The following is a 57,075-nucleotide window of genomic DNA, read 5'->3' as shown; positions in this document are numbered from 1 at the left end:
TTCACTCATCTATTTTCCACAACATAAAAGACAGCCCGCAGCAAAGCCCTGCAAAACTGCCCCCTCTGTCACGGAACCTGAGAGTTTCATGGCTGTCCGCTGCGACGCCCGCTCCTGCCGGCCTGTCGAAACACCACTTACCCCTTCGGTGGAGCGCCGGTCGTTGCGACCATCCGCCCTCTTTCCAGAGTGCTTGTGAAGCCATTGCGGTCCAGTGGCCTGAGAGTTTCCGGGGCGGTTGCTCCTTCGGCGGCTTTTCTGTCCAGTGAGACAGCAAAACGCTCTCCCGCAACATCTCATGACCCTTGCCCGAAGGCACCGATCAAAAAGCAGATTCGAGATTGGATGAGCGGGTGAGAGGAGTCAATGATTCTGTTGTGCGGTGCGGTATTTTATGGGGTTACCCCTCACACCATCCGCCAAATCGCATCATTCTCATGCACAAAAGCGCCCGCCCCACTCTCCGCCATCAACGCCACAATCGCGTCTGCCACGTCGCTCGCCAGAATCGAGCGGTAGCGGCGGAGCCTTCCATGCAACACTAGATCAAGCAACGGGCTCGCGGCAATAGCGAGGCTTTCGCCCAATCGGTTGTCATTGTTGCGCTCACCACGTAGCAGGCCGGGGCGAATGATATCAAGACGGTCGAAATCCTGCGCGCGCAGCAGGTCTTCAGCCTCGCCCTTGGTCTTCAGATAGAAGCTCGGCGCGCTGCTGTCCGCCATGGTCGAGGAAACCGCGATAAACTGCTTCGCGCCCGCTGCCTTGGCCGCGGCTGCTACCGCGCCGACCAGATCGCGATCGACCGCTGCAAACTCCTCTTTCGACCCAGCCTTTTTCATTGTCGAACCGAGACAGGATATCACGATATCAGGCTTGATCCTGGCAATGATCGCTGGCCAGTTTTCTTGCAGCTGGACATGAACCTTCGCCTTGCCGACATCCTCCCGGTAGGGCCGACGGAGCAGCAAATGGAGCCTTTTGTCCGCCCCCTGTTCGACCAGTTTACGGGTCAGCAGGCCGCCGATCAGACCGGTGGCTCCAACGATCAGGATTTTATCGGCCATGGTCAGGATCTCCAAAAGCTCGCTAATAATAAGTCGTCATACTGGCGAAGACTGGTATCTAAACCGATTTCTGGAGGACTCACAAGCTTGGTTTGGGCCCCAGCCTTCGCGGGGGCGACGGAGTCACGCTCGGCCGGCCCGATCGCCAAAAATCTCGCGGTGCCGGTTCCGGGCATAGCGGTCGGTCATCCCGGCCAGAAAATCGGCGATATGGCGGATGCGCGCGGGTTCTTCGCCTGGCAGCGCCGAGGTCCAATCCTCCGGCATCAGATCCGGCTGTTCGCGATAGGCCTGCACCAGATCACTCACCATCATCTTGCCCGCTTCTGCCGCTGCCATTTGCTTGGGGTGATGATAGAGATTGTCATACATGAAGCCTTTCAGCACGCGCTCCATTTTCGCCATCGCATCGGAAAAGCCGCTGATCATCTGACCCGCCTGACGCACATCCTGCGCGGTTTCTATCCCCAGCCCGTCGATACGTGCACTGGTGGTTTCGAGAACGTCATTAACCATCAGGCCAATTTGGTCGCGGATCAGCTCCGGCAGCAGGAGTTTTTCGGGGACATCGGCGAACCGATCACAAATGGCATGCCAGCGTTCGGCGATAAAGGGCAATTCGAGCAATTGATCGAGGGTTAGCAGACCTGCCCTTATCCCGTCGTCAATATCATGATTGTCATAAGCGATATCGTCCGCAATTGCAGCGACCTGCGCCTCCAGCGATGGCCAGCTATCAAGGTCTAAATCCATTGCTTCATTGGCCTCTGCCAAGGCCCAGGTTGGTTTGCGAACCGGACCATTATGCTTGGCGAGCCCTTCGAGCATTTCCCATGTCAGATTAAGCCCCTTCCAGCGCGGATAGGGTTGTTCGAGCAACGTCAGCGTGCGGATGGTCTGGGCATTATGATCAAAACCGCCAAAATCTGCGAGTGCTGCTTCCAGCGCGTCTTCGCCTGCATGACCAAAGGGCGGATGACCAATATCATGCGCGAGACAAAGCGCCTCGGTCAGATCTTCATTCAGACCCAGAGCGCGGGCAATCGTCCGGCCGATCTGCGCGACTTCCAGGCTATGGGTCAGGCGCACCCGGTAATGGTCACCATCGGGCGCGACAAAGACCTGAGTCTTGTAGCGCAAGCGCCGGAACGAGATCGAGTGGATGATCCGGTCGCGATCGCGCTGAAAATCATCGCGCGGACCGCGGGTTACATCACGTTTCTCATCATGCAGCCGCCCCCGGCTATTGGCCGGATCACTGGCATAGCTTTGCAATGGCGTCATTTGGTCAGCTCGTTGACCTCGACACCATCGGCACTGGCCCACGCAAAGCCATCGCCACCACCCTTTCGGTAATCGACTTCGAACGCCTTGGCGGCCTTGAAATCAGCAAACGGCCCGACCACAAGCCGACGAGTCTGGCCCCATGGCGAAGTCCAGCCCTGGAGCCCCTTGAACAGCTCTGCCTGTTTCTTTGACATCCGACGATAGTCAAATTTCAACGCACTGAGGCTGGAACCGGTCGCAATCTGCACCCAGTAGCGCTTCGGATGCTCCGGTGGCTTCGGTTTCACCGGCTTTTTTTCAACCGGTTTGGGAAGAATTTTTGGTTGAGGCTTCGCTGGTTCAATATCGTCGAGATCGACAGGCACCACATCTGTCCGGGTTTCTTGTTCCGGTATATTTATGCCCTTGATAATGTCGGAAAGCGGTTTCGTAGCCGGTGCAGCTGCTGCCGTTTCAACCGCCGCTGGCTGCGTTTGGGCGAGATCGAAATTAACCAAGTTGACCGGGCCGGATGTCGGGGCCTTTGGGGTAGACGAATTCTCTATGGCAGGCTCAGTCAAAGGTCTGGAAACTGGCTGACGACCGGCAATTTCTACCTTGCGTTCAATCGTCTGCGACACCAGCGGGGAAGACGAGCCACCGCCGACAGCAGTTGCGAAACCCGGAGAGGGAGGTTTTGTATCCGGCTGATTTTCCGTGCTTATGGATGGCTCAGGCTTACTCTGCGACGACAAAGATCCGGACGATGCTGCGGGAGGAAATGTCACTGACTCAGCAGCGCGGGAATTGGTCGGCAATCGTCCCGTTCTTTTACCCGTGGGCGCGGGCAGTTCTGCTCGGGACAAGACCACCACTTCACTCTTCTTCAACCGACGGCTTGCTTGTCGGTCAGTCATTCTGCGGTCTGCAGCGCCGGGACGCCTGCGAGGGGACTTGTCCGGCATGGCGACGACGCGCGGCCGGTCGACATCCGCACCCAAAGATTCACCCACCGGGATCAGGCCGGCATCCGCGCCGTCGCCGCCGCGCACCGCCATGTTGGATGCCAATTGCACCGCTGCCACATCGACACCGATATTTTCATCGGCCGGGAAATGGCCGAGATGCACTGCCGCCGCCTTCTGGGCCGCCGTCAGTTTCGGCATGCCATCGAAAAATGGCTTGATAGCCTTCGCCATTGTCCGATCCATAGTCTGTTCGGCTATTTTATTGGCGTCCTTTTTCCTGCCATTCATCGCATAGATAAATGCCCGGTTGCGCCAAGCGTCCCGGTCGCTCTTCTGAAGCAGAGGATTGAGCTGTACCTCAGCCTGCTCAACATCGCCGCTGATGCCCAAAGATATGGCATAGCGTTCAATCAGTTGATCATTGCTGCCAAAGCGCATGGCCAGCTCATAATCTTTCTGGGCATCCCGGTTCCGGCCAATCAGGTCATAAGCGAGGCCCCGATCCGCAGCAATTTCGCGCAGCGGAATACCATTGGCCACCGCTTGGTCGAAATATCGGATTGCTCCGAAGGGATTTTCTTCGGCCAGCAGCGCTCTGCCGAGTCCGGCCTTAACCCTGCCGCTCGTCGAATAAATCTGGTCTGCCTTGGCCAGAAAGCCGATTGCAGCGCGCATATCGCCCAATTCAAGCGCGGCCAGCCCGGCATCAGCAAGAGCAGAAGAATCATTCGAGTTAATCGCAATTCGGCGGAGCGCATCCTGCAGATTATCGGAATTGGGCTGCACGCTGGATTGGGCTATGGCAGGCAGAGCGGCTATGCTCGTGCCCACCATCGCAGCTGACAATATCAGCAAGAATTTGAATCTATGTTTCACAAAATACATAAAGGAACGATCGCTTATGAAATCAATCATTCCTGCCATCCGGCAAGGCCAATGGTGGCACGCGAAAGACAAACTCCCTCGTGCCACTCCATCAGCGTAAAAATCCGCTTGAACCGACCCGAGTACTACTGATTATTCTGCCGGTTCAAAAACCGTGGAATATCGAGTGGGTCACGAGACTTTTCACCCTCACCATCTTCATCCTCGTCAGCTTTCGATCCGCCTCGAGTCAGGTTGGACATACGTTCAAATAATGTTCCGCCACCTGTGGCAACACGCGGGGCCGGTGGCACCGGATTTTCCGCAACAGCGTCGTCCTCGTCATCAGCCTGAATGGCATCTTGGCCAAGCACCAGCTCATCCTCTTCAGGCGCAGACTTTGATGCCGCTACTCCCGGCGTCAGAGAAGCAAAAGACGGGGTTGCAGGCGACATATCTTCCAGATCATCGTCGCCATAGGTCGCGACAGGAGCCGGTGATGCTGCCACCTCGGCTTCGATTTCGGTTTCCGGCTCTTGCTCAGGCTCTGAAACCGGTGCGGATGCAATTTCAGCTTCCTCGTCTGCTTCCTCTACGCTCTCGTCGCTGGCAATGGACGAGGCAAAACTGGACGAAGCCGGGGTGTCTTCCGATTTGCTAACCGGACTGCTCATCGCAAAGGAGGGTGCCGGTTTAGAGGGCGACATACTGCCATCGCTATCAATACCGGTGGCGACAACCGAGACACGAATACGCCCATCGAGATTTTCGTTAAAGGCACTGCCCCAGATGATATTGGCTTCGGGGTCGACCAGTTCACGAATATGGTTTGCGGCTTCGTCGACTTCCATCAGGCGCATATCCTCGCCGCCGGTAATGGAGACGATAACGCCCTTCGCGCCCTGCATCGAGACACCGTCGAGCAACGGATTGGCAATTGCCTTCTCAGCAGCTTCCAGCGCACGTCCGTCGCCTTCTGCTTCGCCGGTGCCCATCATTGCCTTGCCCATTTCGTGCATCACGCTGCGGACATCGGCAAAGTCGAGGTTGATCAGGCCAGGCATGACCATGAGATCGGTAATGCCGCGAACGCCCTGTTGCAAAACTTCGTCGGCAAGCAAAAAGGCTTCCTTGAAGGTCGTGTTCGGATTTGCGACCAGAAACAGGTTCTGGTTCGGAATGACGATCAATGTATCGACGTTCTTTTGCAGCTCCTCGATGCCCGCTTCGGCGGCTTTCATCCGGCGCGTACCTTCAAAAGTAAACGGCTTGGTCACCACACCGACGGTCAAAATACCGCGATCGCGTGCCGCTTTTGCAATCACTGGAGCAGCGCCGGTCCCCGTACCGCCACCCATGCCAGCGGCGATAAAGCACATATGCGTACCTTCCAGCGCCTGCTCGACAAGATCAATGGTTTCCTCGGCGGCCGCCCGGCCTACCTCCGGGCGCGATCCTGCGCCCAATCCCTGCGTAATATCCGGCCCGAGCTGGATACGTCGCTCGGCAGTCGCACTGTTGAGCGATTGCGCATCGGTGTTGGTGACGATGAAATCCACACCTTCAACCTGAGCCGCAATCATGTTGGCAATGGCATTGCCCCCTGCGCCGCCTACCCCGATAACCGCGATTTTCGGCTTCAGTTCCTCGACTTCCGGTGGGCCAATATTGATACTCATCTCACTGTCTCCCGAGACATTTCATCGTGCTGTCATATTTTGTTAACGCTTTGCACAAATTTCCTGTGGGAATCACCCGAAAAGTTAATTTATTTTGTCAAATTTTCAAAAATTTCCCCGGATCGCAGACATCAGTCGCCCAATTACCGCTGATCCGCCATAATTATGGACATTTTGATGGCTGCTGGACAGCGATCTCAGATCAACCGGATCCTGGGACGCATAAAGCGCCAACCCCGCCAGACCGGCGAAGGCCGGACCGCTATGCGCTTCCGGAAGAGCGCTCAGTCCCGATGGGCGCCCGACACGCACAGTTCGGCCCAGCGCCGATTGCGCATAATCGGCTATGCCCTTGAGTTCGGCACCGCCGCCGGTCAGGACCACCTGTCGACCAACTGGTCCGGTAAAGCCCAATTCCTTCAGGGCCTTTCCAATTTCTCCGATCAGGTGGTCCAGCCGCTGCCGGATGACTGCGATCAGCTGCGCCCGGGTGATCCGCCCGTCTTCATCAGTATTTTCCGCCGTTTTCTCGAGATCAAGGTTGATAACATCGTGATTATCGCGCGGGCTGGTGGTGGCGGACCCGTAAAAACATTTGATCCGCTCGGCCTGCGCGCGCCGCAAACCGAACGACGAAGCGATGTCGTCGGTAATATCGGCGGCACCATAAGGCAAAGTCGTCAAACCGACCAGCATACCGCCGGCAAAGAGCGAGACATTGGTCACTTCTGCCCCCAATTCAACCAGCGCAACGCCCAGCTCGCGTTCTTCTCTCGACAGACAGGCGGTGCCCGCCGCAATCGGGGAAGCGACGATGGATTTCACATTCAAATGCGCACCGCGCACGCTCATATCGATATTGCGAACCGGTGAGCCTTCAGCGAGGATCACGTGAATATCCACGCCCAGACGATCGGCATGCAAGCCCTTGGGTTTCTTCACCCCGTTCAGGCCATCCAGCGTATAGAGAGCCGGCTGTGCGTGCAGCACCATCTTGCCCTTCGGGTCTATGCTGTTGCGTCCGGCATCCAGCAGCAGATCAATATCTTCCTGTTCAATCCGGTGGCCGCCCAGTTCGGTTTCGACCGAGGTCAGCATGCTCTGCAAACCGCCAGCCGAAAAACTGACCCAAACATCATCGATATTGGTACCGGCGATACGCTCGGCCTGCTCCACCGCATCGCGGACGTCCAGTTCGGTTGTTTCAGTATCTGCTATATAGCCGCGTTTCACACCTTTGCTGGCCCGCTGTCCCGTGCCAAGAACGGTCATCTCGCCATTGTCCATCCGTCCGGCAATCATCGCGGAGATTTTTGACGAGCCGATATCCAGTGCCGTGAAGATTTTTTCTACCCGTGCTGCCATTTTCTAATCCTTCACCTCGATCAACAAGATCACAAAACCATCAAATTTCCGGATCGGCCGGTTCCGATTTCGGCGGCATCCGCAAATAGGCCCGTTCCGCATCACGCAGGTCAAAATGAACCACACCGCGTCCAAGCAAACGGTTGACACCATCCATCCGTGCAAAATTCAGCAAGGCCGCAGAAGCGGTTTCCTCCCCTTCGGGCAGAGCCAGCGTCTCGCCGCTGTCAAATTCGAGATTCCAGCGACGGTTACCGATCCAGGTCGCACCCGTGACCATCGGACGGAGCGCGGGCGCAACATCGAGCAATGCATCCAGTTTTGTGAACTGCATATTGGCCTTCTTGCCGACGATCACCGGCAGATTCGGAATTTCTTCCCTGGCAATTGCTTCCAGCGGGTAACCAGTCTTGTCAATCAGCGACAATTGTCCCTTATTCTGCCAGACAGCAACAGGCACACGTTCGATAATATCCACGACCAGCGTGTCCGGCAGACGGCGGGATATTCGCGCATCCTTGATCCAACCATTGGCGAGCAGGTCCTTGCGCACCTCGTCAATGTCCACGAGCAACATTGAGCGGTCTTTCTGCGCCAGGGTAATTTCGTAGACTTTTAGCTCGTCAATGCGATTGACGCCGCTGACTTCGACCCGCTTCACTTCAAATCCGGCATTGCCGACGGCCTCGGCAAGCTCGATCTTGATCCGTTCGTTGATGCCCGAATAATGGGCGACGCTGTAAGCGCCGAGAATGAACACCGCAACCAGCCCCACAGTAAGGCCTTTTTGGACTTGTGCTTCTGTAACCGGCATCGCGCGCAGGATTTTGTCGAAAATTGACACATGTTTGACCGTGCGTTTAGCCTGTTTGCGCGGCCTGCCTCGGGCATTGCGATTGGTGCGTTTCTGGGTTGCTGTCATAGCGCTTCTCTCACAATCAATTCGACCAGTTGTTCATAGCTGATCCCCACTTGCTTGGCCTGTTCGGGGACCAGGCTGAGCGGGGTCATGCCGGGCTGGGTGTTGGTTTCGAGGACAAACAGGCCGGCTGCGCCCTGCTCGTCATCCCAGCGGAAATCGGTCCGCGACGTGCCTTTGCATCCGAGAATCTGATGGGCGCGCAAGGCGTAGTCGAGACACAGTTTTTCAATATTTTCGGGAATATCCGCGGGGCAAACATGCTCGGTCAGGCCTTCAGTATATTTGGCCTGATAGTCATAGAAGCCTTCCGCCGTCCTGAGTTCGGTCACACACAAGGCCTTGCCACCCACAACCGCGGTGGTCAGCTCGCGCCCCTTGATGAACGGTTCGGCCAGCAGTTCTTCGAATTCCTGCCACGGCCCGACAACGTCACGGCCGATCGGATTGCCGTAATCGCTGTCATCAGTGACAATCGCCACACCGACAGACGATCCTTCGTTGACCGGCTTCAGGACATAGGGGCGCGGCAGCGGATCGGCAGCATATAAATCTTCGCTGCGCACCATCTTGCCCTCGGGCATCGGAATGCCAGCCGGTACCAGCTGCTGCTTGGTCAGCTGCTTGTCGATTGCGATCACCGACGTCGCAAGCCCGCTGTGGGTGTAGGGAATTTGCATGATATCGAGCATACCCTGCACGCTGCCATCCTCGCCCGGCACGCCGTGCAGCGCGTTGAACACCACATCGGGCCGGATGCTGTCAAGCACCAGCGCGACATTGCGGTCCATGTCGACGCGGCTCACCTTATGGCCGTTTTTCTCCAGCGCGTCGGCCACGCCATTGCCGCTGCTGAGCGACACTTCACGCTCGGCGGACCAGCCACCCATCAATACTGCCACGTGCAGTTTGTCAGTCATATTTCGTTTCCCACCCGCTGGATTTCCCAATGCAGTTCGACGCCCGAATGCGCCTTCACCCGCCTGCGCACTTCTTCACCCAGCGCCTCGATATCCGCCGAAGTTGCACCACCCAGATTGAGCAGGAAATTGCAGTGTTTTTCGGACACCTGCGCCTGCCCCATCTGCAGGCCGCGACATCCGGCTTCGTCGACCAGCTGCCAGGCTTTTTTGCCATCGGGATTTTTGAAAGTGGAGCCGCCCGTCTTCGACCGCAATGGTTGTGAAGCCTCACGCTCGTCGGCAATGCGTTTCATCTCCGCGCCGATGATTTCCGGATCGCCTTTTTCCCCGCGCATGGTTGCGCCGACCACGATTGATCCTTCGGGCAAAGCAGAATGGCGGTAGCTATATCCCATGTCAGAGAGCGGGATCGTGATCAGGTCACCATTGCGCAAAACGACGTCGGCGCTCACCAATATATCGCAGACTTCCCGTCCATAGGCGCCGGCGTTCATGCGCACCGCGCCACCAATGGTGCCAGGAATGCCGCGCAGAAATTCCATTCCGGCAATGCCATGATCGCGGGCCTTGCTGGCAGCGGAAATTCCCGGCGCGCCAGCGCCGCAGCTAAGCGTCATGCCGTCGACCTCGATCCCGGCAAATGCCTTGCCCAACCTGATCACCACACCCTGGATGCCCCCGTCGCGGATGATCAGATTGGACCCTAGCCCCAGTGGCCAGACCGGCAGTTCCGGATCAATGTCCCGCAGGAAATTCTGCAGATCTTCAATATCTTTCGGCTCGAACAGCCACTGCGCGGACCCGCCGCTTTTGAACCAGACGAGCGGTGCCAGAGCGGCATCGCTCGTCAATTTCCCGCGCGTGGCCGGCAGGGTCGCAACGGCGCTCATTTTCGCGCCTCTGCAATATCATCCGCAAGTCCGGCCGCCCATTTTGTGATATCGCCAGCGCCGAGACAGATGACCATGTCCTGCGGTTGCGCAATGCCGGCCAGCCGCTTGGCCAGAGCCTTCCGATCGGCAACCGTTTCCGCAAGCCGATGGCCGCGGGTTTTCAGTCCGGCGACGAGGGCCTCACTATCAACACCTTCGATCGGGTCTTCACCGGCCACATAGACCGGCGTTACCAGTACCATATCAGCATCATTAAACGCGCCCTGGAAATCTGCCATATGGTCGCGCAACCGGGTAAAGCGGTGCGGCTGGACCACAGCGATCACGCGACCCTTGCAGCCTTCGCGCGCTGCCGAGAGCACCGCCTGGATTTCCACAGGATGATGACCGTAATCGTCAATAATCGTAATACCATCAACCTCTCCGACCTTGGTGAAGCGCCGCTTGACGCCACCGAAATGATCGAAACCCTTGACGATCTGGGCGTCGGTCATGCCCATTTCGAGGCCAACCGCGACGGCAGCAATCGCATTCTGGACATTGTGCCGACCCGGCATCGGCAAAGTGATATTTTCAATGGTTCGCGTCTCGCCATCGCGGTCGCGGACAACCACATCGAACCGATTTCCACCCGGTATCGGTGTAACATTGATTCCCTTCACATCAGCCTGTGCGGAAAAACCATAGGTAATGATCCGGCGATCACGGATGCGCGTCAGAACCGCCTGCACTTCGGGATGGTCAATGCACAGAATGGCGGCGCCGTAGAAGGGGACGTTTTCGATAAATTCGACAAAGCTGTCCTTGATCTTGTCAAAACTGCCATAATGATCCAGATGCTCGGCATCGATATTGGTTACGACAGCGATTGTGCCGTCGAGCCGCAGGAAACTGCCGTCGCTTTCGTCGGCCTCGATCACCATCCACTCGCCCGTGCCAAGCCGGGCATTGGAGCCATATTGGTTTATGATTCCGCCGTTGATCACAGTCGGATCAATGCCGCCTGCGTCGAGCATCGCTGCCACCATGGATGTGGTGGTCGTCTTGCCATGCGTCCCGGCAATCGCGATGGTCGATTTGAGCCGCATCAGCTCAGCGAGCATTTCCGCTCGGCGGACCAATGGTATCCGGTTGGCGAGCGCCGCTTCCACTTCGGGATTCCCCCGCTTGACTGCAGTGGAGGTCACGACAACCGCCGTGCCTTCCACATTCTCCGGGGCGTGACCGATTTTCACGTCAATGCCTCTGCCACGCAGGCCTTCGACCACATAGCTTTCGGCAATATCGCTGCCCTGCACCTGATAGCCCAGATTGTGCATGACTTCGGCGATGCCGGACATACCAATGCCGCCAATCCCAACGAAATGAATTTTCCCGATATCGGTTCCGACGCCTCTCACTGCGCGCTGTCCTTTGCCAGCGCTTCCTTGTGAGAGGAGACGATCTGCTGCTTTTCTTTCATGACCTTCATCGTCTTGCCCAGTGGCGATGTGCCGAAGCTTTCCACCAGATCAGCAAGGTCATTTACCGCCTCGGGCCGGCCGCATTTTGCAGCAAAGCGCGCTGCATTTTCCAGCGCGCCGGGCTGCAACGCCATTTTCTGCATCTGCTTGGCAAGCTCCTTTGCGGTGAATCTTGATTGCGGGATCGAACGCGCGCCGCCGGAAGCAACCATTTCCTTGACGTTATAGGTCTGGTGATCATCCATCGCGCTTGGCAGGGGAATTAAAATAGCGGGTCGGCCTGCGGTAGTCAGTTCTGCAATAGTCGAAGCGCCTGCCCTGCCAATCACAAGATGGGCCCACCCAAGACGCTGCGGCAAGTCCGGCAGATAGGTCGCCAGTTCTGCCGGAATATCATGCTCCGCATATTTTTCCCGAACGCGTTCAATATCATCTTCGCGGCATTGCTGGGTGATTTGCAGACGGCGACGCAAATGCATCGGCAGCATCGCCATCGCATCCGGCACGACGTCGGACAGGATCGACGCACCCTGACTGCCACCAGTGACCAGCACGCGAAAAATGCCATCTTCGGATAAAGATGGATAGGGTTCTTCGCGCAGCGCGACTACGTCCTCGCGCACCGGGTTGCCCACCAGATGGACTTTGTTCTGATATTTCGGCTTGATCCGCAGAACATCGGGATAGGCCGTAGCAATCGCATTGACGGTCCGGGCGGCGAGCCGGTTCACTCGGCCCAGCACGGCGTTCTGTTCGTGTACGATGGTGGGGATATGCTTGCTGTTCGCCGCGAGCAATGCCGGATAGGCTGGATAACCACCAAAGCCGACAATTGCTGAAGGCTGGAACGTGTCGTAAAGCTGCATCGCCATCCGACGCCCTCTAAGAATGGCTCGGGTTCCGCCCAGCCAGCTGCGCGGGTCCTTTGTGACCCGGCCAGCGGGCAGAACATGGACCTGCCCCTCTTCGACCATGCCCGGTATTTTTTCGCCGCGTTCATCGGTAATCAGCGCTACACGATGGCCGCGCAAAACCAGTTCCCTTGCCAGCGCATAGGCGGGAATCATATGTCCGCCAGTGCCGCCCGCCGCGAGCACATAATGTTTCGAAAAACTCATACCGCTATCCGTCCTTGCTCGGGCCAGGCCGAGACATATTGTGAACGGTCAAGATACGGGTTTCGGCGGGTAAATGCGAGCAAAAGTCCGATTCCGATACATAGCGCCAATATCGATGACCCACCGTAGCTGACAAATGGCAAAGTCATACCCTTTGAAGGGAAAAGCTGTAGATTTACCGCCATGTTGATTAATGCCTGCCCACCAAATTGGGCGGTCAGGCCGGTGACCGCAAGGATGATAAAATTATCCTCTTCATCAAGAAGACGAAGAAATACGCGAACGACAATTGCGAGATAGACGAGCGCTATGGCCATGCAGGCGAGCAAACCGAATTCTTCGCCGATGACCGAAAAAATATAATCTGTATGCGCCTCGGGTAGCTTGAATTTGGCGGTGCCCAGCCCGGGCCCGGTCCCGAGCAATCCGCCACCGGTCAAAGCTTTGTGCGCCAGCATCACCTGGTCAAATTCATCTCCGCCGAACAGCCATGTATTGATCCGCTGGGTCGCGACGGGGTATAGAAAATAGGCAGCGACCAGGCCAGCCACCCCGGTAATGCCGACCGTTGTGATCAAACGGGCCGACAAACCGGAAACGGTCATGACCGCGAACCAGATACCACAAAAAACAATCGTCTGTCCCAGATTGGGCTGACTCAGAAGAAGGACCGCGATAATCCCGGTCAGCACAACCGAAAGCGAAATCACCGGCAAGCCCGGATCCTTGACTCTTAGTGATAGCAACCAGGCCAGCGTCACCGCATATAGCGGCTTGAGAAACTCGCCAGGCTGGATAGTGGCAAAGCCATAGCCGATCCAGCGCTGTGCGCCGTTGACGGATTTTCCCAAAACCGGAACAAGAAAAAGCAGCACAAGAGCCCCGACCGCGGCAAGAATCGCAAAGCGCCGGGCCTGCTCCTTTGGCAGCATCGACACCACGAGCATCAGCGGAATACCCACCACCACCCAGCCGAGCTGGCGATAAAAATAATATAGGGGCTCGATCGTTACCGAATTGGTACTTTGTTTCAGCGCCGTAACAGGAGATGCGGCGGCGATCGCGATCAAACCAATTGCGACCAAGGTCAAAATCAGTCCGAGCAAAACACGGTCGAGCTCCCAAAACCAGATCGCTAGCGGAGAACGATCACTGCGTCCCAGTCGCGACTGCAACTGGAAGCGTTTCTTTCTGAGGCCCTCGGCAATTTCCGGAAGTGGAAATGCGGTTGGAGAGCTCTGTTCTGACCCACTCATTGACTCGTCTCCCGTGACGTGGTGCCGATCAACTTATTCTCAATCACTGAATTGACTGCACAGCGAAAACACTCACCACGCGCTTCAAAATCCCGGAACTGGTCAAATGACGCGCAGGCGGGAGACAGCAAAACCACTTCGCCCGGCTTGGCATTCGCCGCCGCCCTTTGCACCGCCGTCAGCATCATTTCACAGGATTCCACCGGCATATGATCAGCCAGCAATTTGCCGAACATCTGACCGGCTTCACCAATCGTATAGGCACCGACCACATTCTGGTAAAAAGGTTCGCACTCGGCCAAATTGTCACTTTTCGGCAAGCCGCCCAAGATCCAGTGGATTTTGCCATAGGCTCCAAGCGCAGGACCAGTCGAGGCCGGGTTGGTCGCCTTGCTGTCATTGACGAACAGGACACCCTCAGCTTCAGCAATACGCTCCATCCGGTGGGCAAGACCGGCAAAAGACTCCAGCGCCGGACGCCACTGGTCTTCAGTCAAACCCAGAGCCTCTACCGTGGCGATGGCGGCGATTGCATTTTGCAGATTATGAGGGCCCTGCAGCGACGGCCAATCCGCCTGCCCGGCGATCTGTTTCGCACTGACATCAATAATATTCTGCACCCGCCCCAAATCCCGCAACCCGTCAAGCGCCATGCGCGATTTTTCATCCTTGCTGGCGAATATTGCGGTGTGATCCGAACCCAACATATCGAACAGACGCGCTTTTGACGCTGCATAGCCATCATAGCCGTCGTAGCGATCAAGATGGTCAGGGCTGATATTCAGCAAGAGCGCCACATCGCAGTCGAGGCTATTGGTCAAGTCAATCTGATAGCTCGACAGTTCCAGTACGTATATGCCACCCTCCGGCAAAGCGTCCTGCGAGAGGATCGGCACTCCGATATTTCCGCCCATTATTGTCGGAATTCCGGCATTTGCCAAAATATGATGGATCAGCGCAGTGGTCGTAGACTTGCCGTTGGTGCCGGTTATTCCGACAACCCGGTGCGGAGGCAGCGAAGCCCGGGCCTGAGCGAACAGCTCAATATCTCCGATGATCGGCACGCCGTCCGCCTTTGCCTTTATCGCAATCGGGTGGCCGTTAAGAGGTACGCCCGGTGAAACAACAATCGCGTCATAGCCAGTCAGGTCGGTATCCAGAGGATCGGCAATAACCGCCTTGTCAGCGACGCTTTCGCGCAATTCTTCGCGACTGTCCCAGGCAAGCAATTCTGCCCCACTGGCATACAGGCTTTCCAGCACTGCCATGCCGGAACGAGCGAGGCCGAGTATGGCATAACGTTTTCCGGCAAAGGCGGGGGAAGTGATCATCTGAGCTTCAACGTCGCCAATCCAGCAAGCGCAAGCACCAGACTGATGATCCAGAAGCGGATCACGATGGTGGACTCGGACCAGCCAAGCTGTTCAAAATGGTGATGGATAGGAGCCATGCGGAACACCCGGCGGCCGGTACGTTTGAAGAAAAATACCTGCACAATGACCGATACCGCTTCCAGGACAAACAGCCCGCCGACGATTCCGAGCACTATTTCATGATTGATTGAAACTGCAATCGCCCCCAGCGCCCCGCCAAGGGCCAGGCTGCCCGTATCGCCCATGAAAACCGCCGCAGGCGGGGCATTGAACCACAGGAAAGCAAGGCAGGCACCAATCACACAGGCGCAGAAAATCGCCAGTTCGCCTGCACCGCGGACAAAGGGAATCCCCAGATATTCCGAGAAAACAGCATTGCCGGACAGATAGACGAGAATCAGGAATGTGGCGCTGGCGATCACCACCGGCATGGTGGCAAGCCCATCCAGACCATCGGTCAGATTAACCGCATTACCCGCTCCAACGATGACGAACATGGCAAAGGGAAAGTAGAAATAACCAAGCTCAATATGCACATCGTTGAAAAAAGGAACATACAGGCTGGTTCCGGTCTGCTGCACGATCAACCATGTTGCGAAGCCTGCAACCGCAAATTCCAGCAACAGCCGGACCCGCCCGGGAACGCCTTTGTGGCTGGCTTTGCGGACCTTGTCAAAATCGTCCATGAAGCCGATCGCCCCAAAACCAAGGGTGACAAAAATACAGGCCCAAACGAACATGTTGGTGAGGTCCATCCAAAGGAGCAGCGAGGTAACCACCGAAATCAGGATCATCAGGCCACCCATGGTGGGTGTGCCGGCTTTTTTAAGATGCGTGATCGGTCCATCTTCGCGGATCGGCTGTCCCTTGCCCTGGCGCATGCGCAACATGTTAATGAATCGGGGACCGATCAACAGGCCAATGAACAGGGACGTAAATACGGCGGCTCCCGAGCGAAAACTCAGGTAGCGAAAGACATTCAGAATGCCCTCAAACTCAAGCCATTGGGCCAGCAAATAAAACATTAATACTCCCCGCTCACCAGCGCGGAAACCGCAGTGGAAAGCCCCAGATAATTTGACCCTTTGATCAGCAAAATATCTCCGTCGCTGATCATTTTTGCGACCTCGGTCAGCGCGTCCGAAGCGCTCGCGACATGTGATATTTTCACGCCTTGATCAAGGCCCTGTCCGAGTTTCGCGACAGTATGTGCCATATCTTCGCCGACCAAGATAACCGCTTCGGCACCGCTGAGCAAAATGTCATCGGCCAGCGCAGCGTGAAAGTGGGGGGATTGTTCTCCCAACTCTCCCATAGCGCCCAAAATCGCGATTTTCCGGCCAGTGCATTTCTCGTCGGCAAAATGCTGCAGCGTGGCCTTCATCGACGCGGGATTGGCGTTGTAACTTTCGTCGATAATGACCGCTTTACCGCCCGATTTGAGCGATATGAGATGACGTCTGCCGCGACCATCAATGCCACTCATTTCGGCCAGTGAGAGGCCGGCACTGGCCAAATCGCCGCCCACGGCACGCACCGCGGCCAAAATCGCGAGAGAATTGGAAACCCAGTGCCGTCCGGCCTCTGCTATCGTGAAGCAAAGGCTGCGATCGCCCAGTTTCGCGGTGACCAGCGAGCCGCCATGTGGCGCGCCAACAATATCAACGGCACGGACATCGGCACCCTTTTCAAATCCAAAGGATATGACATGGTCAGCATGCCGTTCTGCCTTTTTCCTTAACCGCTGAAAATGCGCGCTGTCATGCGGGATAATTGCCGTGCCGCCAGGCATCAGGCCTTCAAATATCTCTGCCTTGGCATCGGCAATACCTTTCTCGCCCGTGGGGAAATTACCGATATGAGCTGGCGCGATAGCGGTGATGATCGCGGCATGCGGTCTGACCAGACGAGTCAGCGCCGAGAGTTCGTGCGCATGGTTCATGCCCATTTCGAAAATGCCGAACTTGCTGTTTTGCGGCATACGGCACAGGCTGAGTGGGACACCCACATGATTATTGTAGCTTTTGACCGACCGGTGCGCCTCACCGAAGGAGCAACGCTTTAATGCAGCATATAGCGCCTCTTTTGTACCGGTTTTGCCAACCGACCCCGTCACGCCGATGATCTTGGCATCGGTACGGGACCGCGATGCTTTCGCCAGCTCATCCAACGCCACGGTCGTATCGGTCACCAGTACATGAGGACCGTCGACAGGCTGACTAACAATCGCTCCAGTCGCGCCCGATGCAAAGGCCTGCTCCACATGGAGATGACCATCGCTATGCTCGCCCTTCAGAGCAACAAACAGGTCGCCCGGGCCAATTTCGCGCGAGTCAAAGGCGACGCCATTCACCGTAAAATCAATATTTGCCGTCCCTGCAGTCGCCTTCGCTATCGCGTCTGATGTCCACAATATTGTCACAGCACTTGCGCTCCGGCACATTCTCGCGCCACTTCTACATCGTCAAACGGAATGGTTCGATCGCCGATAATCTGCCCCTGTTCATGGCCTTTTCCGGCAAGCAGAACAATGTCTTCTGCGTCAGCCATTGCAAGCGCCTTCGCAATTGCTACCCGCCGGTCGGACATGTCTTCTGCTCCTCCAGCTCCTGCGAGGATTTCAGCACGGATAGAAGCGGGATCTTCGCTCCTCGGATTGTCGTCTGTGACAATGACATGGTCGGACATTTCGGTGGCTATCCTGCCCATTTCAGGCCGCTTGCCCCGGTCTCGGTCGCCGCCGGCACCAAATACCGTGATCAACCGGCCGTTCACATGAGGCCGCAACGCTTCGATCGCAGCGCGCAGAGCGTCCGGCGTATGCGCATAGTCAACATAGACAGGGGCACCTGCGCGAGTGATGACCGCGCGCTCCATCCGGCCACGCACCGGCTGCACCCGCTGCATATGATCAAATATACTGCCCAGCCGGCCACCGGTCGCCAGCACAATCGCCGCCGCACACAGAATATTTGCGGCCTGATAGGCACCGATTAGCGGTAGCGAAATGCGATGGGTATTACCTTGCGCCTTGACCATCAGAACCTGACCCAAATGGGTCGGCGTTTGCGACACCAGTCGCAGCGTCGATCCCTTTTCTCCGACCGTCAGCAGCTTGAGTCCACGATCAGTCGCACGCTTGATTGCCATGTCCGACCAGGGATCATCATCGGCCCAGATGACGGCAGTGCCATCAGAAGCGACGACTTCGTCGAACAACCGCATCTTGGCTTCGAAATAGCTTTCCATATCGCCATGATAGTCAAGATGGTCACGGCTCAGGTTGGTAAAGGCGGCGACCTGAACCGGCAGACCTTCGGTACGATATTGTGACAATCCATGGCTCGACGCTTCAAAAATCGCGTGACTGACTCCTTCCCGTGCAAGGCCGGACATGTTGGACAGGAAGGTTACAATATCGGGCGTGGTCAAACCTGTCTTGACCTGATCATCGGCGGTTGTGACGCCGAGCGTCCCAATCGATGCGCTGTTATGACCATCCATCCGCCATAACTGACGGGTGAGCTCAGCGGTCGATGTCTTGCCATTCGTGCCGGTGACAGCGGCAACGTAGGTCGGTGTCGGTGTAAAATAGCGCGCTGCCATCTGGGCAAACAGGCGCCGTGGTTCTTCATCGACGACATGCACGACACCTTTGACCTCGGCCTCCGGACGCGCGACCACAGCAATTGCACCGGCTTCGATGGCTGCCTCGATAAAATCTTCACCGTTAAATTTCTCGCCCCGAAAAGCGCCGAAAATATTGCCCTGGGCAATCTTGCGGTGGTCAATGGCAAAGCCGGTAACGGCCTGTTGACCGGCCTCCCGGTTCACACCTGGGACCAAATTATTCAGCAGCATGGCTTTGCTCATCGGATGTATCTTTTGGTTTCCAGAGCAGCGGCGTCAGTTCAGACACGTCAACATCGCGATGTTCATCGGGAATAACGCCAAGCATGGGCCCCACACGCTGCACGACCTTTCGTACAATAGGCGCAGTAGTCCACCCGGCCGTTCGCTGAAAGGATGTTTCCGCCGTTCCCTTCGGTTCATCAAGCATGGTAATGACAACATAGCGCGGGTTATCCATCGGAAAGGCCGCAGCAAAGGTCGAAACCAGCGATGTTTTATTATAGCCGCCCGCTGCCGGTTTTTCTGCCGACCCGGTTTTGCCGCCAATCCGAAATCCCGGTGCATCGGCCTTGCGACCGGTGCCGTCCGAGACAATCATCCGCAACAATTGCCGCATTCGGGCGCTGGTTGCAGCCTTGAATACTCGGCGCCCCTTGGCTTCCTCGCCCGGCTTCACCTTCAACAACGTCGCAGGCCGCCAGATTCCACCATTAACCAGCGCGGCATAGGCACTGGCGAGATGGAGCGGCGTGACTGCGATGCCGTGGCCATAAGCCACCGTCATATTAGTAACCCGTCCCCAGCTTGGTGGCCATATAGGGTGGCCTTTTTCGGCCAGTTCAATATGCGGACGTTCATCAAAGCCCAGCCGGCGGAACATATTTTCCATGGCTTCCTTGCCAAGATTATCGGCAATTCGAGCGGTGACGATATTGGAACTGTGCACCAGCGTCTCGGGTACATTCAGGTAGCGGCCCTGGCTATGATCGTCCTTGATTGTAAAACCAGCAACCTTGATCGGTTCCATTGCGTTGTATCGCACGGCAAGGTCGGTAACGGTACCGGCATCAAGGGCGGCGGCAATGGTCAGCGGCTTAAACGTCGAACCCAGTTCAAACACGCTCTGGGTTACTTCATTATTCTGATGCTTCATCGACGCGCGGCGGATTTTGTTCGGGTCGAACACAGGCAGCGATGCCAGCGCCATCACTTCGCCGGTCTCGACATCCAATATGATACCCGCAGCACCGCGCGCCTCGGTAATGTTCATCGCATCCTGCAGCTCGCTTTCCAACGCAGCCTGCACCCGGCTGTCGACCGACAACACCGCAGGAGAGCCGCGCAGATTCTTATCAGTAAGACGCCCGTTGAGCGCCCGCTCCATGCCCATCACGCCCTTCCCATCAGCATCGACATATCCAAGTACATGCGCAGCCAGATTACGCTGGGGATAGAGACGTTCATTCTCGCGCGGAAACTCGATTCCGATTTCACCCAGCGCATGAACCTGCTTGACCTGCTCGGGCAGTGCGCGACGACGAAGATAGGTGGGACGGGGACTGTTAAGCTTCTCAAGGAATTTTGCCGCGCTCGTGTCGGGAAAAATCAACGCAAGCTGTCGCGCCAAAGCCTCTTTGTCGCTCAACAACCGGGCCGGGACCACACGAATAGCATAGCCCCGCATCGTCCGTGCCAGGGCCACGCCGTTACGATCGACAATATCCCCGCGCGGCGGAATGAAGGCACTGCTTGACGCCCGATAGGGTGTTGCATCTTCCAGAATCGTGAGGCTGGCCAGTCGCCCGACAATAATCGTGAATGCTGCAAGAAATACCAGTAACAATATCATCAGGCGGAAATGCGCGCTTGCCGTAATTTCCTTGGCTCTTCCTGAAAATTGCACCTTCTTGCTGTTGGCGAGAAGCGTCGTCATTCGGTCATGCCGGCGATTTGTTCGGCAATCGCTTTCCGACCAAGATCACGGACGAGACCGTCATCGAGCAGCTTGTCTTCGATATGCGCCACTCTGGTTGTGCGATTCTGTGCGATAGTCGGGCCTTTTTCCAGATTGGAGGCCATTGCCATGGGGACTAATTTTTGATCGCGACCAATCGCACTGCCATCGGGATTTCTATCCTGGGCTTTGGCCGTACCGAAAACCGAGCCGATAATTCCCGCCGGCTTGATTCCCTCCATTGAACTTATCACCGCAACTTGTACCGGCTTGCGCAAATCCTTGCCACCAAGATTTGCGAGCGCTCTCTCGCCATCCAGATATTGTGAAGCCCGCGGCGAAGCATAACCAAATTCCAGCTTGTTCCACTCTTCCAGCTGACGCAGGTTGGCGCGCGCGCTGAATTCTGTTTCCAGATAGCGGATTTCCTTTTTGACCTCGACAATCTTGTTATCTGTCCGCGCAAGATCGCCGCGCAGAGTAGCGACACTGAGCGATAACGGATAAAGCAAAATCGCCACCAGAAAAACCAGGGCAATCCATCCCATTCCTTCGAGACGCTTTACGGCGAGTTTCATTGCTCTCTCCCACTGGCAGCGGGTGCATCTGTGCGCACCGCCGATCTAAGGGTGGCGGAGCGGGCTCGGGGATTAAGAGCCTGCTCCGCCCCGGCCGGACGCACCGCTTTGGCTGGTTTATGAAAGGTGGGTGCCGGCCGTGTTTGATTATTAACTTGAGGGAGATGACGAGATCCGGCGGACTTCTGCCCGCTGCGGTCCCGCAGGAAATTCTTGACGATACGATCTTCCAGACTGTGGAATGTCACCACCGCCAGACGGCCACCGGGCTGCAACAGTTTTTCCGCTGCAACCAGGCCATCTTCGAGTTCGCCCAGCTCGCGATTGATATGAATGCGTATCGCCTGGAAGGTCCGGGTCGCCGGGTCCTTTTTGTCACCCGCACGAAAGCCGAGCGCTTTTCTGACCACTTGCGCCAGCTCGGATGTCCGGGTCAGTGGCCGCGCTGCGACAATTGCCTTGGCGATCCGCCGCGACCGGCGTTCTTCACCATAGCGATAGATGACATCGGCAATCGCTTCTTCATCCGCTTCGTTGAGAAAATCAGCAGCGCTCTCGCCATCACGAGCCATCCGCATATCGAGAGGACCGTCTTTCTGAAATGAAAATCCGCGGTCGGCCTGATCCAGCTGCATCGATGACACGCCGATGTCGAGCGTGACGCCGTCAACATCTTCTTCCACCAGAATATCCGCCATTTCGGAATAACGAGCGTGGTGCAACTTCAGCTTGCCATCGGACTGCTCAACCAATGCCTGTCCACTCGCGATTGCATCGGGATCCTGATCAAAGGCATGCACCGTCGCACCCGCATCCAGCATTGCGGTGCTGTAGCCGCCGGCACCAAATGTACCATCGACATGCGTTTCACCGGGGGTAATGGCAAGCGCATCGATCACTTCATCGAGCAGGACGGGAACATGGGGGGCGGTTGCGGCAGAGATCATTTCTGCTTCCCTCCGCCTTTCTGGCCCGCTTCTTTCAGATGATGCTCCACCAGACGCCGGTCGACCGGAACATCATCTGTCGTGTCGAGCAATGTTTGGGGATTCCAGAGACAAAAGGTTGTACCGATACCGTGAAACAGGACGTTGCCGTCGAGCTGGCCAATCTCCCTCAACTGCGGAGGAAGAATGAAACGGCCGCTGGCGTCGAAGCTGAGATCCTGCAGCGAAGAGAATCTCCGGGCGCCAGCAGCATCCTTGTCAAACGAGTCCCCCCGCGCAATCGCCGCTTCCCACTGTTTTTCAATTTCGGCGAGCATGTCGGCTTTGCGGCTGAGACCGAAACCGACCAGGCAATCCCATTTTTCATGCGTGCCCAGACAAAGCGTCCGACCATCGCTGCTCTCGACCAGGTTTTTGCGCAGGAAAGCTGGCACCGACAGACGGCCTTTGTCGTCTATCGCTGATAATGCAGATCCTGAATATGCATAAGCACCTGACACAGCCGCAATCCCTCAATCGAAGCGGAGCAATAGTCTTCCCGCTTCGAAAGCGCGCTTTTCAGCGCCCTCCCGAAAATAGAATCCCGGACAGGAAGAATACCCCGATAACAAATCAGGGTTATCAGGGGACAGCCGGGGATGAAAGGGGATTTTACGGGATTTTATGGGTATTAATATATAAATCGTTGAAATATATCGATTTTAATTTAGAGACTCCTTTCTCCCCCGCCAAAACTTTCAGACCTAATGTCCGAAAATGTAAAAACACCGTCATTCCTTGCTGGCTTCGGAGTTGAAATGGTTGCGCACAAGCGAGTCGACAAACCGGCTGGCGGCGCTTTTATGCGGAGCAAGCCGACTATCTTCAGGCCAGGAGCGCGCATTCAGGAAATCTGCATCTGCCACGAGAGACGCCCTCCCCTTGTTGATCAAACATCGGGCAATAGCACCAGCCATGCTCAGTTCGCAGCGCACGTCGGAACTCTTCGTCGCCTCCGCCCGTTCAAAGGCGCCAACGCCGCGAGTGACGACGGAATAATCTTCAAACTGCAGTTCGACGTCTCCTGCGCCGGCTCCGCCTCGGGCGACCAGTTCCAACCCCCAGTGATCTAGCAACGGCGACAATAAACCGGTGGTCAGCGGCCTCCGTGGATCACCCAGAGGCAATGACGATGGCCAGACCAGTTCCGGATCCGTAAAAATGATGACATAGCCGCCCGCGCGGACCCAGGCGTCGAGGTCTGTCAGATCGGCAGGGTCCATCGCGCGCGGCTGCGCGAGAATGACAATATCCGGATCATCCTGTGCAAGATTTTCCAGACTGTCGACCGCCGATATCTCATATCGACCTTGCCAATATCGATAGATGGGAGCGGGCTCCGAACGGCCAGACAAGATGGAATCCATCGATGCACCCTCACCCCAGACCAGCGGCAGGCTGGTCATCAATTGGATGCGGGGCCTGGTTTGTCTGGGTTCGGGCGGCGAGTCAGCGGGACTACATTGTGCAAGAGCCGCGAGTGCCAACAAGGCCGATGGAGCGGTCCGCCAGAAACCCGGCAACTATCGTCGCTCCCGATCCATTGGCGCATCCAGATTCGGGTCAGGCTTCAGGTCGGGAACGGTCTGACCGGGGAGATTTGCTGACGGCTTTTGGACTTCTGCCTGCCCCGCTCCCGATGCCGGTGCCGGGGTAATCCCCAATTCGGCCAGCGGCTCGGCGGGTTTTTCTTCGCTGCCAGCAGCGATCGGAGGCACGCCACCCTTTGCTTCGCCCTGCATTTCCTCGATCACGGTCTGCTCGTGACTGGCCCGCTGGATGACAAAATTGGCGATACTGACCAGCAAAAGCACCGCGGCCAGACCAACCACCCCCACCTGGATACGCTGCATCGTATCCTGACGACCCCGATCCTGTTGCCCCAGCTTATCCATCATTATCCAGCCACGGGAAGACCGGCAGCCCTTTTTCTTTCAGCCAGGCGGCGTTGTAGAGCGAGGAGAGATAGCGAAAACCGGTGTCACACAGGATCGTCGCAATCTGGCTTCCCGGCCCCAGTTCTTTGCCCAGTGCGATGGCACCCGCTACATTGATGCCCGATGACAGGCCGAGACACAGACCTTCTTCCATTAGCAGCCGTTCAACCCAGGCCAGACCTTCCTCATCGGAGATGCGATATTGCCGGTCGACCGGTGCATCTTCGAGATTGCCGGTAATCCGGCCCTGGCCGATACCTTCAGCAACGCTATTGCCTTCGGATTTGAGTTCTCCATGTGCATAAAATTCATATAGGGCCGCACCATGCGGGTCGGACAGAGCGATCGTCACATTCTCGTCTTTCGCCTTGAGCCCCATGCCGACGCCAGCGAGCGTCCCGCCGGTGCCGACGGCGCAGGTGAAACCGTCAATCTTGCCATCCATCTGGTCCCAGATTTCTTCCGCCGTGGTCTCGATATGGGCGCGGCGGTTGGCGACATTGTCAAACTGGTTGGCCCAGACGGCGCCTTCGGTTTCTTCCGCAATCCGGCGCGATTGATGGACAAAATGGCACTGACTGGAATAAGGCGCAGCTGGCACCGTGATCAACTCTGCACCAAGTGCGCGCAACGTATCCATTTTCTCCCGGCTCTGGGTTTCCGGCATTACAATAGTCGATTTATAGCCCTTGGCATTGGCGACCAGCGCGATACCGATGCCGGTATTGCCCGCAGTCCCCTCAACAATTCGTCCACCGGGCTTCAGCAGGCCGCGCTCTTCGGCATCCTGAATGATGAACAGAGCGGCCCGGTCTTTCACCGAAGCGCCGGGATTGGCAAATTCGCACTTGCCATAGATATCGCAACCGGCGACTTCGCTCGGGCCCGCAAGGCGGACGAGCGGGGTGTTGCCGATCAGGGCGAGGCTATTTGGTGTGATGATCATGACTGTTTAATAGTCGCTGGCAGCGGGCGCGGCAAGAAGGGATGAATTTCCTGCCGCATAGCCAAGCTTTCCCGTCTGTTCAGGAAAGATCAAATTTCTCGGGGACGATCTTGGACAGTATTTTGGCGCAGCCTGCATTGTTGCGCTGGAAGCAGTCATGCGCTCTCATCGCTTCATAATGGGCGACCAAGGCTGGCCACCGTGATGCATCGGGCAGGCCCGCGAGCATATCGGTCTGGGCGATCTGGCTGGCAACCGCGATGTCGGCAATCGTGAGCGTGTCGCCAACAAAATAGGATCCGCCATCAAGATATTGCTCGAGATAATCCCACAGCGGTGGCAACTTCTCGCTCCAGGTTTTGCGCGCCGTCTCTAGATCGGGCGCCTGGCGCTGGAACAGGTTGAAGACAATCGGCCGGAACAGCCCCATGCCGCCAGCCATCGCCATGCCGGTGTCGGCATATTCCTCCAGCCAAAGCGCCCGTCCATGGTCAAATGCATCGGCGGGATAGACGGCCGGTTCCGGCTGCCGCTTTTCCAGATAGCCGCAAATCGCAGAGCTGTCGGTGATCGTCCCGGCGGGGCCGTCCTCGGCAATCTCCCTGTCACGCAGCGAAGGAATGCGGCCAAGCGGGCTGATTTCCTTATACCAGTCCGGCATGCCCATGACATTGATGTCTTCGCAATCATAGTCGAGCCCCTTGAGCGCCATCACCGCCTCCACCTTGCGCTGGAAAGGGGATAAAGGTGAGCCGTAGAGGATATAAGGGGCGGCCATAAGGATGTTTCTCCGGTTGTTTGGGAGCGTCATGCCGGAATGACGAAAGATTGAAAACCCTTCTCCCTCAAGGGTGAAGAACTTTATCGCACGAAGCCGTGAAGCCGCGAGGGATTGGTAAAATCCTTCAGGCCAGATCACCCATATTCAATTCCAACCGCATCTGCTGCCTGCTTCGCCAACGCCCGCGCCGCATCTGTATCCGCTCCCGTCGCCAGCGCCACAGCCATACGCCGGTATGGTCTCGTCACCGGCTTGCCGAAAATCCGCACATCCGTTTCCGCGCCTTCGCTGCCCAATGCCAGAGCATCTCCGACGCCGGTAAATTCAAACTGCTCGCTGTCGCGATCCGCCAATATCACCGCGCTGGCGCTGGCCGGTGCGGTCAGCGCGATATGCGGGATGGGCAGCCCCATGATCGCGCGGGCGTGCAGGTCAAATTCGCTCAGATTTTGACCGATCAGGGTCACCATGCCGGTATCATGCGGACGCGGACTTAGTTCAGAGAAGATCACTTCGCCTTGTTTAATGACGAAAAACTCGACCCCGAACAGGCCCCAGCCCTTGCCCTTACCGCCGAGATTTTCGACCACCTTGCAGGCCATGTCCTGAGCTGTGGCGAGCGCCGCATCGGTCATTGCCGCCGGTTGCCAGCTTTCCTGATAGTCGCCCCGTTCTTGCCTATGGCCGATCGGCGGGCAGAACAGCACACCGTCGCGGGTGCGGACCGTCAGCAGAGTGATCTCATAATCGAAATCGATGAACTGCTCAACAATCACCCGCGCGCGGTCGCCGCGCATATTGGCGACGGCATAGGTCCACGCCTCTTCCAGCTGGTCGGCGCTGTCGACCTTGCTCTGCCCCTTGCCCGAAGAGGACATAACCGGCTTGATCACCAGCGGCAGGCCGATATCCTCCGCCGCGCTGGCGACTTCAGCAAAGCTTTCGGCATAATGATAGCGCGAGGTCGTCAGGCCGAGTTCCTTTGCAGCGACATCGCGGATCGCGTCGCGGTTCATGGTCAGCTGGGTCGCGCGGGCGGACGGCACGATATGGAAGCCCTCAGCCTCCAGCTCGGCGAGTATCTCGGTACGGATCGCCTCGACCTCGGGGACAATCAAGTCTGGCTGATGCTTCTCGACGGTGGCGCGCAATTGCTCGCCGTCGAGCATCGAGAAAATTTCACGGTCATCCGCAACCTGCATGGCAGGCGCATCATCATAAGCGTCGCAGGCGATGACATAGGCCCCGAGCCGCTTGGCAGAAATGGTAAATTCACGGCCCAGTTCGCCGGAACCAAGGAGGAGAATTTTTTTGGTGTAGGTCATGATGATCAGCCATAGCCAAACAAGAGGACTCGGTCATCCTGAAATAGCCCCGTCATCCTGAATCAGGGTCAGGATGATGAACTGGACTAAATATCCTTTTCTTCGTTCCTGCCCACCATGCGCCCGCTCCCCTATTTCGTCGATCTACAGCGAAATCCACTCGGGCTGGCGACAGGGCGTAAATTAATAATTGATATATTATATCATAACCCCTATTTGAGTCACTCTCCCGTTCCCCAGCCCGAAAGAGAAATTTGTGTCGCACAGAAAATTCCTGATTTCCGCAGCAATATTTGCACTTCCGATCACCCCGGCGCTCGCCCAGCAAAGCGAGAACCCTCCCCCACGCGAGAGCGGACTGTCGGATGATTTTCACGATGACGACATGATTGTCGTCACCGCCCCCTATGTCGACCAGCTCGATCTCCTGGCCGGAACTTCGGCGCTGTCGGGCGACGATCTGACGGAAGACCTACGCGGCCAGATCGGCGATAGCCTGACCAGTCTGCCCGGCGTATCCTCGACATCCTTCTCACCCGGATCATCGCGGCCTGTCCTGCGCGGATTCCAGGGACCGCGGGTGCGTGTCCTGACCGACGGCATCGGCTCACTGGATGCATCCAATACCTCGGTCGATCACGCGGTTACGATTGATCCCCTGACTGCCCAGCGCGTCGAAATATTACGCGGCCCCGCCGTGCTGCTATTTGGCGGTGATGCGATTGGCGGCGCGGTCAATGTCATCGACAAGCGTATTCCCCGCGATATTCCCGATGATGACTTGCACATAGATGCCGTCGGCGGCTACGGCAGCGCCGCTGACGACTGGAGCGCCGCCGGATCGGTCGATGTCCCGCTGACGTCCAAACTCGTGATCCATGCGGACGGCAGCTTCCGCGACACCAGTGACCTGCGCGTTCCGGGATATGTCCTGTCACCTGCCTTGCGCACGGAGCTACTGGATGATGCAGCAGAGGAAACGAGCGAAGGCCATCTCGACGAAGCAGCCGAACTGACAGAAGCCGCGAACCAGTCGGGTCGCGTTGCCAATACCGCCAGCCGGACAAAGACGGCCGGAACAGGGATTGCCTATATCGATGATGGCGGCAATCTTGGATTCTCGGTAAGCTATTATGATACCAACTATGGTGTTCCGGCACGGCCGGGTGCCGGTCATGCCCATGAAGATCCTGGCGGTGCTGGCGCAGAAGAAGAAGAAGAAGAAGAAGGCCCGGTGACCATCGGTCTCGAACAGGTCCGGGCGGACCTGCGCGGCGGCGTGAACATGGGCGGATTTTTCGAAGCGCTGAATTTCCGGGCCGGCTATTCGGATTATGAACATACCGAGTTTGAAGGCGATGAGATCGGCACGGTCTTCTCCGTGTCTGGAATCGAGGCGCGCGCCGAACTGGTGCAAGCCGATCATGATGGATGGCGCGGTGTATTGGGTACCCAGCTGCTTGTGCGCGACTTTAATGCGATCGGTGCGGAAGCCTTCGTGCCAAAGAACAGTGTCGAAAGCTGGGCGCTGTTCAGTGTGCAGGAAGTCGATCTCGGCTCGATCGAGCTGGAAGGCGCTTTGCGTTTCGACCAGACTACAATTTCGGCGAATGCCCTTAATTTCGACCGCAGCTTCAACGCCGTTTCCGGCGCCTTTGGTCTGGCCTATGCCCCCGATGACGCGGCGTTCAAGATCGGCGCGAATATCTCGCGATCCGAACGCGCACCATCGGCCGAGGAATTGCTCTCAAACGGCCCCCATATTGCGACCCAGGCTTTTGAAATCGGCAACCCCGATTTCACCACCGAGAAAAGCTGGGGCGGGGAGCTATATGCACGCTGGGAAAGTGACGCGGTCAAGGTGAGCGCGACGGCCTATGCGAATTTCTTCAACGATTATATTTTCGAAGCGGAAACAGGCGTCGAGGAAGATGGTCTGCCGATATTCCAGTATCTTCAGCGTGACGCGACCTATTACGGATTTGAAGCCTCCGCATCAGCCGTCGTCGGCCATGCTGGTGATTTTGACCTGATCGTCGATGGCGTGGCCGATTATGTGCGGGCCAAGATCGACGATGGCGGCGGCCCTGTCCCGCGCATCCCGCCATTGCGCCTGCTCGGTGGGGTCAAGGCACATAGCGACAATCTCGACCTGCGCGCCGAGCTGGAATGGTCGGACAGTCAGAACAAGGTCGCGGCCTTTGAAACTCCGACCGACAGCTTCACGATGGTCAATGCATCGGCGGCATGGCGCCCGTTCGGCAAGGACGGCGGGGTTACGCTGCTTGCCTCTGCCAATAATATTTTCGACGTCTCGGCTCGTCGTCATGCGTCGTTCACTAAAGACTATGTACCTTTGTCCGGTCGTGATATTCGCGTCAGTGCAAAGTTCAGTTTTTAGGATATTTTGAGATGCAGAAATTTACCGCAGCAATCATGATTTCATCCATGCTCCTGCTCAGCGCCTGCGCCACCGTCAAAGGCGTTGGCCGGGATATTGAATCGGTCGGTGAAGCCGGCCAGGACGCGATTGATTGAAGCCATTGATCAGGGGCCTGTCACGCCTTTTGGCCAGACAGGCCCTCAATCGCTCTAATTTCAAGCCTAGCAACCCCCAATAGAAAATCAGGGCGCGATGATTTCGCGCTTTTTTCGATCGGTGAACCACATGATCACCAGCGAGACCTCATAGAGCAGGATTAGCGGAATACCGAGCATCAGCTGCGACACAACATCGGGGGGAGTCAGGATCGCGGCCAGCGCAAACGCACCAACGATCATGTAACGACGCAAGCCTTTTAGCTGCTGGCGGGAAACAATGCCTGCCCGGTTGAGCAGCAGCAACAGCACCGGGAGCTGGAAACACACCCCAAATGCCAGAATGAACTGCATGACCAGGGAGAGATAGTCACCCATCGCGGGCATGGCTTCTTGGGTCAGCCCACCAACCTGCCCTTCAAACCCCAGAAAAAACCGGAACGCAGTCGGCATGACGACGAAATAGGCGAGCGATGCGCCCGCTATGAACAACAGCGGCGTGGCAATGAGAAAGGGCAGAAATGCCTTTTTCTCGTTGCTATAAAGCCCTGGTGCGACAAAGGCCCAGAGCTGATTTGAAATGATCGGAAAGGCGAGAAAAAAGGCCGCGAACATCGCCACCTTGATCTCGACAAAAAAGGCCTCGTAAAGCTTGGTGTAGATAATCCTGCCTTCACCGGCAGGAAAGGCATCGGTGAGCGGCTGGACCAAAATACCAAAAATCTCGTCGGCAAAAAATATGCTGATGAGAAACGCGACGACCAGCGCCGCAACCGACCATAACAGCCGCTGACGCAGCTCGATTAGATGCTCGATCAGCGGTGCCTTGCTTTCGTCCAGATCCGGTTTGCTCTGGTCGTTCATGGCTTGGGATCAGCCTCGGGCGGCAAGTCGGGCCGGTCATCGACAATGTCAGGCACATCCGCGGCCGATCCGTCCAGCGGTTCCATTCTCGGCGCTTCTGCGACGCTGTCATCGGGAAGCACCGGATGCTCGCGCATGATCCGGTCATTTTCGGACGCCCATTTCTTCTCCATTTCCTGAAGCTCGGCTTCGCGAACCATGGCATCAAGCCCGGTACGGAAATTGGCCATCACACCGCGCGCCTTCGCCATCCACTTGCCGGCCGTTGCCAGCGCTCGGGGCAATTCCTTGGGGCCGATGACGACAGTAGCAATGATCGCGATAATCGCGATCTCGGAAATAGAAAGGTCAAACATGGTCTATGCGGCCTGAATAGTGAAGGCCAGCCCGATCAACCAGCCGTTTTGTCGATGGTCTTGCTGGTCTCTGCCGACACATCGTCGGTCTTGCTGTCAATCTTGGGGGTCGGTTTAGCTGCGCTCGCTTCCTCATCAGTGATGCCTTGCTTGAACGAACGGATGCCCTTGCCCACATCCCCCATCATTTCGGAAATCCGGCCGCGGCCGAACAGAATCAGAACCAGCGCCGCTACAATTAAAATCTGCCAAACACTCGGTTGCATGCGATATTCTCCTTATAAGCCCTATTTAAGCGCTTTCGATTTCGTTTTCCAGCAAAACACCATCATCATCTGCAATCTCTTGCGCCGCGGCTTCCTCCAATTCGTAGTCCGCCTGCGTTTCCGCTTCTGTTTCCAGTTCCATCTGCTCCATCGCAAAATCAACAGGGTCCAGCAATCCTGCGGCTTTCAGGTCGTCAATGCCAGGCAGGTCCTTACGGCTCTGCAAGCCGAAATGAGTCAGAAATTCCGCCGTGGTGGCATAAATTAGCGGTCGCCCCGGCACTTCGCGACGGCCCGCCGGACGTACCCATCCCGCTTCCATCAACACGTCGAGCGTACCTTTTGCCACCTGAACGCCCCTGATCGCCTCGATTTCCGCGCGACTGACCGGCTCGTGATAGGCGATAATGGCGAGCGTTTCCATGCCGGCCCGGCTGAGCTTGCGCAGTTCTGCCCGTTCGCGGCGCAACAGATGCGACAGATCATGAGCAGTCTGAAAATGCCATCGGTCTCCCGTTTTCACAAGGATGATCCCGCGATGCGCGTAATCGGCTTGCAACTCGGTCAATATCTGCCGAATGTCGAGTTCCTCCCCAACATAGGCCTTGATATCAGCAATGGTCATCGGTTTTTCCGATGCAAATAAAGTCGCCTCGATCGCGCGTTTGCCAATATCCGCCGTTTCGGGTTCCGGCCGGATCAGACTGATATCTTCTTGATCATGTTCATCCATTATTAGTCGCCTTGATTCTGAGCGGTGCAAAGCTCTCTTCCTGCTGCAATTGCAGCTTGCCCTGCCGGGCCAGTTCCAGTGTCGCGAGAAAACTTGAAGCCAGCGCCGATTTGCGAAGTTCCGGCGATGCACCGGGCGGCAGAAAATCTCTTATATCCATCCAGTCAATCGCTTCGCCCAGCATCAGCGACACCCTCGCGAGCGCGTCCTCCAGGGTCATCACCATGCGCTGCTTGACGACGTGAATTGCAGGGGCACTGCGCACCTTCACCCGGGAATAGGCGGCAATCAGGTCATAATATTCGGCCTGCCACTGCCGTTCCTTCACTATCCGCAAACCTTCCGGCGCACCACGCATGAAGATATCCCGCCCAATCCGGTCCCGCGCCAGCAGGCGTGAGCCTGATTCCCGCATCGCATTCAAACGTTCCAGCCGCATTTGCAGGCGGAGCGCCAGTTCTTCGGGGGACGGATCAATTTCCGGATCTTTGGGCAATAGCAGACCGGATTTCAAATATGTGAGCCAGGCCGCCATGACCAGATAATCGGCCGCCAGCTCCAGACGCAGCGTCTGGGCACTGGCGATATATTTGAGATATTCCTGGACCAGTTCGAGGATCGATATCTCGCGCAAATCGACTTTCTGATTGCGCGCCAGGGCAAGCAACAAATCCAGCGGCCCTTCCCAGCCGTCGATATTCAGGGTCAGCGCGCCCTCGTCCGAAACCACCGGTTCAGCAGGAAAAAAGAAACCTTCGTCTTTTGGCTCCTCGCTCATGTCACCGCAGCCAAGAGCTGATCACGCCGCTCCAGCAATCCAGCCAGTTCGTCTCCACAATCAGTATCCCTGGTATCGGCAATGGTCGCCATGGCCAGATCCAGTCGCTGCTGCGTTTTGTCTGACATCGGTGTCAGATGTTCAGCGATACCGATCATATCGTCCATCTTGGCCCAGCAGTTGAGAGCAATATCACAGCCAGCCTCCTGAGCCCGCCGAGCGCGTTCGGGAACGGTCCCGGAGAGCGCCTCCATATCGAGATCATCAGTGAACAGCAGACCGTCAAAGCCGATCCGATCGCGGATAATATCCTGAATGACGGTTTTCGACAGCGTTGAAGGCGCTTCTGTATCCCATGCAGTGAACAGCAAATGCCCGGTCATGCCCATCGGGGCCTTGTTCAGTGCCTGGAACGGGGCCAGATCGAGCTGCAGCTCTTCGTCGCTGGCCGTCACGGTTGGCAAAGCCTTGTGAGTGTCAACGCTGGTCCGGCCGTGACCGGGAAGATGCTTGACCACGCCGACCACACCGCCACGTTGCAAACCATCCAGAATGGCCCGGCCAAGCGCCGCCACCCGCATCGGTTCACTGCCGAGGGCGCGGTCGCCGATGACATTGTCGGCATCCGGTTGGCGGACATCAAGCAGCGGCAGGCAATCGACGGTAATTCCCACTTCGTTCAGGCTGACGGCAATCGCCTGCGCATTATAACGGGCTGCTTCGATCGCGGTGGCCGGTGCAATATCATAGAGTTTGTCGAACACCTCTCCCGCCGGGAATTTGGGCCAGACCGGTTCCTGCATCCGCGCAACACGACCACCTTCCTGATCAATCAATATTGCCAGATCGTCACGGCCATGGATCGCACGAAGTTCGTCGGTGAGCGTCCGCAACTGGGCCTTGCTCTCGATATTCCGGCCAAAGATAATATAGCCCGCAGGGTCGCTGTCGCGGAAAAACGACTTTTCGTCGGCATTTAGGCTCAGGCCCGCAATTCCAAAAACCGCCGGTGTCATGGCCATGCTAATGTCTTCTCACGCAACATGTCTTATATTCGCCCCGATTCAAGGCCGGGTAAAGGCGAAAGCGCCGTTATCCACAGCGCTTCAACCATCTATTGCTTCAAATCTAGCGAACGACGAGGCAACTTTCCCCAGCCGCCTTCAGATTATTACATATCTCCTGCGCTTCCTCACGGCTTGGCGCCACCGCATTCAGCCGGTAAATCGTGCCGCCATCGACGGTTCCTTGAAGAATCTTTTTCGGTAGCGAACCGATCGATTCAAAACGCCGCGCATAGCCCGCCCAGCTTCTGTCCGCGAGACTGGCTGAACTGAATGCACCAAGCTGGATCAGAGCAGATTCCGCATTTTCTGTGGCTGGCGCAACATCCGGTTTGCGGATCGGCGCTTCCCTTTCTACCGGATCGCCTAATTGAGCGGGCGTGTCCTTTCCTTCACTGGCCGCGAAGCTGGCATCGCCTTCGCCCTCAAACTGTTTTGCCTGGGGATCATCCGGGCGAACCTTATAGTCGCCTTCCTGCGCAGCAATCAGCTCGCCGGTTCCGTCCAGTCCGCCACCATCACGATTTTGCAACCAGTAAATGCCGCCGACAATCGCCGCGAGCAGTAGCAAACCAGCGCCGACGAACAGCGCCACCCGGACCGGGGAATATTCTCCGTCCTCGTCATAATCATCGGCTGATTCCAGCCAGGGCAAACGATCTTCGTCGTCCAGATCAAGACTGTCGCTGTTGGTATCTGACATTATACGCTCCGTAAGCCAAAAGGCTGATCACATCGATTCTGCCGCCTCGACCCCCATCAGGGCGAGACCATTCTTGATAGTCTGCCCGATATTCTTGGCTAAGAAAAGCCTCGCCGATGTCATTTCCGGGTCATTAACCATTATGATCCGCTTCTCAGGCCGATCATTGCCGAGATTATAAAAGCCGTGAAAAGCGGCTGCGAGATCGTTCAGATAGAATGCGACTCGGTGCGGTTCACGCGACGCCGCTGCGGACTCGACAATACGCGGGAATTGCGCGGCCATCTTGATGAGGTCCATTTCCTCTTCGCCCAGCCGGTCGAGATAGTCGGCCGAGGGCGTAACCCCTTCATCAGCCGCCTTGCGCAAGGTCGACTGAATCCGGGCATGGGCATATTGCACATAGAAAACCGGATTGTCGCGCGAGGCTTCCATGACTTTGGCAAAGTCAAAGTCCATCTGGGCATCGGCCTTGCGTGTCAGCATGGTGAAACGAACGGCGTCCTTGCCGACTTCCTCGACCATATCGGCAATGGTGACAAAATTGCCAGACCGTTTGGACATTTTTTCCGGTTCGCCGTTGCGCAGCAGGCGCACCATCTGGACCAGCTTCACATCAAATTTGGTCTTGCCGCCGGTCAGCGCCGCGACCGCCGCCTTGATCCGCTTGACCGTGCCGCTGTGATCGGCGCCCCAGATATCGATCAGTTCATCTGCCGATTGCGCCTTTTGAAAATGATAGGCCAGATCGCCGCCAAAATAGGTCCAGCGACCGTCGGATTTCTTGATCGGGCGATCCTGGTCATCACCAAATTGCGTGGAACGGAACAGCGGCAGCTCGACCGCTTCCCAATCGTCGATCACCTTGCCCTTGGGCTGCTCCAGCACCCCGTCATAAACCAGATCACGGGAGCGCAACTCCGCTTCGGCGGCATCCGCCTTGCCCGCTTCGTGCAGTTCGGCTTCGGAAGAGAAGACATCATGCCGGATGCCAAGCAGAGCCAGATCCGAACGGATCATGTCCATCATCTTCGCGACCGCCGCCTTGCGGAAAACAAGCAGCCATTCGGATTCCGGCGCACCCTTGTATTTGTCACCAAATTCTGCGGCCAAAGCTTCGCCAACGGGTTTCAGATAGTCCCCTGGATAGAGCCCTTCGGGGATTGTTCCGATATCATCGCCCAGCGCTTCCAGATAGCGCAAATGGGCCGAACGGGCGAGCGTGTCGACCTGCGATCCCGCATCATTGACATAATATTCGCGGATCACCTTGTAGCCGGCCGCCTCAAGCAAATCGGCCAGGGCGTCGCCGACAACGGCACCACGGCAATGGCCCATGTGCATCGGTCCGGTCGGATTGGCGGATACATATTCGATGTTGACGGTGACACCCTTGCCCTTGTCGGAACGGCCATATTCTGGCCCCCGCCTGTTGATATCAAGCAGCTCACCCCGTAGCACCGATGCTGTCACGCGCAGATTGATAAACCCCGGGCCGGCAATCTCGACCGATTGCACATCCTGCAGCGCGCTAAGCTTTTCCGCGATTTTCTCTGCCAGATCGCGCGGCTTGGTGCCCGCCGCCTTTGACAGCACCATCGCCGCATTGGTCGACAGGTCACCGTGCGATGGATCGCGGGGCGGCTCTAGCGTGACATTCGAACGATCGATTCCGGCCGGAAGAACTTCCGCTTCGGTCAATTCATCCAATATAGCATCAATATGCTTTTGAAAAATGTGGAACAGCATGATTGGTTCAATTCGTCATAGGAACAGGGGCCCGACTTGATCAGGCGCGGTTAGTTTTCAATTCGGGCGACCCTATCGGGTTGCGTTATATTGTAACTGTGCCTGGCTCAGTTGAAAACCGATAAGCAGTTCGAACGAAGACCGCGCGACAGCTGCACGAACGGTTGGATCGGCCAGCGGGTCGAGGGCTGCATCGGGATCGCCAGGCTTACGCTTGCGGGTCAGGCGCTCCACCACATCATCTGGCAAGCGGGCCGCGTTCGCGTCAATATAGGCACCAGCCTTGCCCGAAGCCGTTGCCCGATATTGACCGTCGGCAAATTGCAGCGTGACATTTTTAACCCGCTTGGCGACCACCGCCGTGCCGCCTTGCACAACCGTTGAAAAATAAGGGATGGTGACCGTACGAGCACCCGTTGGACGGGTACGCGTGGCGTAAATGTCGAACGTGGCTTCAGAGTATATCCGCGCGCCTTCGCTGTTGCAGGTAGAGCGAACATTGGTGATATTCGCGACAATATCGATGGCGCTGGCATTTGTGCTACCGACGGGATCAAAGATGGTGATATCACCGGTATGATCCGGTACCGCAACGGCGGGACAGCCGGTCCGGGTGACAGAAACGCCCACGCCTGAACTGACATCGAGCGCGCCTTCTTTTGCACATCCGCTAACAGCCAAAACAGTGACCGCCGCCAAAATAACTTTTTTCAACCGGCCATTCGTCATCATTCTCAATCCTTGCCTTTGATCACGGGCAACACACATAGGCTCCATGCGCATCGATAAAAATTTCGCAACCCTTATCTGTGCCTTTAATGCGGTGCAACCGTCCATAAGATGAACAGACGGGCTTTTCGCCGGTCCAGTTATTCCCTAAGGGCATGAACATGATTCATTCAGATAAGCAAAAACGGCAGATTGACTTGCTTGTAGCAGCGCCTCGCGGATTTTGCGCTGGCGTCGACCGGGCGATAAAAATCGTCGAACTGGCGATCAAAAAATATGGCGCACCGGTCTATGTGCGGCACGAAATCGTCCACAACCGCTATGTCGTGGATGAATTGAAGAAACTCGGCGCAATATTTGTCGAAGAACTGGACGAGGTACCCGACGGTGTCCCGGTAGTATTTTCGGCTCATGGCGTTCCCAAAGCTGTCCCGCATAAAGCGGAAGAGCGCGGACTGGAATATCTTGATGCGACCTGCCCGCTCGTATCCAAAGTACATCGTCAGGCGGAACGACAAACGCAAGCCGGGCGGCATATCATCTTCGTCGGCCACGCCAATCATCCAGAGGTAATTGGTACATTCGGACAGGTCGAAAATGGCCGTATGACTTTGGTGGAAACACTGGCCGATGTGCACGCGCTCAAACCGGAAGATCCCGAAGCGCTGGCGTTTCTGACCCAGACGACCTTGTCGGTCGATGATACGCGCGCCATTGTCGATGCGCTGCAGGCGCGTTTTCCCAATATTGTCGGGCCAAAAGGCGAAGATATTTGCTACGCCACTTCCAATCGGCAGGATGCCGTGAAAAAAATAGCGGAAATCTGCCAACTGGTTCTGGTCATAGGCGCACCGAATAGCTCCAATAGCCTGCGTCTGGTCGAGGTCGCCGAACGCGGAGGCGCGACAGCCAAGCTGATCCAGCGCGCCGATGAAATTGATCTGGACTGGCTGGAAGGTGTCAACACGCTGGGATTGACCGCTGGAGCCTCGGCACCGGAAATTTTGGTACGCGAAGTCGCGGACCTGCTCGCAGAGCATTTCGACATAAGAGAGAAAAAGGTCAAGACCGCCGACGAAAGCATGGTCTTCAAACTTCCGCGCGGTTTAGAAGCAGCCTGATGGCCGTCTATACGAAGGTCAGCGCAGAGGAAATCGGTCAGTTCCTCACCCGCTTCGATGTCGGCACTCTCGTGTCCGCGAAAGGCATTGCCGAAGGTGTCGAAAATAGCAATTATCTGCTGGAAACGACGCTGGGCAAATATATTCTGACCCTTTATGAAAAGCGCGTCGACCCGGCCGACCTGCCGTTTTTTATCGCTTTGCTCGATCATTTGTCAGAGCGTGGCTGTCTGGTGCCACCGATGATTGCCGACCGGGACGGTCAGAAAATTCACTCGCTATGCGGCCGCAGCGCCTGTCTGATTACCTTTCTGCCCGGCGTCTCGGTGAGCAGTCCAACAGCTGCCCAGGCCCAGGCTACGGGACAGGCGCTGGGCACGATGCATGACGCGCTGACGAATTTTGATCAGGAACGCCAAAACAGCATGGACCATGACGGCTGGCGGACGCTGGCGGAACAATGTGGTCCGGAGCAGCTCGACAGGATTGCTCCCGGGCTGGCGAAGTCGGTTGCTCAAGAGCTTGACCAACTGGATGAGCACTGGCCTCATGATCTGGCTCGATCAGCCATTCATGCGGATTTATTTCCCGACAACGTCCTGATGCTTGATGACCGGGTGACCGGCCTGATCGACTTTTATTTCTCTTGCACCGACATCCGCGCCTATGATTTGGCCGTGACCCACGCAGCCTGGTGCTTTTCCGAAGATGGCACAGAGTTTTACGATGACATTTCGCACGCATTGATCGCTGGCTATGAATCAACCTTCCCGCTCAGCGATGCGGAACGTGACGCGCTTCCCTTATTGGCGCGCGGCGCGGCGCTGCGCTTTCTGCTGACCCGGGCTTATGACTGGATCAATACTCCGGCCGATGCGATGGTCACGCGCAAAGACCCCCAGGCCTTTCTCCACCGTCTGCGACATTATCAGACTCACCCGGATATTTTCACTTCATGACTCAATTACAAACCGTAGAAATCGCAACCGATGGCGCGTGCAAGGGCAATCCCGGTCCGGGGGGCTGGGGCGCGTTGATTCGCTTCGGTGATAAGGAAAAAGAGATTTCCGGAGGCGAACCGGAAACGACCAACAACCGTATGGAACTGCGCGCGGCTATCGAGGCGCTCAACAGCCTGAAGCGGCCATGTCGGGTACAGCTGTCGATCGACAGCAAATATGTGAAAGACGGTATCACCAAATGGATTTTCGGCTGGCAGAAGAACGGTTGGCGGACCGCCGCCCGAAAGCCGGTCAAGAACGCCGATCTCTGGCAAGACCTGTTAAAGGCCGTCGACCGCCATCAGATCGAATGGCAGTGGGTCAAGGGCCATGCCGGGGACGCCGACAATGAGCGCGCCGATCAATTGGCGAGCGACGCTGCGATCAACGCCGCCCGCAATCTTAATAGTTACTAGCTATTATCTTCAATTTCGGCAGCCGGTCCGTTTTTCAGGATCGAGCTGATCGCATTTTTTGCACTGGCCTTGCTGGAATAGCCTTCGGTCGAGAAAATGACTTCGCTATTATATTTGAAGCGAACCCGGAATTCGCCCTTCTTGTCTTTCCAAATCTCAAATTTATGTGCCATTTTGATGCTCTCCTGCTGTTGGATGTGAGCGACAATAAGCCATAAGACTGCCAGTGCAATGATCCTGTTGTAAAACGATGTTTCCTAAGAAAAACGCGAAGCCTTATAGAGGTCGGCATCGATCGCATGCAGGCTGTCATCGAGCGGCTGTTTCAGCAATAAGGAACGGGCCAGTTTTGCAGCAGCAGGGGCGGTCTGGATACCGAAACCGCCCTGCCCTGCGAACCAGAAAAATCCGTCAGCGGCAAAATCAAATCCTATGACGGGCAAACGGTCCGGCGCGAAACTTCGCAAGCCAGCCCATTTCCGGCTAACCCGCTTGACCTCTACATCCATGACTTTTTCAAACCGATCGATCGCGATCGCCACGCTCAGCTCATCCGGCGCGACGTCCGCCGGCTCGGATGGTATTTCATCATGCGGGCTGAGCCAATAGCTACCGCTCCCATCAGGCTTGAAATAAAAACTGCCATCCAGCCCGACAACGAGCGGCATGTCCGACGATGATGGCGGGTCGGTTTCAATCTGGACCATGTTGCGGATAAACGGCTGGATGCCGATCGGTTTCGCGCCCGCCAGCCGGGCAATGGTATCGGCCCAGGCCCCGGCTGCATTGACCAGCACCCCCGCATGATAAGTTTCTCCGCCAGCAATTAATGTCCAGGTCTGGTCCATTTTTTCAATCTGGGTCACCGGTGCCCGGCAAACCAATTCGACCTCCCTGCGCCTGGCGTCTTTGAGATAGGCCGCGTGGAGCGCTGCGACATCGATATCTCGGCAATCCGGTTCGTGGATCGCGTGTTTCCATATCGGCTTAAGACCAGGTGCAAGGGAAGCGGTTTGCTCCCATTCCCAGCGCTCCATCGCGAGACCACTGTCGGCAAAATCTGCCAGAAACTCATCCACCAGATTTTGTTCGCAATCCCGGGCAATGTTGACGGCGCCGCGCGGGCCGAGAAACCCTGATGGTGAAAATTCCCTTGGCGGATTGTCCAGAAATGCCCGCGAGGCGGAGGTCAGCGGCTGCACCAGCGGCCCACCATAGCTTTCCGTCCAGAAAGCAGCAGAACGACCGGTCGAATGGTAACCGGGATGGTCTTCGGCCTCGAGCAGCAGCACCGAGCGATCGGCACCGATTTCCGAAGCGATGCTGGCACCGGCTATCCCGGCACCGATTATAACGACATCAAATTGCTTCATTGTTTAGCTGCTTCCCGATCGAGAAACGCAAAACAGGCCGCGAGCGCAACGTTGCGCACAGCGTCAACTTCCCTGAAAATTTCATGAGCACATTCCGGACCGAATAGTTTCAGCTCGGCCCTGGGCATCAAATGCACCGCACGCTCGATTGTTGGATGATCAACCAGTTCGTCAGTTGACGCCGCCAGTATAAGGGTTGGAACATCCGTCTGCATCAATTTTTGCCGATTGCGCAGCAACCGTGTCGAGGCATAGGCTCGCTCAACCCAGCGCCAGCTTGCCGGACCCAATCGGACAAAGGGCCGCTTGCGAAACCAGAAAAACTCATCGGAATAACGATCGGCATCATGGGTCAGCAGAGCTTGCCGGGGCACATAGGGTTCCAGTGGATTTTCATTCGGTTTCCAGGCCCGCCGTTTGGCGCGGCCGATGACGCACATGAATTTGGCAATCCATTGCGCGGTCCATTCCGGCATTCCGCCACCGGCGGGGGCCAGCATCGGCGCGCTCAAAATAACCGCGTCCGGGAGGATATGCTGCTCGGTCAGCGCACGCAACACCAGATGCCCGCCCATGCTATGGCCAATCACTATATGCGGCCCGGGATGACTGGCGCGCCAATCGGCAAACAGAGCTTCCAGATCACCAACCCAGGTTCCAAAATCATCAATATGGCCGACATGTGGATGCGGTCCGCACCGTCCGGAGCCGCCTTGCCCGCGCCAATCAACCGAGGTGACGTTCCAGCCCCGAATATGGAAGTCGTGGAATGTTTCCAGGTATTTTTCGTAAAAATCCGCCCGCCCCGTCATGAACAGGATAGAGCCCCGAGCGTCATCTTCCGGCCCGTCTTGCGGCCAGTCCAGTTTCCGGAATTTCCAACTATCAGTCCCGATCCAGGGCTCTTCTACCGCTGCTGTCGGTATCGACCGGCGGTCAAAGTGCTCATCGTTCAAGTCTGTCATATCCAGCTTTATCTTTGTCACAGTCTCGGACGACAAAAGCGCTCCAGAAATCGTGGTTACTATTTGGTAAGGCAAATTAACTAGACGGTCAGTCTATGAATAGCGAAAACTTCATCTACTTGCTCTGGGGCGGATTGGCAATTGCACTGATCGTGGCCGCGATCACCGACCTCAAAAGACGCCATATTTCAAACTGGCTCAACTTGACCATTGCCCTGGGCGCACCAGTGTTCTGGATTTTCAGCGGCATGTCTTTCTGGCCCGAAATGGTCGGTCAAATCGGTTTGGCTGCTATCATATTTACCATATTTGCCGGCCTGTTCGCGATAGGTGCGATGGGTGGTGGTGATGTCAAACTGCTGACGGCAATTGCTTTATGGATGCACTGGCTGACGTTTCTGGAGTTACTGGTGGTCATGTCGATCGCGGGCGGAGTGCTGACGCTGTTGATGGTGATCGGGAAGAAAATCCACAAGACCGAGGGGCCTATAAAAGTTCCCTATGGCGTCGCCATCGCTTTCTCGGGCTTGTGGACCATCTGGGGCATTACAGCACAAAATTCACAAACGATATTTTAACCATTTTACTCGAAAGAGAAAAAGACCGCCGATGGAACCATCTGGGCGGGGGCATTCAGGAGGCGTGAGACGTCATGGACAAGAAGAAGATCATTTTGCTGGTTGGCGCATTGATCGTGGCGGCGGTCACGGCACTGCTCGCCAAGAACATGTTTGATGGTGCGTCCGCACCTCAAGTGGCAGCGAAGAAAGCGGAAGTCGTTGGCGACGAGGTGCTCGTTGCAACCCGCGCCCTTCCGGTTGGCACGATTATCACGCCCGACAGTTTCCGGTTTCAGCCCTGGCCGAAGAACCTGATCGAAGACGTCTATTTCATGAAGGAAGGCACCAACGTCGAATCGCTTGCTGGTACCGTGGTCCGCAATCCGATCACTGCTGGTCAGCCGCTCACCAAAGGCGCGCTGGTTGCGCCGGGGGATCGCGGCTTCCTTGCCGCTGCACTCGGCCCCGGCATGCGCGCCGTCACAATCCCGGTATCCGGTCTGACTGGTGTTGCGGGTTTTGTATTCCCGGGAGACCGCGTGGATTTGATGCTGACCCAGTCGGTGAAAGGCGAGGGTCCGGAACTCAAGGTTTCCGAAACCGTCATCCGCAATCTGCGGGTGCTGGCCACCGACAACCGGGTGACCGCGTCCAAGAATGAACAGGGACAGCAATTCGCCCAGAAAGCAAAGCTTGTTACCCTGGAAGCCACTCCGAAAATTGCCGAGCAGATTTCGGTTGCCCAGACCCTGGGTACGTTGAGCCTCTCGCTACGTTCGCTGGCCGACAGCGCCGCAGAGTTGGAAGAAGCCATCGCGTCCGGCGCAATCAAACTACCGAAAACGGACGATCCGGTTGCTGAAGCCGATATGATCCGGTCACTCGCAGCTCGGCCCAGCAGCACGAAATCAACCTTCTCGACCGGAGGCGATGTGTCGCGCTTTGAAACGCGCTCACCCCCGCCGCTGGCCGAAAAAGAAAAACCCAAAGGTCCGGTAGTCCGCGTCGCGCGCGGCAATACGATCAATGAAATCGAGTTTGGAGACAAGTAATGGCCGTAGAATATGCACAGCATAGCCGTTCGGCGAAAAAAGTTACGGGTGTTGCCGTCGCTGCCGTTCTCGCCCTGGCCCTGGCTGCCAATAACTCCACCGCAGTGAACGCTCAGTCGGTCAATATATCGCAACCAGATTCTCGCATTTCCCTTTCGGTTGGTCGTGGCAAGCTGATCTCGCTACCCGCTCCCATTGAAGATATCTTCATTGCCGAAAATAATATTGCCGATGTTCAGGTGCGTTCGCCACGCCAGATTTATATCTTCGGCAAAAAAGGGGGGCAGACCAGCTTTTATGCGACAAGCGCCTCCGGCAAAGTCATATACTCAGCCGAAGTTTCCGTCGGTGCGGAAATTTCTTCGATTGATCAAATGCTTGGCCTGGCCATGCCCGATGCGAATATTGCGGTCAGCACGACCAATAATTTCGTCCTGCTAACAGGAACTATCGCCAATCCCGACGACGCAGAAGAAGCGGAAAACTTGGTGCAAGCCTTTGTCGGCGATGCGACCCGTGTTGTCAGTCGCCTGAAAACGGCGACCCCGATGCAGGTCAACCTGAAGGTCCGCTTTGCCGAAGTCAGCCGATCGCTGGCCAAAGAAATTAACGGTAATTTGCTGACCCGGGATACAACCGGTGGCTTCCAATTTGGTGTGTCGCGCGGCCGCAACTTCGGATCCATCGACGATTTCACATCCGCCTTCCCTAAGCTCGATGCATCGCAGTTATTTGGCTTGCCTGCGGGTTCGATTTCGCTGCCGTTCAACCCGGCAACCGGCCAGTTCGTTACAGCGGGAGGAACCGCGTTCAACTATACGGGCAACTCAGGCCTGAATACCATTCAGGCGGCAGGCCGCCTGTTCGGGCTGGATATCGCCACCGCTTTTGACGTTTCCGAGCGGGTTGGTCTGGTTAGCACTTTGGCATCACCAAATCTGACGACCATTTCTGGTGAAACCGCGACCTTCCTTGCTGGCGGCGAGTTCCCTATTCCGATTTCAACCGGGCTGGGTGAAGTTTCCGTCCAGTATAAAAATTTTGGTGTGAGCCTGTCTTACACGCCCACGGTGCTATCCAACGGCCGGATTTCCATCCGCGTCGCCCCGGAAGTTTCGGAAATCACTTCTAACGGCGCTGTTGTCCTCAATGGCTTCAGCATCCCCGCCGTCTCAACCCGGCGAGCGGAAACCACCGTGGAGCTGGGTTCGGGTGAAAGCTTCATGATCGCGGGTCTGATGCAGAATAGCTACAATTCGGCAATCGACAAGACGCCGGGGCTGGCAGACGTTCCAATCCTCGGTACGTTGTTCAAGTCCGACGGCTATCGTCGCAACGAAACCGAACTGATGATCGTGGTCACGCCATATCTCGTAAAACCTGTAAGCGACAGCGAGATCGTGCTCCCGACCGATGGCTTCAAAGCGGCTAATGATGCAGAGCGTTTTCTGTTGAACCGCAACCATTCCGATACCGGCGGAGACAGACCCAAACCGAGCGTTGCGCCGCCTACGCCGACAGGCCCGGCTCTTGGCAGCCTGACACCACAGGCACCAGTCAAATCGGCGAAAAAATCCAAAAAATCCGGCGGGACAGCTCCCGGTTTCAGTTTCGACAAATAAGCCCGATCAGGAGAACAGATCATGCGCATCGTTTCAATGGCACTTATCACCGCCCTCGGGCTCTCGGTTGCGGCATGTGGCAGCACAACCGCCAACCGCAGCGTCTATAGCGAGCGCCAGCCGGTTGTTTCCAAAACGAATTTCGTTCTGGACCTGAGTGCTGGCAATGGCGGATTGTCGTCCTCAGAGCAAAACCGCCTGTCCGGCTGGTTCGATGCTCTGGACCTTGGTTATGGCGATCGCGTTTCGATCGACGATCCGAGTTATTCCGCGAGCCCCGTGGCAAAAACCGCCGTCGAGGCCATTGTTGCAAGCTACGGATTGCTGATCAGCGAAACCGCACCCGTTACCGAAGGCAATGTGCCAGCGGGCCAAATGCGGGTTGTTGTCACACGCGCATCGGCTTCGGTACCGGGATGCCCTGATTATAGCTATCGTAGCCACACCGATTTTCAAGCGCGCACGAGCGAAAATTATGGTTGCGGAACCAACAGCACCCTGGCTGCCATGATTGCTGATCCGGAAGATCTGGTCCGCGGCCAAAATGCCGACGGTGAAGATCAGTCGCGCGCTTCCAAAGCGATCCGAGCTTATCGCGACAAGAAAGTTGGAGGACAATAATGAACGCTCCCTGGAAACCCGGTTCGGTTAACGGACGTGAGCCGTTTGCCGCATTTGTATGCGATGAAGACACGCTCGAGATGCTCCGTCCGGTGGTCGAAGAAATGGGCTGGCCGATCGACAAGTGTAGCAGAGGTGGCCTGCGCAACGCTGTTCAGACCCTTTCCGTTTCTGCCAGCCCCAACATCTTGCTGGTCGACCTGTCGGAATCGGGCGACCCTCTAAACGACATTAACTCGCTGGCCGAAGTCTGCGAACCAGGCACCGTTGTGATTGCCATGGGCCAGGTCAACGATGTTCGCCTGTATCGGGATTTGATCGTGAGCGGTTTGCAGGACTATCTCCTGAAACCCTTTAGCCCCGAACAGTTGCGCGACGTATTGTCGCACGCGCAGGCGGTGCTCAACGCGCCAAAAAGCGATGATCAACACATCGAAAAGCCACATGTCTCGACCGCTGTGATCGGGACAAGGGGCGGCGTCGGGACTTCAACAATTGCCACGTCAATGGCGTGGTTGCTCAGCAATGACAGGGAACGCCTGACTGCCCTGCTTGATCTGGATGTCCATTTCGGCACGGGCGCTCTTGCGCTGGATCTGGAGCCCGGTCGCGGCCTTACCGACGCGATCGACAACCCCAGCCGGATCGATGGCCTGTTCATCGAACGTGCCATGATCAAGGCCAATGACAAGCTATCGTTGCTGTCTGCGGAAGCGCCGATCAACTCGCCGATAATGACCGATGGCTCCGCTTTCTTCCAATTGCAGGAAGAATTTCGCGCTGCATTTGATTGTACGGTGATTGATCTGCCGCGCGACATGCTGATCAACTATCCTCACCTTCTGGGCGATGTGAACGCAACTGTCATCGTGACTGAACTGACCCTGGCTTCCGCCCGTGACTGCATTCGCCTGCTGTCCTGGCTGAAATCCCACGCAGCACAAAGCAAGGTCTATATCGTCGCCAACAAGGTACAAACCCACAGCACGGAAATTGGCCGGCAGGATTTCGAAAGCTCAATCGAGCGCAAGATCGACATAATGATCCCCTATGATCCAAAGGCCGCGGCACAGTCTGCGAAATTGGGCCAGGCTCTGGTGGAATCCGGAAAGGCAAGCAAAGCCTCTGCGAGAATTGCCGAGTTGACCGACATTGTGCTCGGATCCGTCGACGCTGGCGAAGGCGGCGATGCCGACGGCAAGAAATCGTTCATGAACAAGCTCAGTGATCTGAAATCTTTGCTTCCGTCGAAAAAACTCAACGAGGATGCCGCTAAAGTCTGAAGCAGGTGCAAACATTCTTCAGCTTTTAAGGAACTAGAATATGGGTATGATGCAAATTGCGATATTGGGCGCTGGTGTTTTGGCAGTGTTGCTTCTGCTCATCTTCGCATTTGCAGGCCCATCGCTGTCACAGGCCAAAACACGGCGTCTGGACAAGCTCAAATTGCGCCATTCCGACAATGCGGATGTGCGGGTTGAAGCCCAGATGAAAAAAGCGCTTTCGGCGCGGCGTAAAACCACCCGCCCGATGGGCGAAAACATGACCAAGATGGAAATATTGGCGATCCGGATGGAGAAAACCGGCCATCAGTGGCCCCTCTCCTATTTTTTCTATGCGGTAGGTGGCATATTCGCGGTCGTTTTCGGACTTCTTATGCTCAAGGGAGCTCCGCTATTGCTGTCCCTGTTTGTCGGCCTTCTTGCCGGTGCCGGATTACCGCATTTCATCGTCGGCTTTCTGATTAACCGCCGCGTCAACAAATTTACGGCTTCATTTCCCGATGCCATCGAATTGCTTGTCCGCGGCCTGCGGTCCGGCTTGCCGGTAACCGAGACGATCGGCGTGGTTGCAAAGGAAATCGGCGGCCCCGTTGGCGAGGAATTCCAGAAGGTGGTTGACCGGATCAAGATTGGTCGAACCATGGAGGATGCGCTGCAAGAGAGCGCCAAGCGCATGGAAACAGCAGAATTCCAGTTCTTCTGTATCACTTTGGCAATCCAGCGGGAAACCGGAGGCAATCTGGCGGAAACCCTGTCCAACCTTGCCGACGTGCTTCGCAAGCGTGGCCAGATGAAGCTCAAGATCAAGGCGATGTCCTCGGAATCCAAAGCCTCGGCTTATATCGTCGGGTCGCTGCCGTTCATCGTTTTTGGTTTGGTTTACACCGTAAACCCGACCTATCTGGCGGGATTTTTCTACGAGGACCGCTTGATCATCGCAGGTCTTGGCGGCCTGTGCTGGATGAGCATTGGCGTGTTCATCATGGCCAAAATGGTCAATTTCGAGATTTAGTGTGAAGGTGCAAGGCAAATGACAACCAGCGGCGGACCAACATTAATGGGCGTTGACGTCCTGTGGGTGGCGACAATTTTGTCTGCCGTCGCGGCAGCGGCAGTATTCTTCGCGATATATGCCGCTATAACAGTTCGCGATCCAATGGCAAAACGGGTCAAGGCGCTGAACGATCGGCGCGAACAGTTGAAGGCGGGTATCACCGCTTCAACCACCAAAAAGCGCGCAAAGCTTGTGCAACAGAATGACACGACCGATCGCATGCGCAACATGTTGTCGTCGATGCAAGTATTGCAGGATGCCCAGGTTAAGGAAGCGCAGCAAAAACTGGCGCAGGCCGGCATCCGTTCGAAGGATATGGCGTTTGTCATCATCTTCAGCAGACTGGTATTGCCGATCATTTTGGGTGGCGGTGCCGCACTTGCCATATATGGCTTCAACTATCTCGCCGACTGGTCTGATCTGAAACGTTTTGCCGTGTTCGCGGGCGCGGCCATTCTCGGCTACAAAGGTGCTGATCTCTATGTCAACAATCTCATCGCCAAACGGACCGATCTGATCCGCAAAGGCCTGCCCGACGCGATCGACCTGCTCGTCATCTGTGCGGAAGCCGGGCTTACCGTCGACACGGCCTTTGGCCGGGTTGCAAAGGAACTGGGCAGCGCTTACCCGGAATTGGCCGACGAATTCTCGCTGACATCGATTGAATTGGGTTTTCTGACCGAACGACGGCAGGCCTTTGAAAATCTTTCCTATCGCGTGGCTTTGGAGCATGTCAAAGGCGTGGTGACGACGATGATCCAGACCGAGAAATATGGTACGCCTCTGGCATCCGCCTTGCGGGTTCTGTCCGCCGAATTCCGTAATGACCGGATGATGCGCGCCGAAGAAAAGGCTGCCCGGCTGCCCGCCATCATGACGATACCGCTCATTCTTTTCATCTTGCCGACATTATTTATCGTGATTCTCGGCCCCGCGGCCTGCTCGATCTCCGATGCGCTGATATAGCGGGAGGAATTTGCCAAAAATTCAAGAGAGCGGCGATTTCCGCCGCTCTTTTTTATTCCGCCGCAATGTCGTCCGCCGATTTTTTGATCTTTGCCAACATCGCTGACATCTGGGATTTTTCCGCCTGGCTAAGCACGGCCATGATCTTCTTTTCCATCGCCTGGGCAGCGGGCATGATCTGCTCATAGAGATCGCGGCCGGTACCACTTAGCAACAAATGGTGAGAACGACCGTCAGCGCTATTCGGACTGCGGTCGAGCAAAGCGCGATCGACCAGATTTTTCACCGCCCGATTGACTGTGACCTTGTCCATCAAAGTCGCTTCAACCAGATGCCGCTGCGTTGAAGCGCCGCGTGTGCCGAGCACCGCCATCACCCGCCACTCTGGAATTTTGAGGCCAAAGCGGCTCTTATATTCGCTCGCTATCAGGTCGCTAACGGCGTTGGACGACGTAGAAAGCTGGTAAGGCAGAAATTCATCAAGACGTACGGTCATAAGTAATATTTATTCAATTTTTGCGCGAAGTCCAAGCCAAAATGTCCGAGGAAACGCACGCTCTATAATTCCATTGCTACTGATCGCAGCCTCTACCCGGGCATTGAGAAGATTTTCAACCCGGGTTTCGACCAGCAGCCGATCTGTAACGGCCAGCGCCATCCGACCATCTATCGTGAAAGCGTCGGCGAGACTGAGGATATTGACATCATCCTCATATTGCTGCCCGACATAGCGCGCCGACAGGCTCGCACCAGTGCCATTGTCTTTTTCCCATCGGATAGAGCCGGACGCATTGTGCCGGGGGACCTGGGCCGGACGAAAACCATCGACCGCAGCCGCATCACCGGACCCGTCCACCTCGGCATCGATAAAGGCATAGGCAGCGCGGATGGTCAGCCCATCCACCAGCTCACCGAGATCAAAGGCGGCATCGATTTCAACGCCTGTGGATTTGATCGCGTCGAGATTCTGGCGCTGGCTGTATGTGCCGCTCGCCGAGACAAATCCGACGCCGGGGAAGACCCCCGGTCCATTGGCCAGGGTCACGTTTGCGACAGCATTATCAAGCTGATTGTAAAAGGCGGTAATACCCAGCGTGACAAGGCCGCTCTCCCAATCCAGCCCAAGTTCTGCGCCCTTGACCCGCTCCGGCTCCAGCAATTCATTGGCGGCCGTCGCATCCGCGCCGACCCGGAAAGGCCGGAACAATTCGTTCAAGGTCGGCAAGCGCCAGCCGAGATAGGCCGCGCCGCGCAGGGTAAGCGCATCGCTTGCATCAAAGGCAAAACCGCCGCGGCCGGTAAATTCCGTGTCGCTACGATTGGTGAACATCTCATCCGTACGAACCGACCCGGGGAATGGATTGATTAGCTCTATCTCTTTACGAAAACCGTCATTGATCGACCAGAAATCCACACGTCCGCCACCGGTCAAAAGCAACGCGTCACTGGCGTGCACAGTCGCTTCGACAAAACCGCCATAGGTGGCCGTGCTGCCTCCGGCCCTGCGGCTGCGGCGCGGTGTGTCATTGTCGGCGAAGAAAAAGTTTTCGTTCGTGGTGCCTTCGGTCCGACGCCAGTCACCACCCAGGCGCAATTCGACATTGTCGCCCACCGGAGGCCGTACTTCAAAGCGCGCGCCCAGTCCCGTGGACGGCACATTAAATTGCTCGAAAACGCGGCTCACCGAATTGCGGTCATCAGCGACACCGCCAAAGCTGACATCGAAATTACGAATCTGGACATAGGCCAGAGTGGACCACTGCCAGTCCGACGTCCGGTCAATCAGTCGGATGCTGGCATCGGCGCCGTCATTATGGTTTTCGCTGAAGGCAAAGCCGCGTTCGCGATCATCGGTGAAGGCGCGAACATTGGCCTGCAATTCAACCGTTTCGGATAGCGGTGCAACGAAGCGGGCGGCGAGACCGGCCTGCTCGTACTCCGCCGGGCGGTCAACCGAACCACGCTGGTCTTCGATGATCGGGATGAAGCCGTCGCCGCGGGCATAGTTGGCGGAAATGGTCAGCTGCCCCTGCCCCAGTTCGCGACCAAAGAGCAAATCGGCATCGATGCTGTTGCGGCTGCCATAGGCAGCGCCCAGTTCCACAAGATCACCGACATTGTCGCTAAACAGTTTGATGGTTCCGGCAATGGCACCCTGCCCGTCGGCACCGCTGCCACCACCTCGGGTTATCCGGGCGCTGTTCAGAGCAAGTGCATCATAGCCGGGCCAGGCAACCCAGCCACCGAACGGATCAGCTTGCGGGACACCATCCAGTATCAGCAAGGCACGGGAGGATGCGTTACCCCCTAAACCTCTGATAGTTACACCTTGGCTTGTCGGATTGGCTGAACGGGCATCGGACCGGCGAAACTGCTGAAGGCCGGGAACATTGCGCAATGCATTTTCCACCCGCTCCGCTTTTTCAAATTCGAGAGACCTTACGGTATAGACTTCGTCGGCATCTGATAGCGATAGCCCGGTCACGATGATCGAAGCAGGAAGTTTCGTCCCCGCAATGGAAGGAAGCTCTTCAGGGAGCTCGTCATCCAAAGTCTGCCCCCATGCAGGAACATTCATTGCCAGCAGCGGCAGCGCCAAAATCCATTTTTTCATTATACTGGTTTCACCGCTTCCGGCGCAGCTTTCTGAAACGCCTCTAGAGTATTGCACGCCGCGTCAATTCGCACGAGCCTGGGAAAGTCACTCAAATCTGTCTCAAAGCGCCGCGCATTGTACATTTGCGGAACCAGACAGACATCGACAAGATTGGGTTGCTCCCCGCCAAAAAGGCCGGTTTCGGGCGCCATCGTCTCAAGAGCGGCAAAGCCTTCCGCGATCCAGTGGCGGTTCCATTTGTTGATAGTGTCCTGATTGTGCCCCAGTTCATTCTTCAGATATTTCAATATCCGCAGATTGTTTACCGGGTGAATATCGGCGGCAATAACCAGTGCCTGGGCAAGCGTCTTGGCTCGCTCGGCCGGGTCGCTGGAAACCATCGGCGGATCATCATATTTTGCATCTAGATAGTCGATGATCGCCAGCGACTGGGTCAGGTCATGCCCGTCAATCGACAACATCGGCACAAAGCCCTGCGGATTGCGCGCGACATAGTCCGCCGCCTTGTGATCCCCGTCGAGCAGGCTGGTGTTGATCGCAGTGTAGGACACGCCCTTGAGATTGAGCGCGATGCGCACGCGGTAGCTCGCCGAGCTTCGCCAATAGTCGTAAAGGATGATATCGGTCATGCGCTGGCTTTGAAGAGTGAGCGACTGAAATGCAAGGGGGAGTAGATTATCCTGTCATACCGCCATTGATGGAAATACTGCCTTTGGCTTCAACCTCGATCACCCTGCCCGTACGCCTTGCCAGTTCTTCCAGCCATTCCGCTTTCAACTTGGTCGCTACAGCCGGATGCACTTCCATGCGCATGGTGCCGGTACCGCGATCCCGCTCTGCTTGCCGAAGCAGTTTCAGCGCCGCATTGACCGAGCGGTTGGCCTGCATGATTTCCAACACCGATGGCCGGACCTTGCGGCTGACAATCTGCATGAAACCGAAGCCGTTGATCGCCGTATGTTCGCAATTGGCCGCCATATATTCATCAAAGACTGCGGTTACAGCGGCGCGTTCCGCTTTCGCTTCCAGCGTCGGAAAATCAAGGCCGATATTGCCGGATATGTCGAAGCGCACCAGCGCAAGAGCTATTTCCTTCGCTGCCCGTTTCGCCAGTTCCAATGGTGCCAGCGGCCCATCGATATCAATCACTGTCATGGCCGGCGTGAGCGCAATCAACAGGCTCCCGCCCTCGAAATCGATCCGCCCGCTTTCCGCCTGTTCAATCGCTTCATGCCAGCCATGTTGCGCCAGAAAATCCTCTCCGTGCGCGTGGACATGTTTGAGGGGATATCCCGATGCTTCGAGTTCCGCCAGCAAGCCCGGCCCATCACGCAACGGGGCATCTTTGTCGGCGGGCCGAGCCTTGGCGCGCTTGGCCTGCCCCCCGCGCTCGATCATTGCCGCACGAACGATCTCTACCCGGCATATCGCGCCTTCGGTCAATCCCTTGGGGAGTGGCTGCAGCAGAGCCTCTTGCCCGTCCGGCAGAACCACAATCCCGGATTTCCCGGCGACCCATTGCCGGGTAAATTTCGCATCGACCACCGCGCCGGCCCTGGCACTGCCATCGGCACGTTCGACCCGTATTTGCACGAGCGCGCTATTTCCCAGCCGCAACGCCCGGTTTTCACCGATCCCGGCTTCGTAAAGCCAGCCGTCAGCAAAATCAGCCAAGAGGATAGCCCGCGCTGATCAGAAGATTTCTGGTTTCATATAGCGGCAGACCCATAATCCCGCTGTAGCTGCCGGCCATCCAGGTGACAAAGGCCTCCGCCGTTCCCTGTATAGCATAGCCGCCGGCTTTGCCCTGACCTTCGCCCGAGGCAATATAGGCGTCTATTTCGCGGGGCTCGAAGCGTTTGAACTTCACAACACTGTCCGACAATTTGGTGCGCGCCGTGCCATCGGCGGCAATCACGCAGACCGCCGACATCACATGGTGCCGCCGCCCGCTGAGCAGCTGCAAAAACTTGCGCTGCTCAGCGGCATCGGCGGCCTGACCCAAAATCCGCTGGCCCACGGCAACGGTTGTGTCTCCGGCGATGAGAATTTCATCATCTTCGCGCGCAACGGCGGCGGCCTTTTCCTGCGCCATCCGAACGACATATTCGCGCGGCAGTTCGCCCTTGCGGGGAGACTCGTCAATGTCGGGAGAGACAATCCGGTCCGGCGTAACGCCAAGACGACCGAGCAGTTCCAGACGGCGCGGACTGGACGAGGCGAGGACGATTTTCATAGATTATTTTCCGTCATGCTGAACTTGATTCAGCACTCCCGACGTCAAAGCGCAAGCGCCGTTTTCCAACCGCACGGAACCCCGGAAAAAGTCCGGGATGACGGGCCAAAACTCGTCACTTGAAACGATAGGTGATACGGCCCTTGGTCAGGTCATAGGGGGTTAGCTCCACGAGCACTTCATCACCGACGAGCACACGAATACGATTCTTGCGCATCTTGCCGGCGGTGTGCCCCAGGATTTCATGACCGTTTTCCAGCTCGACCCGGAACATCGCGTTGGGAAGCAGTTCGCGAACCATTCCCTTCATTTCCAACAATTCTTCTTTTGCCATATGGCGCTGCTATTTCCCTAATATTGCGGCAATTCCGCGTGTTGCAGTGCGCCATAACGGCAAATGCGCCAAAAGGGAAGGATTAGCTGCATCTGCCAGATACAGACTAATCCGGTACCGGGCCCGATGATGGCGCTGCGACAATTTAATACAAAGAAAATATTCCAAGGCCAGGACTTACATGGCATTTCCGACATCTACTTCCCCCTTATTCGAGCTATTGAACCAAATCATGATGTCTTCCCCCCGAACCTTTTTTAACGCTTCTCCCCTTGCGCTGGCGGCCATGCTCTTCACCGCGCCCGCCAGCGCACAACTTTCCGACCCCGACCGGGATTATCCCGACGAAGAGATTGTCGTCACGGCAGAACGCCCCCGCGGCGCAATAGTCACCGAGATACCGCCGGTCGTCGAACTGAGCGAAGCCGACATCGCCAGCTATGGGGCCTCCTCGGTTCAGGATCTGCTCGAGGCAATCTCTTCCCAGACAACATCAAGTCGCGGCCGTGGCAGCGGACGCCCGGTGGTACTGATCAATGGTCAGCGCACCTCCGGCTTCCGCGAAATTCGCGATCTGCCGCCCGAAGCCATTCGCACGGTGCAGGTCTTCCCGGAAGAGCTGGCGCTGCAATATGGCTATCGTCCGGATCAGCGGGTGATCAATTTCATCCTGAAGGATCAATATACCGGGGTCAGCGCATCGGCGGAATATGGTGTGCCGACGCAGGGCGGACAGGGCCGGTCGGAACTGGAAGCCAATGTCACGCATATCGGCAAGAGTGACCGCATCAACATCAATCTGGAGTGGCAGAACAACACAGCGATCACCGAAAGCGAGCGCGATATCATCCAGGACGCGGCCGGTGACCTGGTCGGTCTCGGCGACTTCCGCACGCTGGTCGCACCGACCGACAATGTCGAGCTCAACGCCAATTACAGCCGAAGCTTCGACAATGGCATGGCGCTCTCGCTGAACGGCGGCTATGTCTACGACAAGTCGCGCGGCCTGCAGGGCCTGCCCAGCGGAACGCTGCAAGTCGCAGGCTTGCCCTTGTTCCGCTATTTTACCGAATATGGCCCGCTGCGCCGGGTACAGGAAAGCAACACAGCCCAGGCAGGACTGTCGCTGAACGGCTCGCTCTCCGACTGGCGCTGGTCACTGACCAGCGATTACACACGGGCACAGGTCAATACCGACACCGACCGGTCGGGCGACATCAGCGCGCTGCAGGCGGCGATAAATGCCGGGACAGCCGATCCCTATGCGACCAGTTTCGGCAATTTGCTCGGCGCTCCGGTCACCGATAGTGCGCGCGTGGTCGACCAGACAATCAGCAATCTTGCGACTCTCTCCGGGACCCTGTTCGTCCTGCCGTCCGGCGCGGTAACGACGACGATCCGCGGCGGCTATGACCGGGAAGATCTCGACAGCCGCGATATCCGCAGCGGCATAGTGACCGCCGCCAGCCTCAGCCGGGACAAGCTGAGCACCGGGATCAATATCGATATCCCGCTGGCCGACGAGAATATCGACGTCGCGGAAGCAATCGGCAAGCTGTCGATCAACGGCAATCTTGGCTATTCCGACCTGTCCGACTTTGGCGGACTGGTGGAATTTGGTTTCGGCCTGAACTGGGAACCGCTGGACGGTCTGGTCTTCACTGCTTCCGCCATCGGCGAGGAAGCCGCACCCGGCATCGCCCAGCTGGGCAACCCGGTAATCGTCACGCCGGATGTGACAACCTTCGACTTTACCAACGGCGAAACCGTGCTCGCGGCGATCACAACCGGGGGCAATCTGGCTTTGCCAGCGGAAACCCGGCGCGATATCAAGCTGGCGGTCAATTATCGGCCCGAATGGCTCGATGGCTTCACCTTCCTCGGCGAATATTTCCGCAACAACAGTGACAATGTCGCGTCCAGCTTCCCCTTGCTCACGCCCGAGATCGAAGCCGCCTTTCCCGACCGCGTCACCCGCGATGCCAGCGGCCAGCTGATTGCGATCGACCGGCGGCCGGTCAGCTACGCCAATGTCCACAGCGAGCGCATCCGTTACGGGATCGATTTTTCCAAACGCTTTGGCGAGCAGCGTGGCGGCATGCGGGGTCGCCCCATGCCAACAGCCCGACCGCCACAGCCCGAAGGCGAAGGCTCACCAGACGGCCAGACGAAGGAGGGCAAGCCGCCAGAGGGAACCGCTGCCGGAGCCGGACCGGGTTCACGCTCGGGTGCTCCCCGCGGCGGCGGCCCCGGAGCAAGCGGTCGCCCACGCGGCGGACGCTGGCAACTCTCGGCCTTTCACACCATCCGCCTCGAGGACCGCATCCTGATCCGTCCCGGTGTGGAGGAACTGGATCTGCTGAACGGATCGGCCACAGGCTCCACTGGCGGCAGCCCGCGTCACGAGTTCGAGATCAACGGCGGCTGGTTCAACAACGGCCTCGGTTTCCGGCTCGATGCCAAGCACCAGGTCTCGACCCGTGTCGATGGCGGGATTACCGGCTCGGACCTGCGCTTTTCCGACCTGACCACGGTCAATTTGCGGACGTTCATCAATCTTGATGATCGGGGCAATCTGACCGAGAATGTCCCGTTCCTGAAAAACAGCCGGATCGCCTTCAAGGTGGATAATATCTTCAATGATATCCAGACCGTCCGCGACGGCAATGGCCTGATCCCGCTCAGCTATCAGCAGGGCTATGTCGATCCGGTCGGGCGCTATGTCGAGATTGATTTCCGCAAGCGGTTTTAGGGATATGCGAAATTCGTTTCAGGAACTG

At 56.8% G+C, this 57,075-nt stretch carries 56 protein-coding genes and 1 riboswitch (1 of these 57 cut by a window edge); of the genes, 13 read left to right on the top strand and 43 right to left on the bottom strand.

Translation table 11 applies throughout. The features are described from left to right. From gcvT to purT, 25 genes are all read right to left on the bottom strand, one after another. On the bottom strand, positions 1-9 hold the beginning of the coding sequence (gene gcvT / locus ACN0WX_RS12655) for a glycine cleavage system aminomethyltransferase GcvT (protein WP_417622690.1). It extends 1,134 nt beyond the left edge of the window; only the first 9 of its 1,143 coding nucleotides appear in the window; the start codon lies at positions 7-9; its stop codon lies off the left edge, out of view. A gap of 188 nt (positions 10-197) precedes the next feature. Further along, positions 198-299, bottom strand: a riboswitch (glycine riboswitch). Positions 300-407: 108 nt separating this feature from the next. Further along, entirely contained in the window at positions 408-1,067 is a 660-nt protein-coding gene (locus tag ACN0WX_RS12650; protein ID WP_417622689.1) for an NAD(P)H-binding protein, read from the bottom strand. 123 nt (positions 1,068-1,190) lie between these two features. Beyond that, a complete protein-coding gene (locus ACN0WX_RS12645; RefSeq protein ID WP_417622688.1) occupies positions 1,191-2,351 on the bottom strand; it encodes a deoxyguanosinetriphosphate triphosphohydrolase in 1,161 nt (386 codons plus the stop codon). Further along, a complete protein-coding gene (locus tag ACN0WX_RS12640) occupies positions 2,348-4,216 on the bottom strand; it encodes an SPOR domain-containing protein (RefSeq protein ID WP_417622687.1) in 1,869 nt (622 codons plus the stop codon). Before ACN0WX_RS12640 ends, ACN0WX_RS12645 begins: the two co-directional genes overlap by 4 nt. 95 nt (positions 4,217-4,311) lie before the next feature. After that, entirely contained in the window at positions 4,312-5,844 is a 1,533-nt protein-coding gene (gene ftsZ, locus ACN0WX_RS12635; protein ID WP_417622686.1) for a cell division protein FtsZ, read from the bottom strand. 105 nt (positions 5,845-5,949) lie between these two features. After that, on the bottom strand, positions 5,950-7,209 hold the full coding sequence (gene ftsA, locus ACN0WX_RS12630) for a cell division protein FtsA (protein WP_417622685.1): 1,260 nt from the start codon (positions 7,207-7,209) through the stop codon (positions 5,950-5,952). A 40-nt stretch (positions 7,210-7,249) separates the two neighbouring features. After that, complete coding sequence (locus ACN0WX_RS12625; protein ID WP_417622684.1) at positions 7,250-8,131, bottom strand: cell division protein FtsQ/DivIB; 882 nt, start codon at positions 8,129-8,131, stop codon at positions 7,250-7,252. Then, positions 8,128-9,048: a D-alanine--D-alanine ligase gene (locus ACN0WX_RS12620; RefSeq protein ID WP_417622683.1), complete on the bottom strand. Its 921-nt coding sequence runs from the start codon at positions 9,046-9,048 to the stop codon at positions 8,128-8,130. Before ACN0WX_RS12620 ends, ACN0WX_RS12625 begins: the two co-directional genes overlap by 4 nt. Continuing rightward, entirely contained in the window at positions 9,045-9,941 is an 897-nt protein-coding gene (murB, locus tag ACN0WX_RS12615) for a UDP-N-acetylmuramate dehydrogenase (RefSeq protein ID WP_417622682.1), read from the bottom strand. The genes ACN0WX_RS12620 and murB overlap by 4 nt, the downstream gene beginning before the upstream one ends. Then, on the bottom strand, positions 9,938-11,344 hold the full coding sequence (gene murC, locus ACN0WX_RS12610) for a UDP-N-acetylmuramate--L-alanine ligase (RefSeq protein ID WP_417622681.1): 1,407 nt from the start codon (positions 11,342-11,344) through the stop codon (positions 9,938-9,940). The genes murB and murC overlap by 4 nt, the downstream gene beginning before the upstream one ends. After that, positions 11,341-12,525: an undecaprenyldiphospho-muramoylpentapeptide beta-N-acetylglucosaminyltransferase gene (gene murG, locus ACN0WX_RS12605; RefSeq protein WP_417622680.1), complete on the bottom strand. Its 1,185-nt coding sequence runs from the start codon at positions 12,523-12,525 to the stop codon at positions 11,341-11,343. The genes murC and murG overlap by 4 nt, the downstream gene beginning before the upstream one ends. After that, on the bottom strand, positions 12,522-13,781 hold the full coding sequence (locus ACN0WX_RS12600) for an FtsW/RodA/SpoVE family cell cycle protein (protein ID WP_417622679.1): 1,260 nt from the start codon (positions 13,779-13,781) through the stop codon (positions 12,522-12,524). Before ACN0WX_RS12600 ends, murG begins: the two co-directional genes overlap by 4 nt. Further along, positions 13,778-15,112 (bottom strand): UDP-N-acetylmuramoyl-L-alanine--D-glutamate ligase, encoded by a 1,335-nt coding sequence (gene murD, locus ACN0WX_RS12595; RefSeq protein WP_417622678.1) that lies wholly within the window; start codon positions 15,110-15,112, stop codon positions 13,778-13,780. The genes ACN0WX_RS12600 and murD overlap by 4 nt, the downstream gene beginning before the upstream one ends. Then, entirely contained in the window at positions 15,109-16,179 is a 1,071-nt protein-coding gene (mraY, locus tag ACN0WX_RS12590; RefSeq protein ID WP_417622677.1) for a phospho-N-acetylmuramoyl-pentapeptide-transferase, read from the bottom strand. Before mraY ends, murD begins: the two co-directional genes overlap by 4 nt. Then, complete coding sequence (locus ACN0WX_RS12585; RefSeq protein WP_417622676.1) at positions 16,179-17,576, bottom strand: UDP-N-acetylmuramoyl-tripeptide--D-alanyl-D-alanine ligase; 1,398 nt, start codon at positions 17,574-17,576, stop codon at positions 16,179-16,181. The genes mraY and ACN0WX_RS12585 overlap by 1 nt, the downstream gene beginning before the upstream one ends. Next, on the bottom strand, positions 17,573-19,015 hold the full coding sequence (locus ACN0WX_RS12580) for a UDP-N-acetylmuramoyl-L-alanyl-D-glutamate--2,6-diaminopimelate ligase (protein ID WP_417622728.1): 1,443 nt from the start codon (positions 19,013-19,015) through the stop codon (positions 17,573-17,575). Before ACN0WX_RS12580 ends, ACN0WX_RS12585 begins: the two co-directional genes overlap by 4 nt. Then, complete coding sequence (locus ACN0WX_RS12575; RefSeq protein ID WP_417622675.1) at positions 19,002-20,720, bottom strand: peptidoglycan D,D-transpeptidase FtsI family protein; 1,719 nt, start codon at positions 20,718-20,720, stop codon at positions 19,002-19,004. The genes ACN0WX_RS12580 and ACN0WX_RS12575 overlap by 14 nt, the downstream gene beginning before the upstream one ends. Further along, the gene (locus tag ACN0WX_RS12570) at positions 20,717-21,319 is read right to left on the bottom strand and encodes a hypothetical protein (protein ID WP_417622674.1); all 603 of its coding nucleotides are present in this window, start codon (positions 21,317-21,319) and stop codon (positions 20,717-20,719) included. The genes ACN0WX_RS12575 and ACN0WX_RS12570 overlap by 4 nt, the downstream gene beginning before the upstream one ends. Then, positions 21,316-22,266 (bottom strand): 16S rRNA (cytosine(1402)-N(4))-methyltransferase RsmH, encoded by a 951-nt coding sequence (gene rsmH, locus ACN0WX_RS12565; RefSeq protein WP_417622673.1) that lies wholly within the window; start codon positions 22,264-22,266, stop codon positions 21,316-21,318. The genes ACN0WX_RS12570 and rsmH overlap by 4 nt, the downstream gene beginning before the upstream one ends. Continuing rightward, the gene (locus ACN0WX_RS12560; RefSeq protein WP_417622672.1) at positions 22,263-22,766 is read right to left on the bottom strand and encodes a division/cell wall cluster transcriptional repressor MraZ; all 504 of its coding nucleotides are present in this window, start codon (positions 22,764-22,766) and stop codon (positions 22,263-22,265) included. Before ACN0WX_RS12560 ends, rsmH begins: the two co-directional genes overlap by 4 nt. Positions 22,767-23,036: 270 nt before the next feature. Further along, entirely contained in the window at positions 23,037-23,792 is a 756-nt protein-coding gene (locus tag ACN0WX_RS12555; protein ID WP_417622727.1) for a Gldg family protein, read from the bottom strand. 36 nt (positions 23,793-23,828) lie between these two features. Beyond that, on the bottom strand, positions 23,829-24,203 hold the full coding sequence (locus tag ACN0WX_RS12550) for a hypothetical protein (protein ID WP_417622671.1): 375 nt from the start codon (positions 24,201-24,203) through the stop codon (positions 23,829-23,831). After that, on the bottom strand, positions 24,193-25,188 hold the full coding sequence (locus ACN0WX_RS12545; RefSeq protein WP_417622670.1) for a cysteine synthase A: 996 nt from the start codon (positions 25,186-25,188) through the stop codon (positions 24,193-24,195). Before ACN0WX_RS12545 ends, ACN0WX_RS12550 begins: the two co-directional genes overlap by 11 nt. 79 nt (positions 25,189-25,267) lie before the next feature. After that, positions 25,268-25,966, bottom strand: a complete 699-nt coding sequence (locus tag ACN0WX_RS12540; RefSeq protein WP_417622669.1) for a glutathione S-transferase family protein — start codon at positions 25,964-25,966, stop codon at positions 25,268-25,270. A gap of 137 nt (positions 25,967-26,103) precedes the next feature. After that, positions 26,104-27,294, bottom strand: coding sequence for a formate-dependent phosphoribosylglycinamide formyltransferase (gene purT / locus ACN0WX_RS12535; protein ID WP_417622668.1), 1,191 nt, complete (start codon positions 27,292-27,294; stop codon positions 26,104-26,106). Positions 27,295-27,550: 256 nt separating this feature from the next. Between purT and ACN0WX_RS12530 the strand changes: the two genes are divergently transcribed. Further along, entirely contained in the window at positions 27,551-29,695 is a 2,145-nt protein-coding gene (locus ACN0WX_RS12530; protein ID WP_417622667.1) for a TonB-dependent receptor, read from the top strand. A gap of 35 nt (positions 29,696-29,730) precedes the next feature. Continuing rightward, entirely contained in the window at positions 29,731-29,832 is a 102-nt protein-coding gene (locus tag ACN0WX_RS12525; RefSeq protein WP_417622726.1) for an entericidin A/B family lipoprotein, read from the top strand. Positions 29,833-29,919: 87 nt separating this feature from the next. On the opposite strand, the gene tatC is transcribed toward ACN0WX_RS12525, so the two are convergent. The 9 genes from tatC to ACN0WX_RS12480 form a co-directional block, all read right to left on the bottom strand. After that, a complete protein-coding gene (gene tatC / locus ACN0WX_RS12520) occupies positions 29,920-30,696 on the bottom strand; it encodes a twin-arginine translocase subunit TatC (protein WP_417622666.1) in 777 nt (258 codons plus the stop codon). Continuing rightward, on the bottom strand, positions 30,693-31,052 hold the full coding sequence (gene tatB / locus ACN0WX_RS12515) for a Sec-independent protein translocase protein TatB (protein WP_417622665.1): 360 nt from the start codon (positions 31,050-31,052) through the stop codon (positions 30,693-30,695). The genes tatC and tatB overlap by 4 nt, the downstream gene beginning before the upstream one ends. Positions 31,053-31,087: 35 nt before the next feature. Then, on the bottom strand, positions 31,088-31,318 hold the full coding sequence (locus tag ACN0WX_RS12510; protein WP_417622664.1) for a twin-arginine translocase TatA/TatE family subunit: 231 nt from the start codon (positions 31,316-31,318) through the stop codon (positions 31,088-31,090). A 25-nt stretch (positions 31,319-31,343) separates the two neighbouring features. Then, positions 31,344-31,943 carry an SMC-Scp complex subunit ScpB gene (scpB, locus tag ACN0WX_RS12505; protein WP_417622725.1) on the bottom strand — a complete coding sequence of 200 codons (600 nt, stop codon included), beginning with the start codon at positions 31,941-31,943 and terminating at the stop codon, positions 31,344-31,346. Between the two features lie 100 nt (positions 31,944-32,043). Further along, complete coding sequence (locus tag ACN0WX_RS12500) at positions 32,044-32,829, bottom strand: segregation and condensation protein A (protein ID WP_417622663.1); 786 nt, start codon at positions 32,827-32,829, stop codon at positions 32,044-32,046. Next, the gene (nagZ, locus tag ACN0WX_RS12495; RefSeq protein ID WP_417622724.1) at positions 32,826-33,845 is read right to left on the bottom strand and encodes a beta-N-acetylhexosaminidase; all 1,020 of its coding nucleotides are present in this window, start codon (positions 33,843-33,845) and stop codon (positions 32,826-32,828) included. Before nagZ ends, ACN0WX_RS12500 begins: the two co-directional genes overlap by 4 nt. Before the next feature lie 112 nt (positions 33,846-33,957). Then, a complete protein-coding gene (locus tag ACN0WX_RS12490; protein ID WP_417622662.1) occupies positions 33,958-34,596 on the bottom strand; it encodes an SPOR domain-containing protein in 639 nt (212 codons plus the stop codon). Positions 34,597-34,623: 27 nt separating this feature from the next. Further along, positions 34,624-36,348: an arginine--tRNA ligase gene (gene argS / locus ACN0WX_RS12485; protein WP_417622723.1), complete on the bottom strand. Its 1,725-nt coding sequence runs from the start codon at positions 36,346-36,348 to the stop codon at positions 34,624-34,626. Between the two features lie 69 nt (positions 36,349-36,417). Next, positions 36,418-37,077, bottom strand: a complete 660-nt coding sequence (locus ACN0WX_RS12480) for a hypothetical protein (protein ID WP_417622661.1) — start codon at positions 37,075-37,077, stop codon at positions 36,418-36,420. Between the two features lie 158 nt (positions 37,078-37,235). On the opposite strand from ACN0WX_RS12480, the gene ispH reads away from it, so the two are divergent. From ispH to rnhA, 3 genes are read left to right on the top strand one after another with little or no spacing between them, the layout of a single operon-like run. Next, positions 37,236-38,195 carry a 4-hydroxy-3-methylbut-2-enyl diphosphate reductase gene (gene ispH, locus ACN0WX_RS12475; RefSeq protein WP_417622660.1) on the top strand — a complete coding sequence of 320 codons (960 nt, stop codon included), beginning with the start codon at positions 37,236-37,238 and terminating at the stop codon, positions 38,193-38,195. After that, complete coding sequence (gene thrB, locus ACN0WX_RS12470; protein ID WP_417622659.1) at positions 38,195-39,154, top strand: homoserine kinase; 960 nt, start codon at positions 38,195-38,197, stop codon at positions 39,152-39,154. The genes ispH and thrB overlap by 1 nt, the downstream gene beginning before the upstream one ends. Next, positions 39,151-39,612 carry a ribonuclease HI gene (rnhA, locus tag ACN0WX_RS12465; RefSeq protein WP_417622658.1) on the top strand — a complete coding sequence of 154 codons (462 nt, stop codon included), beginning with the start codon at positions 39,151-39,153 and terminating at the stop codon, positions 39,610-39,612. The genes thrB and rnhA overlap by 4 nt, the downstream gene beginning before the upstream one ends. Here rnhA and ACN0WX_RS12460 read toward each other — a convergent pair. The 3 genes from ACN0WX_RS12460 to ACN0WX_RS12450 form a co-directional block, all read right to left on the bottom strand. Continuing rightward, positions 39,609-39,785, bottom strand: a complete 177-nt coding sequence (locus ACN0WX_RS12460; protein WP_417622657.1) for a YegP family protein — start codon at positions 39,783-39,785, stop codon at positions 39,609-39,611. The two genes, rnhA and ACN0WX_RS12460, sit on opposite strands and share 4 nt — an antisense overlap. An 84-nt stretch (positions 39,786-39,869) precedes the next feature. Continuing rightward, positions 39,870-40,985 (bottom strand): NAD(P)/FAD-dependent oxidoreductase, encoded by a 1,116-nt coding sequence (locus ACN0WX_RS12455; RefSeq protein WP_417622656.1) that lies wholly within the window; start codon positions 40,983-40,985, stop codon positions 39,870-39,872. Next, positions 40,982-41,950 (bottom strand): alpha/beta fold hydrolase, encoded by a 969-nt coding sequence (locus ACN0WX_RS12450; protein ID WP_417622655.1) that lies wholly within the window; start codon positions 41,948-41,950, stop codon positions 40,982-40,984. The genes ACN0WX_RS12455 and ACN0WX_RS12450 overlap by 4 nt, the downstream gene beginning before the upstream one ends. A 95-nt stretch (positions 41,951-42,045) precedes the next feature. On the opposite strand from ACN0WX_RS12450, the gene ACN0WX_RS12445 reads away from it, so the two are divergent. From ACN0WX_RS12445 to ACN0WX_RS12415, 7 genes are all read left to right on the top strand, one after another. Beyond that, positions 42,046-42,528 (top strand): A24 family peptidase, encoded by a 483-nt coding sequence (locus tag ACN0WX_RS12445; protein ID WP_417622654.1) that lies wholly within the window; start codon positions 42,046-42,048, stop codon positions 42,526-42,528. Positions 42,529-42,602: 74 nt separating this feature from the next. Further along, positions 42,603-43,562: a Flp pilus assembly protein CpaB gene (cpaB, locus tag ACN0WX_RS12440; RefSeq protein ID WP_417622653.1), complete on the top strand. Its 960-nt coding sequence runs from the start codon at positions 42,603-42,605 to the stop codon at positions 43,560-43,562. Further along, positions 43,562-45,184, top strand: a complete 1,623-nt coding sequence (locus ACN0WX_RS12435; protein ID WP_417622652.1) for a type II and III secretion system protein family protein — start codon at positions 43,562-43,564, stop codon at positions 45,182-45,184. Before cpaB ends, ACN0WX_RS12435 begins: the two co-directional genes overlap by 1 nt. Positions 45,185-45,205: 21 nt before the next feature. Next, positions 45,206-45,805: a CpaD family pilus assembly protein gene (locus ACN0WX_RS12430; protein WP_417622651.1), complete on the top strand. Its 600-nt coding sequence runs from the start codon at positions 45,206-45,208 to the stop codon at positions 45,803-45,805. Next, positions 45,805-47,088 (top strand): AAA family ATPase, encoded by a 1,284-nt coding sequence (locus ACN0WX_RS12425; RefSeq protein WP_417622650.1) that lies wholly within the window; start codon positions 45,805-45,807, stop codon positions 47,086-47,088. Before ACN0WX_RS12430 ends, ACN0WX_RS12425 begins: the two co-directional genes overlap by 1 nt. Positions 47,089-47,128: 40 nt before the next feature. Next, positions 47,129-48,100 (top strand): type II secretion system F family protein, encoded by a 972-nt coding sequence (locus ACN0WX_RS12420; protein ID WP_417622649.1) that lies wholly within the window; start codon positions 47,129-47,131, stop codon positions 48,098-48,100. Between the two features lie 18 nt (positions 48,101-48,118). Continuing rightward, entirely contained in the window at positions 48,119-49,108 is a 990-nt protein-coding gene (locus ACN0WX_RS12415; RefSeq protein WP_417622648.1) for a type II secretion system F family protein, read from the top strand. A gap of 52 nt (positions 49,109-49,160) precedes the next feature. On the opposite strand, the gene ACN0WX_RS12410 is transcribed toward ACN0WX_RS12415, so the two are convergent. From ACN0WX_RS12410 to infA, 6 genes are all read right to left on the bottom strand, one after another. Then, positions 49,161-49,604, bottom strand: coding sequence for a MarR family winged helix-turn-helix transcriptional regulator (locus ACN0WX_RS12410; RefSeq protein ID WP_417622647.1), 444 nt, complete (start codon positions 49,602-49,604; stop codon positions 49,161-49,163). 9 nt (positions 49,605-49,613) lie between these two features. Continuing rightward, positions 49,614-51,722, bottom strand: a complete 2,109-nt coding sequence (locus ACN0WX_RS12405; protein WP_417622646.1) for a TonB-dependent receptor — start codon at positions 51,720-51,722, stop codon at positions 49,614-49,616. Then, positions 51,722-52,354 carry a maleylacetoacetate isomerase gene (gene maiA, locus ACN0WX_RS12400; protein WP_417622645.1) on the bottom strand — a complete coding sequence of 211 codons (633 nt, stop codon included), beginning with the start codon at positions 52,352-52,354 and terminating at the stop codon, positions 51,722-51,724. The genes ACN0WX_RS12405 and maiA overlap by 1 nt, the downstream gene beginning before the upstream one ends. 46 nt (positions 52,355-52,400) lie before the next feature. Further along, entirely contained in the window at positions 52,401-53,399 is a 999-nt protein-coding gene (locus ACN0WX_RS12395) for a ribonuclease E/G (RefSeq protein ID WP_417622644.1), read from the bottom strand. Further along, positions 53,392-53,961, bottom strand: coding sequence for a Maf family protein (locus tag ACN0WX_RS12390; protein WP_417622643.1), 570 nt, complete (start codon positions 53,959-53,961; stop codon positions 53,392-53,394). Before ACN0WX_RS12390 ends, ACN0WX_RS12395 begins: the two co-directional genes overlap by 8 nt. 115 nt (positions 53,962-54,076) lie before the next feature. Then, positions 54,077-54,295, bottom strand: a complete 219-nt coding sequence (gene infA, locus ACN0WX_RS12385) for a translation initiation factor IF-1 (RefSeq protein WP_066742521.1) — start codon at positions 54,293-54,295, stop codon at positions 54,077-54,079. A gap of 232 nt (positions 54,296-54,527) precedes the next feature. On the opposite strand from infA, the gene ACN0WX_RS12380 reads away from it, so the two are divergent. After that, positions 54,528-57,047, top strand: a complete 2,520-nt coding sequence (locus ACN0WX_RS12380) for a hypothetical protein (protein ID WP_417622642.1) — start codon at positions 54,528-54,530, stop codon at positions 57,045-57,047. Positions 57,048-57,075 lie beyond the last annotated feature (28 nt).

The sequence above is a fragment of the Parasphingorhabdus sp. genome (assembly GCF_048269915.1).
In the GTDB taxonomy this organism is placed as follows: domain Bacteria; phylum Pseudomonadota; class Alphaproteobacteria; order Sphingomonadales; family Sphingomonadaceae; genus Parasphingorhabdus.
Note: the sequence above shows the minus strand (reverse complement) of the source record. Positions and strands in the feature narration are given on the sequence as shown.

What these genes read in the sequence shown, in the direction of transcription:
- ACN0WX_RS12550 (WP_417622671.1), bottom strand. Translation starts at nt 24,203, where the DNA reads ATGATGGATAAGCTGGGGCAACAGGATCGGGGTCGTCAGGATACGATG.
- ACN0WX_RS12425 (WP_417622650.1), top strand. Translation starts at nt 45,805, where the DNA reads ATGAACGCTCCCTGGAAACCCGGTTCGGTTAACGGACGTGAGCCGTTT.
- maiA (WP_417622645.1), bottom strand. Translation starts at nt 52,354, where the DNA reads ATGACCGATATCATCCTTTACGACTATTGGCGAAGCTCGGCGAGCTAC.
- ACN0WX_RS12410 (WP_417622647.1), bottom strand. Translation starts at nt 49,604, where the DNA reads ATGACCGTACGTCTTGATGAATTTCTGCCTTACCAGCTTTCTACGTCG.
- scpB (WP_417622725.1), bottom strand. Translation starts at nt 31,943, where the DNA reads ATGACCATTGCTGATATCAAGGCCTATGTTGGGGAGGAACTCGACATT.
- ACN0WX_RS12460 (WP_417622657.1), bottom strand. Translation starts at nt 39,785, where the DNA reads ATGGCACATAAATTTGAGATTTGGAAAGACAAGAAGGGCGAATTCCGG.
- murG (WP_417622680.1), bottom strand. Translation starts at nt 12,525, where the DNA reads ATGAGTTTTTCGAAACATTATGTGCTCGCGGCGGGCGGCACTGGCGGA.
- ACN0WX_RS12480 (WP_417622661.1), bottom strand. Translation starts at nt 37,077, where the DNA reads ATGATGACGAATGGCCGGTTGAAAAAAGTTATTTTGGCGGCGGTCACT.
- ACN0WX_RS12435 (WP_417622652.1), top strand. Translation starts at nt 43,562, where the DNA reads ATGGCCGTAGAATATGCACAGCATAGCCGTTCGGCGAAAAAAGTTACG.
- tatB (WP_417622665.1), bottom strand. Translation starts at nt 31,052, where the DNA reads ATGTTTGACCTTTCTATTTCCGAGATCGCGATTATCGCGATCATTGCT.
- ftsA (WP_417622685.1), bottom strand. Translation starts at nt 7,209, where the DNA reads ATGGCAGCACGGGTAGAAAAAATCTTCACGGCACTGGATATCGGCTCG.
- tatC (WP_417622666.1), bottom strand. Translation starts at nt 30,696, where the DNA reads ATGAACGACCAGAGCAAACCGGATCTGGACGAAAGCAAGGCACCGCTG.
- ACN0WX_RS12420 (WP_417622649.1), top strand. Translation starts at nt 47,129, where the DNA reads ATGGGTATGATGCAAATTGCGATATTGGGCGCTGGTGTTTTGGCAGTG.
- cpaB (WP_417622653.1), top strand. Translation starts at nt 42,603, where the DNA reads ATGGACAAGAAGAAGATCATTTTGCTGGTTGGCGCATTGATCGTGGCG.
- ACN0WX_RS12545 (WP_417622670.1), bottom strand. Translation starts at nt 25,188, where the DNA reads ATGATCATCACACCAAATAGCCTCGCCCTGATCGGCAACACCCCGCTC.
- thrB (WP_417622659.1), top strand. Translation starts at nt 38,195, where the DNA reads ATGGCCGTCTATACGAAGGTCAGCGCAGAGGAAATCGGTCAGTTCCTC.
- ACN0WX_RS12575 (WP_417622675.1), bottom strand. Translation starts at nt 20,720, where the DNA reads ATGACGACGCTTCTCGCCAACAGCAAGAAGGTGCAATTTTCAGGAAGA.
- ACN0WX_RS12640 (WP_417622687.1), bottom strand. Translation starts at nt 4,216, where the DNA reads ATGATTGATTTCATAAGCGATCGTTCCTTTATGTATTTTGTGAAACAT.
- nagZ (WP_417622724.1), bottom strand. Translation starts at nt 33,845, where the DNA reads ATGACACCGGCGGTTTTTGGAATTGCGGGCCTGAGCCTAAATGCCGAC.
- ACN0WX_RS12415 (WP_417622648.1), top strand. Translation starts at nt 48,119, where the DNA reads ATGACAACCAGCGGCGGACCAACATTAATGGGCGTTGACGTCCTGTGG.
- ACN0WX_RS12645 (WP_417622688.1), bottom strand. Translation starts at nt 2,351, where the DNA reads ATGACGCCATTGCAAAGCTATGCCAGTGATCCGGCCAATAGCCGGGGG.
- ACN0WX_RS12500 (WP_417622663.1), bottom strand. Translation starts at nt 32,829, where the DNA reads ATGAGCGAGGAGCCAAAAGACGAAGGTTTCTTTTTTCCTGCTGAACCG.
- ACN0WX_RS12540 (WP_417622669.1), bottom strand. Translation starts at nt 25,966, where the DNA reads ATGGCCGCCCCTTATATCCTCTACGGCTCACCTTTATCCCCTTTCCAG.
- ACN0WX_RS12405 (WP_417622646.1), bottom strand. Translation starts at nt 51,722, where the DNA reads ATGAAAAAATGGATTTTGGCGCTGCCGCTGCTGGCAATGAATGTTCCT.
- purT (WP_417622668.1), bottom strand. Translation starts at nt 27,294, where the DNA reads ATGACCTACACCAAAAAAATTCTCCTCCTTGGTTCCGGCGAACTGGGC.
- ftsZ (WP_417622686.1), bottom strand. Translation starts at nt 5,844, where the DNA reads ATGAGTATCAATATTGGCCCACCGGAAGTCGAGGAACTGAAGCCGAAA.
- ACN0WX_RS12380 (WP_417622642.1), top strand. Translation starts at nt 54,528, where the DNA reads ATGATGTCTTCCCCCCGAACCTTTTTTAACGCTTCTCCCCTTGCGCTG.
- murB (WP_417622682.1), bottom strand. Translation starts at nt 9,941, where the DNA reads ATGAGCGCCGTTGCGACCCTGCCGGCCACGCGCGGGAAATTGACGAGC.
- infA (WP_066742521.1), bottom strand. Translation starts at nt 54,295, where the DNA reads ATGGCAAAAGAAGAATTGTTGGAAATGAAGGGAATGGTTCGCGAACTG.
- ispH (WP_417622660.1), top strand. Translation starts at nt 37,236, where the DNA reads ATGATTCATTCAGATAAGCAAAAACGGCAGATTGACTTGCTTGTAGCA.
- ACN0WX_RS12650 (WP_417622689.1), bottom strand. Translation starts at nt 1,067, where the DNA reads ATGGCCGATAAAATCCTGATCGTTGGAGCCACCGGTCTGATCGGCGGC.
- ACN0WX_RS12445 (WP_417622654.1), top strand. Translation starts at nt 42,046, where the DNA reads ATGAATAGCGAAAACTTCATCTACTTGCTCTGGGGCGGATTGGCAATT.
- ACN0WX_RS12580 (WP_417622728.1), bottom strand. Translation starts at nt 19,015, where the DNA reads ATGCTGCTGAATAATTTGGTCCCAGGTGTGAACCGGGAGGCCGGTCAA.
- ACN0WX_RS12490 (WP_417622662.1), bottom strand. Translation starts at nt 34,596, where the DNA reads ATGTCAGATACCAACAGCGACAGTCTTGATCTGGACGACGAAGATCGT.
- rsmH (WP_417622673.1), bottom strand. Translation starts at nt 22,266, where the DNA reads ATGATCTCTGCCGCAACCGCCCCCCATGTTCCCGTCCTGCTCGATGAA.
- ACN0WX_RS12450 (WP_417622655.1), bottom strand. Translation starts at nt 41,950, where the DNA reads ATGACAGACTTGAACGATGAGCACTTTGACCGCCGGTCGATACCGACA.
- murD (WP_417622678.1), bottom strand. Translation starts at nt 15,112, where the DNA reads ATGATCACTTCCCCCGCCTTTGCCGGAAAACGTTATGCCATACTCGGC.
- rnhA (WP_417622658.1), top strand. Translation starts at nt 39,151, where the DNA reads ATGACTCAATTACAAACCGTAGAAATCGCAACCGATGGCGCGTGCAAG.
- ACN0WX_RS12570 (WP_417622674.1), bottom strand. Translation starts at nt 21,319, where the DNA reads ATGAAACTCGCCGTAAAGCGTCTCGAAGGAATGGGATGGATTGCCCTG.
- ACN0WX_RS12600 (WP_417622679.1), bottom strand. Translation starts at nt 13,781, where the DNA reads ATGAGTGGGTCAGAACAGAGCTCTCCAACCGCATTTCCACTTCCGGAA.
- ACN0WX_RS12430 (WP_417622651.1), top strand. Translation starts at nt 45,206, where the DNA reads ATGCGCATCGTTTCAATGGCACTTATCACCGCCCTCGGGCTCTCGGTT.
- ACN0WX_RS12390 (WP_417622643.1), bottom strand. Translation starts at nt 53,961, where the DNA reads ATGAAAATCGTCCTCGCCTCGTCCAGTCCGCGCCGTCTGGAACTGCTC.
- ACN0WX_RS12525 (WP_417622726.1), top strand. Translation starts at nt 29,731, where the DNA reads ATGATTTCATCCATGCTCCTGCTCAGCGCCTGCGCCACCGTCAAAGGC.
- ACN0WX_RS12455 (WP_417622656.1), bottom strand. Translation starts at nt 40,985, where the DNA reads ATGAAGCAATTTGATGTCGTTATAATCGGTGCCGGGATAGCCGGTGCC.
- ACN0WX_RS12510 (WP_417622664.1), bottom strand. Translation starts at nt 31,318, where the DNA reads ATGCAACCGAGTGTTTGGCAGATTTTAATTGTAGCGGCGCTGGTTCTG.
- ACN0WX_RS12625 (WP_417622684.1), bottom strand. Translation starts at nt 8,131, where the DNA reads ATGACAGCAACCCAGAAACGCACCAATCGCAATGCCCGAGGCAGGCCG.
- mraY (WP_417622677.1), bottom strand. Translation starts at nt 16,179, where the DNA reads ATGTTTTATTTGCTGGCCCAATGGCTTGAGTTTGAGGGCATTCTGAAT.
- ACN0WX_RS12620 (WP_417622683.1), bottom strand. Translation starts at nt 9,048, where the DNA reads ATGACTGACAAACTGCACGTGGCAGTATTGATGGGTGGCTGGTCCGCC.